Annotated in this window: 34 protein-coding genes, 1 tRNA gene, 1 rRNA gene and 1 pseudogene; 34 read left to right on the forward strand and 3 right to left on the reverse strand. The window is 66.8% G+C overall.

What is annotated here, in order from left to right; translation table 11 throughout:
* The 8 genes and pseudogenes from G7Y49_RS06615 to G7Y49_RS06650 all read left to right on the forward strand — a co-directional run.
* Positions 1-775 (forward strand): cobalamin-dependent protein (locus G7Y49_RS06615; RefSeq protein WP_206214586.1); only part of this gene is annotated, 775 nt, incomplete at its 5' end.
* 100 nt (positions 776-875) lie between these two features.
* Positions 876-1,175, forward strand: a complete 300-nt coding sequence (locus tag G7Y49_RS06620) for a CDP-alcohol phosphatidyltransferase (protein WP_165172252.1) — start codon at positions 876-878, stop codon at positions 1,173-1,175.
* Positions 1,176-1,314: 139 nt separating this feature from the next.
* The gene (locus G7Y49_RS06625) at positions 1,315-2,175 is read left to right on the forward strand and encodes an Mrp/NBP35 family ATP-binding protein (RefSeq protein WP_165172254.1); all 861 of its coding nucleotides are present in this window, start codon (positions 1,315-1,317) and stop codon (positions 2,173-2,175) included.
* A 134-nt stretch (positions 2,176-2,309) separates the two neighbouring features.
* A tRNA-Ala gene (locus G7Y49_RS06630) sits at positions 2,310-2,385 on the forward strand.
* Positions 2,386-2,547: 162 nt separating this feature from the next.
* Positions 2,548-3,675: a Fic family protein gene (locus G7Y49_RS06635; protein WP_165172256.1), complete on the forward strand. Its 1,128-nt coding sequence runs from the start codon at positions 2,548-2,550 to the stop codon at positions 3,673-3,675.
* Between the two features lie 236 nt (positions 3,676-3,911).
* A complete protein-coding gene (locus tag G7Y49_RS06640) occupies positions 3,912-5,516 on the forward strand; it encodes an SIR2 family protein (protein ID WP_165172258.1) in 1,605 nt (534 codons plus the stop codon).
* A gap of 288 nt (positions 5,517-5,804) precedes the next feature.
* A pseudogene (gene fic / locus G7Y49_RS06645) lies at positions 5,805-6,278 on the forward strand (protein adenylyltransferase Fic); the annotation flags it as partial.
* 125 nt (positions 6,279-6,403) lie between these two features.
* The gene (locus tag G7Y49_RS06650; RefSeq protein ID WP_165172262.1) at positions 6,404-7,699 is read left to right on the forward strand and encodes an amidohydrolase; all 1,296 of its coding nucleotides are present in this window, start codon (positions 6,404-6,406) and stop codon (positions 7,697-7,699) included.
* Here the strand turns inward: G7Y49_RS06650 and G7Y49_RS06655 are convergent.
* Positions 7,683-8,591 carry a helix-turn-helix transcriptional regulator gene (locus tag G7Y49_RS06655; protein ID WP_165172264.1) on the reverse strand — a complete coding sequence of 303 codons (909 nt, stop codon included), beginning with the start codon at positions 8,589-8,591 and terminating at the stop codon, positions 7,683-7,685. The two genes, G7Y49_RS06650 and G7Y49_RS06655, sit on opposite strands and share 17 nt — an antisense overlap.
* 300 nt (positions 8,592-8,891) lie before the next feature.
* On the opposite strand from G7Y49_RS06655, the gene G7Y49_RS06660 reads away from it, so the two are divergent.
* The 15 genes from G7Y49_RS06660 (at position 8,892) to G7Y49_RS06730 (ending at position 24,097) form a co-directional block, all read left to right on the forward strand.
* Complete coding sequence (locus G7Y49_RS06660; protein WP_165172266.1) at positions 8,892-10,967, forward strand: translation factor GTPase family protein; 2,076 nt, start codon at positions 8,892-8,894, stop codon at positions 10,965-10,967.
* Positions 10,968-11,277: 310 nt separating this feature from the next.
* Positions 11,278-12,225: a SpoVA/SpoVAEb family sporulation membrane protein gene (locus G7Y49_RS06665; protein WP_165172268.1), complete on the forward strand. Its 948-nt coding sequence runs from the start codon at positions 11,278-11,280 to the stop codon at positions 12,223-12,225.
* A 221-nt stretch (positions 12,226-12,446) separates the two neighbouring features.
* On the forward strand, positions 12,447-12,740 hold the full coding sequence (locus tag G7Y49_RS06670; RefSeq protein ID WP_165172270.1) for a hypothetical protein: 294 nt from the start codon (positions 12,447-12,449) through the stop codon (positions 12,738-12,740).
* A 27-nt stretch (positions 12,741-12,767) separates the two neighbouring features.
* The gene (locus tag G7Y49_RS06675; protein WP_165172272.1) at positions 12,768-13,193 is read left to right on the forward strand and encodes a 6-carboxytetrahydropterin synthase; all 426 of its coding nucleotides are present in this window, start codon (positions 12,768-12,770) and stop codon (positions 13,191-13,193) included.
* Positions 13,183-13,977 carry a putative 7-carboxy-7-deazaguanine synthase QueE gene (gene queE / locus G7Y49_RS06680; RefSeq protein WP_206214587.1) on the forward strand — a complete coding sequence of 265 codons (795 nt, stop codon included), beginning with the start codon at positions 13,183-13,185 and terminating at the stop codon, positions 13,975-13,977. Before G7Y49_RS06675 ends, queE begins: the two co-directional genes overlap by 11 nt.
* Complete coding sequence (queC, locus tag G7Y49_RS06685) at positions 13,978-14,763, forward strand: 7-cyano-7-deazaguanine synthase QueC (protein ID WP_165172274.1); 786 nt, start codon at positions 13,978-13,980, stop codon at positions 14,761-14,763.
* Positions 14,764-14,788: 25 nt separating this feature from the next.
* Positions 14,789-15,271: a preQ(1) synthase gene (queF, locus tag G7Y49_RS06690; RefSeq protein ID WP_165172276.1), complete on the forward strand. Its 483-nt coding sequence runs from the start codon at positions 14,789-14,791 to the stop codon at positions 15,269-15,271.
* A gap of 169 nt (positions 15,272-15,440) precedes the next feature.
* Positions 15,441-16,019 carry a xanthine phosphoribosyltransferase gene (locus G7Y49_RS06695; RefSeq protein WP_165172278.1) on the forward strand — a complete coding sequence of 193 codons (579 nt, stop codon included), beginning with the start codon at positions 15,441-15,443 and terminating at the stop codon, positions 16,017-16,019.
* A complete protein-coding gene (locus G7Y49_RS06700) occupies positions 16,016-17,380 on the forward strand; it encodes a uracil-xanthine permease family protein (protein ID WP_241157309.1) in 1,365 nt (454 codons plus the stop codon). The genes G7Y49_RS06695 and G7Y49_RS06700 overlap by 4 nt, the downstream gene beginning before the upstream one ends.
* A 268-nt stretch (positions 17,381-17,648) precedes the next feature.
* The gene (locus tag G7Y49_RS06705) at positions 17,649-18,518 is read left to right on the forward strand and encodes a hypothetical protein (protein WP_165172280.1); all 870 of its coding nucleotides are present in this window, start codon (positions 17,649-17,651) and stop codon (positions 18,516-18,518) included.
* Between the two features lie 300 nt (positions 18,519-18,818).
* Positions 18,819-20,015 carry a glutamine amidotransferase family protein gene (locus G7Y49_RS06710; RefSeq protein ID WP_165172282.1) on the forward strand — a complete coding sequence of 399 codons (1,197 nt, stop codon included), beginning with the start codon at positions 18,819-18,821 and terminating at the stop codon, positions 20,013-20,015.
* A 4-nt stretch (positions 20,016-20,019) separates the two neighbouring features.
* Positions 20,020-21,525 carry a glutamate synthase-related protein gene (locus G7Y49_RS06715; RefSeq protein ID WP_165172284.1) on the forward strand — a complete coding sequence of 502 codons (1,506 nt, stop codon included), beginning with the start codon at positions 20,020-20,022 and terminating at the stop codon, positions 21,523-21,525.
* A 4-nt stretch (positions 21,526-21,529) separates the two neighbouring features.
* A complete protein-coding gene (locus tag G7Y49_RS06720; RefSeq protein ID WP_165172286.1) occupies positions 21,530-21,994 on the forward strand; it encodes a 4Fe-4S dicluster domain-containing protein in 465 nt (154 codons plus the stop codon).
* Position 21,995: 1 nt separating this feature from the next.
* Positions 21,996-23,354: an NAD(P)/FAD-dependent oxidoreductase gene (locus G7Y49_RS06725; RefSeq protein WP_165172288.1), complete on the forward strand. Its 1,359-nt coding sequence runs from the start codon at positions 21,996-21,998 to the stop codon at positions 23,352-23,354.
* A gap of 2 nt (positions 23,355-23,356) precedes the next feature.
* Complete coding sequence (locus tag G7Y49_RS06730; RefSeq protein ID WP_165172290.1) at positions 23,357-24,097, forward strand: glutamate synthase; 741 nt, start codon at positions 23,357-23,359, stop codon at positions 24,095-24,097.
* A 168-nt stretch (positions 24,098-24,265) separates the two neighbouring features.
* On the opposite strand, the gene G7Y49_RS06735 is transcribed toward G7Y49_RS06730, so the two are convergent.
* Positions 24,266-24,691 (reverse strand): peptidylprolyl isomerase, encoded by a 426-nt coding sequence (locus G7Y49_RS06735; RefSeq protein ID WP_165172292.1) that lies wholly within the window; start codon positions 24,689-24,691, stop codon positions 24,266-24,268.
* 74 nt (positions 24,692-24,765) lie between these two features.
* Positions 24,766-26,037, reverse strand: coding sequence for a glutamate-cysteine ligase family protein (locus G7Y49_RS06740; protein ID WP_165172294.1), 1,272 nt, complete (start codon positions 26,035-26,037; stop codon positions 24,766-24,768).
* A 366-nt stretch (positions 26,038-26,403) separates the two neighbouring features.
* Between G7Y49_RS06740 and argC the strand changes: the two genes are divergently transcribed.
* From argC to G7Y49_RS06795, 11 genes are all read left to right on the forward strand, one after another.
* Complete coding sequence (gene argC / locus G7Y49_RS06745) at positions 26,404-27,474, forward strand: N-acetyl-gamma-glutamyl-phosphate reductase (protein ID WP_165172296.1); 1,071 nt, start codon at positions 26,404-26,406, stop codon at positions 27,472-27,474.
* 11 nt (positions 27,475-27,485) lie between these two features.
* Positions 27,486-28,778 carry a bifunctional glutamate N-acetyltransferase/amino-acid acetyltransferase ArgJ gene (gene argJ, locus G7Y49_RS06750; protein WP_165172298.1) on the forward strand — a complete coding sequence of 431 codons (1,293 nt, stop codon included), beginning with the start codon at positions 27,486-27,488 and terminating at the stop codon, positions 28,776-28,778.
* Positions 28,775-29,728, forward strand: coding sequence for an acetylglutamate kinase (argB, locus tag G7Y49_RS06755; protein ID WP_165172300.1), 954 nt, complete (start codon positions 28,775-28,777; stop codon positions 29,726-29,728). The genes argJ and argB overlap by 4 nt, the downstream gene beginning before the upstream one ends.
* Positions 29,729-29,941: 213 nt before the next feature.
* A complete protein-coding gene (locus G7Y49_RS06760) occupies positions 29,942-31,177 on the forward strand; it encodes an aspartate aminotransferase family protein (RefSeq protein ID WP_165172302.1) in 1,236 nt (411 codons plus the stop codon).
* Positions 31,178-31,859: 682 nt separating this feature from the next.
* The gene (locus G7Y49_RS06765; RefSeq protein ID WP_165172304.1) at positions 31,860-33,212 is read left to right on the forward strand and encodes an argininosuccinate synthase; all 1,353 of its coding nucleotides are present in this window, start codon (positions 31,860-31,862) and stop codon (positions 33,210-33,212) included.
* A gap of 120 nt (positions 33,213-33,332) precedes the next feature.
* Entirely contained in the window at positions 33,333-34,730 is a 1,398-nt protein-coding gene (gene argH, locus G7Y49_RS06770; protein ID WP_165172306.1) for an argininosuccinate lyase, read from the forward strand.
* A gap of 296 nt (positions 34,731-35,026) precedes the next feature.
* Positions 35,027-37,246: a transglycosylase domain-containing protein gene (locus G7Y49_RS06775; RefSeq protein ID WP_165172308.1), complete on the forward strand. Its 2,220-nt coding sequence runs from the start codon at positions 35,027-35,029 to the stop codon at positions 37,244-37,246.
* A gap of 41 nt (positions 37,247-37,287) precedes the next feature.
* Positions 37,288-37,788 carry a hypothetical protein gene (locus G7Y49_RS06780; protein WP_165172310.1) on the forward strand — a complete coding sequence of 167 codons (501 nt, stop codon included), beginning with the start codon at positions 37,288-37,290 and terminating at the stop codon, positions 37,786-37,788.
* Positions 37,789-40,296, forward strand: coding sequence for a DUF3656 domain-containing protein (locus G7Y49_RS06785; RefSeq protein WP_165172312.1), 2,508 nt, complete (start codon positions 37,789-37,791; stop codon positions 40,294-40,296).
* A gap of 57 nt (positions 40,297-40,353) precedes the next feature.
* The gene (gene tyrS, locus G7Y49_RS06790) at positions 40,354-41,565 is read left to right on the forward strand and encodes a tyrosine--tRNA ligase (RefSeq protein ID WP_165172314.1); all 1,212 of its coding nucleotides are present in this window, start codon (positions 40,354-40,356) and stop codon (positions 41,563-41,565) included.
* 462 nt (positions 41,566-42,027) lie between these two features.
* Positions 42,028-42,368: ribosomal RNA gene (locus tag G7Y49_RS06795) — 16S ribosomal RNA — on the forward strand; the annotation flags it as partial.

The following is a 42,368-nucleotide window of genomic DNA, read 5'->3' on the forward strand; positions in this document are numbered from 1 at the left end:
GGCGGGCGCAGGCGGCCCCGGGGGCGCCGCGGCGGCGGGCGCCTGCCCCATCGCCGTCACGCCCGCGTTCGCCGACGCGGCCGACCAGGTGGCGCACGTCGCGCAGCTCGTGCTCGCGGGCCGCTCCCAGCCCATGGCGCAGGCCACGCGCGACCTGCTCGAGGCGCACGAGCCGCTCGACGTCATCAACGACGTGTTCGTGCCCGTGCTCGACGTGGTGGGGGAGCGCTACGACGCGGGCGCGTTCTTCCTGCCGCAGCTCATGGCCGCTGCCGAGGCTGTGAAGGCGGGCTTCGACGTGGTGCGCGACCGCGTGCAGGGCGCGGGGGCGCCCGCGGGGCCAGGGTCGGGAGGCGACGCGAGCGCGGAAGGCGCCCCAGGCGCCGCCGCGCCGGCGCCCGAGCGCGCGATCATCGTGGCCACCGTCGAGGGCGACATCCACGACATCGGCAAGAACATCGTCAAGATGCTGCTCGAGAACTACGGGTTTCCCGTCATCGACCTGGGGCGCGACGTGCCGCCCGAGCGCGTCGTGTCCGCCGCCCGCGAAAGCGGCGCGCGCCTCGTGGGGCTCTCGGCGCTCATGACCACCACGGTGCGCGCCATGGAGCGCACCATCGCGCTTCTTCATGCCGAGCTTCCCGGCGTCGCCGTCATGGTGGGCGGCGCCGTCCTCACGCAGGAATACGCCGACCAGATCAAGGCCGACTTCTACGCCAAGGACGCCGCCGAGTCGGCCCGGATCGCCACCCGGTACTTCGCCGCCCGCGCGTAGCCCGCGCCGCCGTCGCCAACTTTGTCAAACTTCACCGCGGCTCCTCATGCGGTTTTGGTATCATGGAGGTAACGTAATCCTCGGAAGGAAAGGGGTCGTTATGGGAGTGAAAGCAGCAGAGGTGCTCGAAGTATCCTACGATGACTTGCAGGTCTACCTCCATGCCAACCATGCGGTGTACATGGACGTTGACGGAGCCACCTACTATCTGACAGACGTGAACGATCGCTATTGGCGCGTCCAGGACACCACGCAGCTCAACGAGAAGGGCCATTACATGGACTGCAGCGAGCTGGTGCCCACCATCTCCGAGTTCCTCGAGCTCCCGTTCGCTGACGGCCAGTCCATCAAGGACCTGTTCGGCAAGGCCACCTTCTACGCCTCGGTCAAGCCCGAGTAGCGCGAGGACAACAAAAGAATACGCACGACGGGGCGGCTTGCGGGCCGCCCCGCTTCGTTGTGCTATCATCCGCATTGTAAAAGACGAGAGGCCGCGCGCGAAAGCGCAGGTGCGGCCGCAACCCGAGAGAGGGAAAACCATGGCAGAAGAAGAGTGCACGCACGAGTGCTCAAGCTGCGGCGTCGCAGGCTGCGGCGATCGCACGGCTGACGCAGGCCCGAGCACCCTGGAGACGAACAAGCGCTCGACCATCAAGCACGTCATCGGCGTGGTGTCCGGCAAGGGCGGCGTGGGCAAGTCGCTCGTGACCTGCCTTCTGGCGAGCGAGCTGAACAAGCGCGGCAAGAAGGTCGCCATCCTCGACGCCGACGTCACCGGCCCGTCCATCCCGAAGTCCTTCGGCATCACGGACCACCTCACGGCCGACGCCGACGGCATCAACCCCGCGGTGTCCGCCAGCGGCATCCCGGTCATGTCGGTGAACCTCATGCTTCCCCAGGACGACCTGCCGGTCGCGTGGCGCGGCCCGGTGGTCACCGGCGTGCTGCGCCAGTTCTGGTCCGAGACGAACTGGGGCGACGTCGACTACATGCTCATCGACATGCCCCCGGGAACCTCCGACGTGTTCCTCACCGTGTTCCAGACGCTGCCGGTTGACGGCATCGTCATGGTGTCGGCGCCGCAGGAGCTCGTGGCCATGATCGTGGGCAAGGCCGTGAACCTGGCGCGCTCCCTCGAGGTGCCGGTCCTCGGCCTGGTGGAGAACATGGCGTACTTCAAGTGCGACGAGTGCGGCAAGAAGCACTACATCTTCGGCGAGCCCCAGGGCGCGGCCGTGGCCGAGAAGTACGAGATCCCCGCGGTGGCCACGCTGCCGATGGATCCGGGCATCTCGCATCTGGTCGACGAAGGCAAGGTCGAGGAGTGCGCGGCCGAAGGGGCGCTCGACGCCATCATCGAGCAGATCGCGAAGGCCGCAGCCGCCAAGGACGCCGAGTAGCGACTTGCGCCAGGCAGCCGGACGGCTGGTCGGCGAAGGCCGGCGAGGAAGGGTCCATCTGCGCGGAAGAGAAATTCCCAAAATTTTTCTTTGCCGAAGCGCAGGGTTGTGTTAATATATTCCTCGCACTTTTCGGGGCATTAGCTCAGCTGGGAGAGCGCATGGCTGGCAGCCATGAGGTCAGGGGTTCGATCCCCCTATGCTCCACCAATTTCTCAGGTGCGGACTCGAAAGGGTTCGCACCTTTTTCTTTTGTGCGAATAAGATGCTCCGGAGGGGAGACCTACGCAAAGGAGCATCGCCCATGCCAGAGCCCACAAAGGAGCAGCAGCGCGCAAGCGTCATCGTGGCCGACCTTGAAGGCGGGGTATCATGAGCGAGATGAAGCCCTGGGCTTTCGAGCTGGAAGGGTATGTCCGGGAGAGCGAGCCCGATCGCGCGAAAAAGGCCGAAGCTTGGCAGACGGCCATTGGGCTGCAGGCGGTCGACGGGCTGAGCGTCTCCGACTACCTGCTCGATACCGCGAAGCGGCATATCGAGGGCGACATCGACGCTCGCCAGGCGCGCGCGTGCATAAAGGGGTACTACGAGGAGCGCCGTGCGCGCGGGATCTGCGAAGATGAGACGGAAGAGGCCGACCTCGTCTCCCAGCGCATAGCGGAACTTCTGGGGGAGCGAAGCTTCCAGTTCTCGCCCATGACGCTGCTCGGCATTCACGGTCGTTTGTTTGACGGGATAATCGGGCAAGCTGGGAAGGTCCGCGACTACAACATCACGAAGAGGGAATGGGTCTTCAAGGGCGAGACGGTTCTCTATGCGGCACACGATATGGTGTGGGATAGCCTGAGATATGACTTCGAGCAGGAGTCCCGCTTCGACTATCGGGAAGCCTCGCTGCGCCAGGTCGTCAGCCATGTTGCCGAGTTCACCTCGGGCATTTGGCAGATCCATCCGTTTTGCGAGGGAAACACCCGCGCGACGGCGGTGTTCGTCATAAAGTATTTGAACTCGATGGGATTCAAGGTGGGCAACGCCGCGTTTCGCGACAACTCGTGGTACTTCCGCAATGCGCTGGTGCGCGCCAACTACAACGATTACCCGCATGGCGTTCGGGCGACGACGGAATACCTCGAGCGCTTCTTCGAGAACGTTCTGCTCGGCGCCCAGCATGAGCTGAAGAACCGCCACCTTCATATCGACTACGGAGCGGAGTCAGAAGACGCGGACGCCCAAAGTGCAAGCCCGTCCGTTTCAAAGTGCAGATTCTGCACTTTGGATTGCACTTTGGAAGAGCTTGCTGTGTTGAGGGAGTTGTCGGCGGAGCCCGCCATGACGCAGAAGCAGCTCGCTGCCTCGCTCGGAATATCGGAGCGGACGGCGAAGACGCGCACGGTTGACTTGCAGGGCAAAGGGCTCTTGCGTCGAATGGGCGGCAAGCGCAACGGAATCTGGGAAGTACCTCCCGAGGTGCAGCAGGATCTTTTCGAAGAAAGCTTATGATTGGCGAGCAGATTCGCGACGCAGTGCGTCGCGAATCTTCGTTGACCTTCCGACTGAAATCGAGACTCGGCGCAAGCGGTACTCCTATTATCGCGACAAGCTGTTATCCTTCAAGGAGAAGGTTGCGTAGGGACGAAGATTTGGCGTGTCGTTTGGCATGAGTTTACAGGCCATTATTAGGTGATGGCAATGTGGATGCGGTGATGCACATTGCCAAGTAACGAAAGGGCGGGCGTATGGACGAGAGGATCAAAGATGTAATTCACCAGGCTGTCGATGATGCTGGACGCTATCCATTCCTCTTTATAGGCTCCGGTCTTTCTCGTCGTTATTGTGGTACCCCAGGTTGGGAAGGCTTGCTGTCAGAAGTTTGTGCGGAGGTGTTGGATGATCCCTACGCCTATGCGCGCTTCAAGAGCCAGGCGAGGATCGCTGTTCGAAATGCTGAAGCTAACTCGGAGTTGCCATTGATCGCTACTCTGATGGAGGGCGAGGTGAATCGCGTCCTCTTTTCGGCTGACAAGTTTGGCGGCTTTCGCGAGCGTCATGCTCGTGAGCTAACCGGAGATGCTTCCCCGATGAAGATTTACGTGGCCGACAAGATAGCCAACTTCATTGTGGCCGATAGTTCCGAAACGGAGAAGCTTGCCCGAGCGGGAAAAGAAAAGGTTGCCGGCATCATCACGACGAATTACGACTGCATGTGCGAAGCGCTCTTCCCTGAATTTATGACTTACGTTGGCGAGAGCGATCTTCTCTTCTCTGACCAAACGTTTTCGCAGGAGATTTACAAGATCCATGGTTCTATCTTAAGGGCGGACAGCATCGTATTGACAAGCGCCGATTACACTGAGTTTGCCCAGAAGAGAAAATATCTATCGGCGAAGCTCCTAACTCTCTTCGTTGAATACCCGGTGGTATTCCTTGGATACTCCATTCAGGATGAAAACATAAAGTCGATATTGAGTGATATATGCGAGTGCCTGCCTGATGAAAAGCTTGAGCGGCTGAGCAAGCGGCTGATCTTCGTTCAGCATGCGAAGGAGACCGCTGTTGGCGAGCTTGCCATGAGCTTCGGCGGTAGAACGCTCTCGATGACCAAGATTGCCACTGATGATTTTGAATCAATTTATGAGGCGATGCGCTGTTCGAGGAAAATGTACAGCACGCGATTCATTCGCGAACTTCGAGGCAGTGTATTTAGGCTTGCGGAGCGCATCGATCCGGCTTCGGACATCGTGGTTTCCGGGATCGACAATGTGCTGAACGACTTGAGTCCTGATCAAAAAATCGTGATAGGCCTTTCGGTGTCGCCTGCCAACATAGGGCGGCCAATTTCGCCGGAAGACATCTTCGAGGACGTTGTGCTTGACAACCTACACTATGACCCAAAGTTTATCGTCGAGAACTACCTGAATATGTACGTGCGACAGCGGCCCAACAGCATGCCTGTCTTCAAGTATACGTGTGGGCTTAATGGGGAGGTTGGCAAGGATATAGCGGCTTACCTGCCAACTCTTGCGTCTGTCGATAGCTATCGAAGCAAAACGACTCGGAAGTCGATGCCCTCTACGCGTCGGCGATTCGAAGGATTTCTCAGCATTAAGGGTCTTGAGAAGGCATGTGCACCGAACAGTCCATTCGCATTTATTCCCTGCCTTGAAGAACATGAGATCGACGTGGATGACCTGGAGGGGTTGTTGAAGCAGGCGCTAGTGGATGTTGAATCCGATCAAGACAAGAAGAAGGTGCTGCTCAAGAACTCGAATTTCCGCAAGTGCATTCGTATCTATGACTTTTTACGCTACGGAGACAGGAAGTCCCCCAGCCTTCACCAATAGTCCAGATGACAACATCCGAACCTAGCTCCAGCTGAGGGACATGCTCCCAAGTTCCGCACGGTTGCCCGCGCAAGAGAATTCTACCAAAGAAATGTGGAGATTAATCGTGTGCTGGCTGCGTTTCTCGCCGATTGGTTCAGTTTGACGACATCGGTTGGTCAAGGAAGAGCAACTGCTGATTGGTGACGCTGCGGAAGGTTATCGTTTGCGGTACGCCTATTACCGCGACAAGCTGCTATCCTTCAAGGAGAAGGTCGCGTAGGGGCAACGGAGAGGCAAGGAGCCGGGATGGCGCTTGAGAACAAACTGGGAATTACCGACCAAGCAGAACTTGCGCGCGTGGAAGAGCGGCTCAGCAAGACGCGGGCGCTTGAGCTCTTCGAGACAGGCGCGCTCAATCGCATGCGCCCGGGAACGGTGGAAAGCCTCAAGTCCATCCATGCCCATCTCTTCGGCGACATCTATCCCTTTGCCGGTGAAATACGCAACGTGAACATCGCCAAAGGCTCGTTTCGCTTTGCGCCGGTGATGTATCTCGCCCAAGCGCTTGAGCACGTTGAGTCCATGCCCCAATCCACCTTTGACGAGATCATCGAGAAGTACGTGGAGATGAACGTCGCACATCCTTTCCGCGAAGGCAACGGGCGCAGCATGAGAATCTGGCTCGACGTCATCTTGAAGAGCGAGCTCGGTTGCGTGGTTGACTGGGAGAGCGCCGACAGGGAAGACTACCTGCTCGCCATGGAACGCAGCCCCGTCAACGCGTCGTCCCTCTTCCCTTTTCCCCTGGTTTCGCTAAAATGAATCCCTAGCAAGTATTAGATTAAATCCTATAACGAGTTGCGCTGCAAGGCTGCGGGGCGGCTCGAGGGAAGGGAGCGGCGCGTATGCTTTTCAAGAACATCGGCATCCTCGACGAGAACCTCGACTACCAGAGCGACCAGTGGGTCGGCGTGAGGGACGGCCGCATCGCGTACATCGGCGGCGCGGCGCCGGCCGACGCCGACGCGTACGGCGAGGCCTACGACGGCGCGGGCAAGCTCATGATGCCGGCGCTCGTGAACGCGCACGCGCACGCGCCCATGACGCTTCTGCGCGGCTATGCCGAGAACCTGCCGCTGCAGCGCTGGCTCAACGAGAAGTGCTGGCCCTTCGAGGGCAAGATGACGCCCGAGGACATGTACTGGGGCACGGTGCTGGCCTGCGCCGAGATGGCGCGCTACGGCACGGTGAGCTTCTCGGACATGTACTACGCCACCCCCGAGCGCGCCCAGGCTGTCACCGAGGCGGGCATGAAGGCGAACCTCTGCGAATGCGAGCTGTTCTTCGAGTCCAAGCCGTTCTCCGAGTACGCCATCTGCGCGAAGATGGAGGACTTCGTGGCGCGCTTCCACGGCGCGGCCGACGGGCGCATCCGCATGGACTACAACATCCACGCCGAGTACACCTCCAACCCGCAGACCTGCGCCGACATCGCGGCCATCGCGAAGGAGAAGGGGCTGCCCATCCACCTGCACCTCTCCGAGACCGCATCCGAGCACGAGGAGTGCAAGCAGCGCCACGACGGCATGACCCCGCTCGCGTACTTCGAGTCCGTCGGCGTGCTCGACGTGCCGGTGACCGCGGCGCACTGCGTGTGGGTCGATGACGCCGACATCGAGATCATGGCCAGGCGCGGCGTGTCGGCGGTGAACAACCCGGCGTCGAACATGAAGCTCGGCAGCGGGTACGCGCCGCTGGCCCAGATGCTCGACGCGGGCGTGAACGTGTGCCTCGGCACCGACGGCATGGCCTCGAACAACAACCACGACATGTTCGCCGACATGTACCTCATGGGCCTCATCTACAAGGGCCATGCGCTCGACCCGGCCATCATCACGCCCAAGCAGGTCATCACCGCTGCCACGCGCGCGGGCATGCTCTCGCAGGGCCGCGCGGACAGCGGGCTCGTCAAGGAGGGCTTCAAGGCCGACCTCTGCGTGCTCGACGTGACGGGCCCGCAGTGGTGCCCCATGACCGACGCGCTCTGCAACGTGGTGTTCGCGGGCTCGGGCTCCGACGTGGTGCTCACCATGTGCGACGGCGAGGTGATCTACCGCGACGGCGCGTTTTCGACCATCGACGTGGAGAAGGCGAAGGCCGAGGTCTCCGCGCGCGCGAAGCGCATCATCGCCGAGCTGTAGCGTCGCCGCGCCGCGCAGCCGACCTGCCTGCGTCGCCACACCGCGCAGCCGATCCGCTCGCGTCGCCGCGCCGCGCAGCCGGCCTGCCCGCGTCGGCGTGTTTCTTCATGGCGGGGCTCTCCGAGCGGGGGAGCCCCGCCATGTTGTTCTCTATGAGCGCGACGAACTCGCGCTTCGACTTCACGTGCGCCTTGGCGAAGATGTTGCGCGCGTGGAACTTCACGGTGCTCTCCGTCAGGTACAGGCTCCGCCCGATGGCGGCGTACGTCTCGTCGCGCAGGATGTGCTCGGCCACGACGAGCTCTTGGGGCGTGAGCGCGTAGCGGTCAAGCTCGAGGTCGAGCAGGTGGCGGACGCTCTGCGCGATGCGGCGCGTGCCGAACGCGACGGGCGTCGCATCGCCGGCGCCCGCGGGACCCGCGAGCTCCGCGGGCGTCGCGGGTGCTTCCAAGGCGCGCTCCGCGTCCTCTCCCAAGGCGCGCCCCTCGCCGGCAATCTCCCCCAAGGCGCGCTCCGCATCCGCAGCCGTCTCCTCTGAAGCGTCCCCTTCGCCTCCCTCATTCCCTCGCTCTGTCGCCGCACGGCGCAGGGCGACCCTCATCCCCACCAGAAGCGCGACCGTCGTCGTCACGCTCAGCGCGCCTACGAACGCGAGCGCGTCGAGCAGCGCGGGGACGGGGGAGGCGGGAGGCGGTTGGCTGCTGAGGGCGCCCGCGGCGAAGCTCGCGAAGGCGATGACGAGCATGCCGAGGAAGAGGCGCGGCGCGGCGAGGCGGCTGCGCTCGGGCGGCGAGACAAGACAACTGCGTTCGCGCGGCGCGGCGAGGCGGCTACGTTCGGTCGGCCTGGCAAGGCGGCTGCGCTCGGTCGGCCTGGCGAGGTGAATGCTCATGGCGGACCTCCAGACATCGCGGCGGAAGCGGAGCGGAACTCTACATTATAGCGCGCTCGCGGCATTATGGGCGGCCTCCCGCCGGGGGAGGCCGCCTGGGGCGTCCCTGCTGTTCGCGCGGGCAAACAACCTCAGCTCCCTGCTCACCATTGTCCGCAAGTTGCGCTAAACTTAATGCCGTCGGATGGCGCACACAGGCCATTCGTCGCACTGCCTCAAGTTTGTCTGTGTTAAGGCTCGAGTGGTTCGCGCCTGACGTAGGGAAACGCGAACCGCAAAACACGAAAGTTGGTGGTCACCATGGCAGCTCCTGCTACCGAACATGTGCGTAACGTTGTGCTTGTAGGCCAGGACGGCGCAGGCAAGACCTCGCTCGCCGAGGCCATGCTCTACGTCTCCGGCAAGACCCCGCGTATGGGGACGACGCACGACGGGAAATCCTACCTCGACTACGACCCCGAGGAGATCAAGCGCAAGTTCACCATCTCCACCTCCATCGCCCCGGTTCCCTACAAGGACTACAAGATCAACGTGCTCGACACCTCGGGGCACCCCGACTTCATCGGCGACACGCTGGCAACCATGCAGGCAGCCGAGATGGCCCTGTTCATGGTCGACGCCGTCGCCGGCCCGCAGGTCATGACCACCAAGCTGTGGCGCGAAGCCGAGAACATGCGCCTGTCGCGTGCCGTGTACATCAACCACATCGACCGCGAGAACGCCAACTTCGACTCCGCCATGGCGCTCCTGCACGCGCGCTTCGGCGCGCGCTTGGGCGCGGTCACCATCCCCATGGGCGTCGACAAGGACTTCAAGGGCGTGATCGACGTCATCCGCATGAAGGCCCGCTACCATGACGCCTCGAGCACCGAGGAGCGCGTCGACGAGATCCCCGCCGAGTACGCCGAGATCGCCCAGGCGGCGCGCGAGAAGCTGTGCGACCTGGTCGCCGAGGCCGACGACGACCTCATGATGAAGTACCTCGACGGCGAGGAGCGCCTCACGCAGGAGGAGCTTGAGTCGCTGCTCGACAAGGCCATCGCCCAGGACCTGATCGTCCCCGTGTTCGTGGGCTCCACCATCATCATGCAGGGCGTCCAGGGCCTCATGGAGGACATCTGCACGTACTTCCCGCACCCGCGCTCCCACGGCCGCTTCCGCCAGATGGCCGATGGCGCCACCATTCCCATCGACGAGACGAAGCGCCCCTCGGCCTTCGTGTTCAAGACCATCTCCGACCCGTTCGTGGGCCGCTTGAGCTTCCTGAAGGTGCTCTCGGGCTACCTGGAGCCGGGCGTCGAGCTCATCAACTCCCGCACGGGCAAGAAGGAGCGCCTGGGCAAGATCCAGGTCATGATGGGCAAGGAGCCCATGGACGTGAAGAGCGCCAAGGCCGGCGACATCGTCGTGGTGCCGAAGCTCACCGAGACGCGCTCGGGCGACACGCTGTCGGTTGCCGGCGACATCGCCATCGAGCCTCTGGCCCTGCCCACGCCGCAGTACCCGGTCGCCATCGAGGCCGTGAACAAGAAGGAGGAGGACAAGCTCGGCACCTTCCTCGCCCGCGCCGCCGAGGCCGACCCCACCATCCGCCTGCGCCGCGACGAGGAGACGCACCAGACCGTCCTCACCGCCATGGGCGACACGCAGGTCGACATGCTGCTCGCGCGTCTGAAGGACCAGAACGGCGTCGAGGTGCGCCTCGTCCCCGTGCGCGTGCCCTATCGCGAGACGATCCGCAAGACCGCTGAGGCCCAGGGCCGCCACAAGAAGCAGACGGGCGGCGCCGGCCAGTTCGGCGACTGCTGGCTGCGCCTCGAGCCCAACCCGGGCGCGGGCTACGAGTTCGTGGACGAGATCAAGGGCGGCGCCATCCCCAACGGCCTGATCCCGGCCGTTGACAAGGGCGTGCAGGACGCCATGAGGGAGGGCTTCCTGGCGGGCTACCCCATGGTCGACATCAAGTGCGTCGTGTTCGACGGCTCGTACCACTCCGTCGACTCCAACGAGATGGCGTTCAAGACGGCTGCGCGCATCGGCTTCCGCGCCGCGTGCGAGAAGGCCAGCCCCGTGATCCTCGAGCCCATGGCCACCATGGACATCGCGGTGGGCGAGGAGTACGCCGGCACCATCATGGGCGACATCTCCACGCGCCGCGGCCGCATCATCGGCACCGACGCCGGCGAGGCGGGCGAGACGGTCATCAAGGTCCGCGTGCCCTACGCCGAGGTGATCAACTACACCAAGGAGCTGCGCTCGCTCACGCGCGGCTCGGGCTCCTACAAGATCTCCGTCGAGGGCTACGAGGACGCGCCGCATGACGTGACCAAGAAGCTCATCGAGGCGTACGAGGCGGCGCGCGCGGCAGGCAACTAGCGCGCCCGCACCCGGCTGCCCGCATTCGGCGCGCCCGCGCGCACGCGGGCGCCCGCCGCTCGGCACGTTCGGCAGAGAGGAAGCTGACGAGGGCTGGAACAGGCAAGTTCCAGCCCTCGTACCGTTTTTTCCACCTCGTCAACCACCTGAATCGAACCCAGGGGTTGAGGTCGGAAAAGCCCATCTCCGATAAGCTTGCACGCAGCATGCGCGCGGATATGCGAAGACGAGATCGCGCGCACGTGGGCCTACGACGCTTGTGCGCCGCGGGCCTTTGCATGTCTGGGCTCATAAGGTTAGGGGATGATCAATGAAGCCATACAAGTCAATCGTCTACGCCTTCTTCATCGGAGGCATGTTCGCGCTCATCGCGCAGGCCATCCTGTCGTTCTGGCAGTTCGCGCTGGCCGGCACTCCCATGGAGTTCTTCATGGGCGGCGCCACGCTCGTCTCGATGGGCGTCATCGGCTGCGTGCTCGGCGGCTTCGCCGTCTACCAGTACGTCGAGGAGTGGGGTGACTTCGGCGCGCTGCTTCCGTTCTCCGGCTTCGCCATGGCCGTGGGCATGAAGGCCGTCGGCCCGTGGACCAAGAGCAACGAGAAGTTCGGCAAGTGCGTGTGGAACTGCGTGTGGTTCGTCGTGTGGTTCAACGTGCTGTTCGCCGCCATCTGCATCGCCATCGGCTACGTCTGCGGCATGCTCGGCCTGAACAACCCCGTCATCGTGGTGGAGAAGACCACGGGCGGCATGCTGTTCTTCTGGGCCTTCGTGGTGGGCGGCATCCTGGCCGCCATCTTCCAGCTGCTCTACATCATCGTCCAGAAGATCACGCCGAAGGTCAACCACCTGCACATCCTGATCACGGCATGGATGGTGGGCTGCATCCTGGCCCCGTGCGGCATCTCCACGGCGCTGATGAACTTCTCCGGCGAGGGCTTCGGCGTCATGATCACCGTGGGCGGCTACAACATGTACAACGTGGGCCTCGACCTGTTCATGGGCCATGTTGACGGCGCGCTCTTGCACCTGGGCTCGTTCGCCCTGGCCGTGTGCGGCCTGGCCATCACGGCGCTGTTCACGTTCTTCATCTACAACGCGAAGTACGGCCGCACGCCGCTGCGCGACGTGCACAAGCAGAAGGCGCTGCACTCCCTCGAGGAGCTCGGCTTCGAAGCTGCGCTCACCGACAAGGCCGCTGCTCCCGCGCCCGCGAAGAAGGCTGCCGTCGTCGAGGCGGAGGACCTCGCGACCGCCTAGGCGCGCTTTTCTGAGGGCGCGCCTTCCCGAGGCTGGGCCTCGGGGCTGAGGCGCCCTCGGGCAGAGGGCCGCGTGCCTCCGTGCGCTGCGGCACCTCGGCCGAACCTTGTGGAAACCTCCTCGGGCCTGCGCCCGGGGAGGTTTTCCTTTCCCGAACTCGACTATACTTATACCCTGCAAGACAAGCGCCTGCGCGCAGGCGGCAAGCGAAAGGACCAGGCATGGGGCATGGCAAGAACAAGAAGCAGCGCATGGTCGCGCAGCTCGACGAGCTCGAGCTGAAGAAGCGCAGCGGCCTCATCCGCGTGCTCGCGGCCATCGTGGTGTTCGTGGTGGTCACGGCGATCAAGCAGGCGCTCATCCAGCAGGGCGTCGAGATCGCCTCCCACATGGTGGCGAACATGCTGTTCTACCTCATGGTGCTCGTGCTCGCCGGCGTGGCGGGCTTCGGCGCGCGCGACTGGTCGCGGGCGAGCAACGAGATCAGCGCGATCCGCGCCAAGCTGGGCCGCTAGGGCGGATGCGGTGCTTCGGAGGAGCCTATGACGTACGGACTCAAGACTGAGAGCAGCTTCGACGCTGCCCACTTCCTCACCGACTACCACGGCAAGTGCGAGAACCTGCACGGGCACCGCTGGCGCGTGGTGGCCTACCTCAAGCAGGACGAGCTGCAGAAGGCCGGCACCTGCAAGGACATGGTCGTCGACTTCGGCGCGTTCAAGAGCGCGCTGCGCGAGCTCACCGAGGAGCTCGACCACTCGTTCGTGGTGGAGGAGGGCTCGCTTGCGCCTGAGACGCTGGCGTGCCTGGAGAAGGAGGGCTTCACGCTCTCCGTCGTGCCCTTCCGCACCACGGCCGAGAACCTGGCGCGCTACTTCTTCGACAAGCTGGACGCGCGCGGCCTGCCGGTGTCCCAGGTCGACGTGTACGAGACGCCGAACAACTGCGCGATCTACTGTGGGCGCTAACGAGGCGACGGGCCGTGCGCAGGGCGCGGACGCGCCGCGCGCGCAAGGCGGCGAGTCGCGCGGGCAAGGCGGCGGGCCGTCCGCGCTGACCATGCCCGTGGCCGAGCGCTTCGTGAGCATCAACGGCGAGGGGGCGCACGCGGGCCGCCTGGCGACGTTCCTGCGCTTCGCGGGCTGCAACCTCAGCTGCTCGTACTGCGACACCGCCTGGGCGAACGCGCCCGGCTGCCCCGTGGAGCACCTGAGCGTGGAGGAGCTCGCGGCCTTCGCGCGCGAGGCTGGCACGCCGTGCGTGACGCTCACGGGCGGCGAGCCCTTGCTGCAGCCGCTGCTCCTGCCGCTGGTGCGCGCCCTGCTGGCTGACGTGGCGGCGCCGGCGCGCTTCGTTGAGATCGAGACGAACGGCGCGGTCGACGTGCGAAAGGTCGCGCAGCTGCGCGACGAGCTGGGGCTGCGCGGCGCCGGGGCGCTCGGGCTCACCATGGACTACAAGGGGCCCTCGAGCGGTGAGGAGCCCTCGATGCTCACCGGCAACTTCGCGTATCTGACCTGCGATGACGTGGTGAAGTTCGTCGTGGGCTCAGCGGAGGACCTGCGCGTGATGAGGCAGGTCGTCGAGCGCTTCGGGCTGTGCGAGCGCTGCGCGGTGTACGCAAGCCCGGTGTTCGGCGCGATGGAGCCGGCGGACATCGTCGAGTTCGTGAAGGAAGAAGACCTGACGGGCGTGACGGTGCAGCTGCAGCTGCACAAGATCATCTGGCCCGCGTGCGAGAGGGGCGTGTAGATGGAAGAGGAGCGAGGCGGGGCGCTGGCCGGCGGCGCGCTGGCTGGCGGAGACGCGCGGGACGCGCAGGCCGGCGGCGCGCACGAGGAGGCAGCGCGCCCGCGGCGCGCGCTCGTGCTGTGCTCGGGCGGCGTGGACTCGACCACGCTTTTGGCCCGCGCGGTGCGCGACTTCGGGGCCGAGAACGTGGTCGCGCTGAGCATCACGTATGGGCAGCGGCACGTGCGCGAGATGGACTCGGCCCGTGCGGTGGCGCAGCGCTACGGCGTCGATCAGCGCACGCTCGACCTCGGGGCCATCTTCGCCGACAGCAACTGCTCGCTTCTGGCGCATTCGACCGAGGGCGTCCCGCAGGCGAGCTACGCCGAGCAGCTCGCCGAGGCGGACGGCCCGCTCGTGAGCACGTACGTGCCCTTCCGCAACGGGCTGTTCCTGTCGTCGGCCGCGTCGATGGCGCTCTCGCTCGGGTGCTCGGCGCTGTTCTACGGCGCCCACCACGATGACTGGGCGGGTGACGCCTACCCCGACTGCTCGCCGGCGTTCGTCGAAGCCATGCGCCGGGCCGTCGAGGAGGGCACGGGCGGCGAGCTCACGCTCGAGGCGCCGTATGTGACCTGGTCGAAGGCGGACATCGTGCGGGAGGGCCTCGCGCTCGGCGTGCCGTACGAGCTCACGTGGTCGTGCTACGAGGGCGGCGACGCCCCCTGCGGCACCTGCGGCACCTGCATCGACCGCGCCCGCGCATTCGCCGCCAACCATGTCCCCGACCCGCTGATCGGCCGCTGAGCCCGATCGTTCAAGGAGAGTGACCATGAGCGAAGCTGAGAGCCTCACGCTGCTGGGCAACCAGAACGTGGCGTACCCGCATGACTACGACCCCTCCGTGCTCGAGACGTTCGTCAACAAGCACCAGGACGTCGACTACTTCGTGAAGTTCAACTGCCCCGAGTTCACGAGCCTGTGCCCCATCACGGGCCAGCCCGACTTCGCCACCATCTACATCAGCTACGTGCCCGACGTGCGCATGGTGGAGTCGAAGAGCCTGAAGCTGTACCTGTTCAGCTTCCGCAACCACGGGGGCTTCCACGAGGACTGCGTGAACGTGATCATGAAGGACCTGATCAGGCTCATGGACCCCAAGTACATCGAGGTGTGGGGCAAGTTCCTGCCGCGCGGCGGCATCTCCATCGACCCGTACTGCAACTACGGCCGCCCGAACACGCGCTGGGAGGAAGTGGCCTGGCGGCGCCTCTCGGGCCATGACCTGAGCCCCGAGCGCGTCGACAACCGCTGAGGCGCGGCCGCTGGACGCGCGCGGCGCGTGCGCCCGGCGCGCTTGCCAAAGAGACCTGCTTTTCCTTGCGCGTCTCCTGCCCATGCGCGCTCCTTTTCGCTAAACTGTCTGAACAGGATGGAGGGGGCCTGCTCGCGGGCTTCTTCGCAACACAGGGAGAGGATGGCTTATGCGGCTGCTTGAAGAGCGCATCAGGCGCGACGGCGTGGTGAAGGACAACGACGTGCTGAAGGTCGACTCGTTTCTGAACCACCAGATGGACGTGGCTCTGTTCGACGCCATGGCGAGGGAGTGGTGGAGGCGGTTCTCCGATCGCCCGATCAACAAGATCCTCACCATCGAGGCGTCGGGCATCGGCATCGCCGCCGTGACGGCGCAGTGCTTCGGCGTGCCGGCGGTGTTCGCGAAGAAGTCGCAGAGCATCAACCTCGACGGCACCGTGTACGCCACGCGCATCAAGTCGTTCACGCACGGCAAGGTGTTCGACGTCATCGTGTCCACGCGCTGCATCGGCCCCGATGACCACGTGCTCATCATCGACGACTTCCTGGCGAACGGCTGCGCCCTGAACGGCCTCATCGAGATCTGCGAGAACGCGGGCGCGGTGGTCGAGGGCATCGGCATCGCCGTCGAGAAGGGGTTCCAGGGCGGCGGCGACAGCCTGCGCGAGCGCGGCTACGACCTGCAGTCCCTCGCCATCATCGAGTCCATGGACGCCGAGACGGGCGAGATCGTGTTCCGCGCATGAGCGGGGGGATGGACGCCTCGGCGCTCTCGTCGCTCGATGCGAAGATCCCTCTGGCGCGGGCGTTCCCGTACGGGCTCCAGCACGTGCTCGCCATGTTCGTGGCGAACCTCGCGCCCATCGCCATCATCGCGGCGGCTGCGGGCCTCACCTCCGAGCAGGGCGCGCTGCTCATCCAGAACGCCATGCTCATCGCGGGCATCGGCACGTTCATCCAGCTGTTCCCCGTGTGGCGCGCGGGCTCGGGCCTGCCCATCGTCATGGGCATCAGCTTCACCTTCGTGTCGGTGGCCTGCACCATCGCGGCGACGTCCGGCTACGGCGCGCTCATCGGGGCCGTCATCGCAGGCGGCGTCATCGAGGGCGTGCTCGGCCTGTTCGCGCGGTACTGGCGGCGCGTCATCACGCCCATCGTGGCGGCGGTGGTGGTGACGGCCATCGGGTTCTCGCTTCTGAGCGTGGGCGCGGCGTCGTTCGGCGGCGGCTCGGGCGCCGAGGACTTCGGCTCGTGGGAGAACCTGGCGCTCGGCACGGTGTCGCTCGTGGCGTGCCTGGCGTTCCAGGCGCTGGCGAAGGGCACCACCAAGCAGCTCGCCGTGCTGTTCGGCCTGGTCGTGGGCTATGTGGTGGCCATCCCGCTCGGCAAGGTCGACTTCAGCGTGTTCGCGGGCGCCGCCCCCGTCGCGCTGCCGACGCTCATGCCGGTGACGCCCGAGCTCGACCTGGGCGCCATCATCTCCGTCACGCTGATCTTCCTGGTGTCAGCCACCGAGACCATCGGCGACGTGTCGGCGCTCACGGCCGTGGCGTTCAAGCGCGCGCCGTCTGACAAGGAGCTTTCCGGCGCCATCGTGGCCGACGGCTTCACGAGCACGCTCTCGGGCTGCTTCGGCTGCTCGCCGGTGACGTCGTTCTCGCAGAACGTGGGGCTGATCGCCATGACGAAGGTGGTGAACCGCCGCGCCATCGCCACGGGCGCGTTCGTGCTCGTGCTGGCCGGGTTCGTGCCGGTGGTGAGCCTGGCGTTCTCGTCGCTGCCCGAGGCGGTGCTCGGCGGGTGCACCATCATGATGTTCGGCAACATCATCCTGAGCGGCTTCCAGATGATCGCGAGCGCCGGCTTCTCGCAGCGCAACATCACCATCGCCGCGCTCTCGCTCGCGGTGGGCATCGGGTTCACCCAGATGAGCGACATCTTCGGGGTGTTTCCCGCGCTCGTGCAGAGCGTGTTCGCCACCAACTGCGTGGCCGTGGTGTTCGTGGTGGCCATCGTGCTGTCACTCGTGCTGCCGAAGGACGCCAAGGTGGAGGGCCCGCTCGTGGTGGAGGACGCGGCCGAGGGGGCGCACGGCGGCGCGCGGTGATGCGCGGGCTTCGAAGGGGCGCGCGGCGGCGCGCGGTGACGCGCAGGCTCCGAAGGGGCGCGCGGCGGCGTTTGGCGTCGTGCGACTGACGCTGCCTCCGGGGCGTGACTGACGCGCGCCCGCGCGCTTTCGCCTCGCGGGCGAGGCATCCCTCGCACCGTCGCGAATTTCGAAAAATAGTGCGAATTTCTCTGAACAAATGTTCCTTATTCATGCTATACTGGCTGCGAAAAAGAACAGGTGTACGAAAATTGAAGAGGTGATCCGCATGTCAGTGCAGTCAGGTGGCAACGGTCGGCAGTTCTGCTTCGGAGAGCTCGAGGTCAGCGCAGATGACGTCATCACAGTGAGGGAGGCGCTGGCGTCATGCGGCGCGCGCGACCTCCTCGAGGCCGTCCTCGGCGCCGAGGCGGGGTGGCGCGTCTCGGTTGACGCGCTTGACGGGGCCTGCGCGGAGGCGCTCGCCCGAAAGATCGAGGCGTCGCTGCGCTGCATGCTCAGCGTGCCGCCGTGCGCGGACGCGCATCCGGAGAGCCTCGTCGTCCCCTGGGAGCGGCTCGAGGTGATCGACGCGCAGGGCACGCTGCGGCGGCGCGTGGGGGCAGCCGTCCTCGACAGCGGCAACGTGCCTGAGATGGCCGCGCTGCTCGACGGGGGAGCGGCGCGCGTGGCGGGGCTCGCGGCGCTGCGAGACGCGGAAGGCAGCGCCGAGCGCGCGTGCGCCGGCAGGCCGTGGGCGTGGGGGCGCCTTGCGCGCTCAGTTCTCCCGCTCGCCTTCGAGCCGTGGTCCGAGACGCTCGGCCGGCGCATGTGGGTTCCGCGGTCGCTGTGCGAAAAGGAGCGCTGCCTCGCGGTGGGAAGCGTCTTCTGGGCCATGACGTACTTCGGCTTCGGCGCGACGCGGGCGCGCCGTCCTCCCTGCGGGGCGGCCTGGCGCAAGGAGCGCTTCCTGCGCGAAGAGGACGGCCTTTCGTGGGGAGGCATGTTCGCGCCGGAGGTGCCCGAGGGGCGTCTGCCTCCCCTTGACGAGGACTACGCGCGCCGGCTTGCGAGAATCGCCGAGCTCTTCAACTACAACAGCTGGATAGACCTGCTCCAGGCGCTGGTTGAGCTCGATGCCCTGAAGACGGCGGCCTGAGCCTCCCGAACGCGTGCGGCCTCGCGCGGTCTGCGCGGGGCCGCACGCGAAACAGGATGGAAACGAGGAGCATACGCATCTGAAACAATAGCCGCCTATGCTGGGGTGACCACAGGATGCAGGCGCCCTGCGCCCCCGCCAACCGCTAAGCTACGTTGGCGCTTCCGGCGTGCGAGGCGGTCGCAGCTCCAAGTTCGGGCGTGACCTCGGACCTCGCGCTCGGCCGTGGGGTTTGCGGCGGCGGGGGCGCAGGGCGCCTGCATGGCTGGGGCGTTTGCCTATGAGACGAGGAGCACATCCATGCAGAACAGGGAAAGCCTCAGGGAGGGACGCGTCAGGATACCCTCGGGCTGCGCCATCGCGGGCATCATGGACCGCAGCGGCAGTCGGCATGACGGGAGCGACATCTTGAAGTCAATTGCCCTCATGCACGACCGCGGCAACGGCCTCGGCGGCGGGTTCGCGGCGTACGGAATCTACCCTGAGTACAAGGACCTCTACGCATTCCACATCATGTACGAGAGCCGTGACGCGCGCACGGAGACGGAAGCCTACCTCGACAAGCACTTCATGAGCGAGAAGCAGGAGCGCATCCCCACGGAGAGCGTCGGCTCCATCAAGAACCCGCCCGATATCTGGCGCTACTTCGTGGCGCCGCACCCCATGCGCCTCAACATGAGCGGCCTGGACGAGTTCGAGTACACCATGCAGCACGTGTTCCACGTCAACGGCCAGATCGACGGCGCCTTCGTGGCCTCGTCGGGCAAGAACATGGGCGCCTTCAAGGGCGTCGGCTACCCGGAGGACATCGGCGAGTTCTACCGCATCCAGGACTACCGGGCGTGGGCGTGGACGGCGCACGGGCGCTTTCCCACCAACACGCCAGGCTGGTGGGGCGGCGCGCACCCCTTCACGCTGCTCAACTGGTCGGTGGTGCACAACGGCGAGATCTCCAGCTACGACACCAACCGCCGCTACGTCGAGCAGTTCGGCTACGACTGCGAGCTCCAGACGGACACCGAGGTCATCACGTACCTGTTCGACCTGCTGGCCCGCCGCCACGGGTTCTCGCAGGAGATGGCGGCGCACATCATGACGGCCAGCTCGTGGGATGACATCGACCGCATGGACCCCGAGCGCGCCGCCTTCGAGACGGCGCTGCGCACCACCTACTCGAGCGCCCTCGTGAACGGGCCGTTCTCGGTGATCCTCGGCTCCGACGAGGGGCTGCTCGCCCTCAACGACCGCCTCAAGCTGCGCGCGCTCATGGCAGCCGAGAAGGGCCCCATGGTGTATCTGGCCAGCGAGCAGGCGGCCATCGAGGTCGTGTGCCCCGACGCTGAGAACGTGCGCTCCATCGAGGGCGGCGTGCCGTTCGTGGTCCAGCTCGACGAGGTGGCTCGCCGCAAGCGCGGCGAGTCGGCGGAGAACACGCCGTCGGCCAAGCCGTTCAAGCACGAGGTGGGCGTTCTGCCGCGGAGAAGGAAGGAGGCGTAGGGGCATGCTCGACTACCTGCTTCCTCGCTACAAGGTGGAGCGCGACCGCGACCTGTGCGTCCAATGCGGCGTGTGCGAGCGCTCATGCGCGAACGAGGTCCACCGCGTCGACCCTGACCTCGGCCGCGTGGTGGCCGACCACGCGGCGTGCGTGAACTGCCAGCGCTGCGTGGTCATGTGCCCCACGAAGGCCATCGCCATCACCAGATGGCCCCAGGTCGACAGCGGGTCGGCGAACTGGACGCTCGGCTACATGCAGGACATCGCCAAGCAGGCGCAGACCGGCGCGGTGCTCCTGTCCTCGATGGGCAACCCCGAGCCGTACCCCATCTACTGGGACCACCTGCTCCTGAACGCGAGCCAGGTCACGAACCCCTCCATCGACCCTCTGCGCGAGCCCATGGAGACGCGCGTGCTCTTGGGCGGCCGCCCCGGCATGCTCAAGGTCAACGAGCGCGAGCACAAGCTCGTCTCGCCGATGCCGCCGCAGATCAAGCTCGACGTCCCCCTCATGTTCTCGGCCATGAGCTTCGGCTCCATCTCGCTCAACGCGCAGATGTCGCTCGCCATGGCGGCGCGCGAGCTGGGCACGTACTTCAACACGGGCGAGGGCGGCTTGCACCGTGACCTCGAGCCCTACGCGGCGAACGCCATCGTGCAGGTGGCCTCGGGCCGCTTCGGCGTCGACCCCCACTACCTCGCGGCGGGCGCCGCCATCGAGATCAAGATCGGCCAGGGCGCCAAGCCCGGCATCGGCGGGCATCTGCCTGGCGAGAAGATCAACGCCGAGGTGTCGCGCACGCGCATGATCCCCCAGGGCACCGACGCCATCTCGCCGGCGCCCCACCACGACATCTACTCGATCGAGGATTTGCGCCAGCTCATCTTCTCGCTGAAGGAGGCCACGCGCTACGCCAAGCCCATTGCGGTGAAGATCGCCGCCGTGCACAACGCGGCCGCCATCGCGTCGGGCATGGCGCGCGCAGGAGCCGACATCATCGTGGTCGACGGCTTCCGCGGCGGCACCGGCGCCGCGCCCAAGCGCATCCGCGACAACGTGGGCATCCCCATCGAGCTCGCGCTGGCCGCCGTCGACCAGCGCTTGCGCGACGAGGGCATCCGCTCCACGGTGAGCCTGGTGGCGGCGGGCTCCATGCGCAGCTCGGCCGATGTGGTGCGCGCCATCGCGCTCGGCGCCGACGCGGTCTACTGCGCCTCGGCGGCGCTCATCGCGCTGGGGTGCCACCAGTGCGGCGACTGCTCGAGCGGCAAGTGCAACTGGGGCATCGCAACGCAGCGCCCCGAGCTCACCCGCCGCCTCAACCCCGAGATCGCGGCCGAGCGCGTGGTCAACCTGATCCGGGCCTGGAACCACGAGATCCAGGAGATGATGGGCGGCATGGGAATCAACGCCATCGACAGCCTGCGCGGCAACCGCCTCATGCTGCGCGGCGTGGGGCTCAACGAGAAGGAGCTCGAGATCCTCGGCGTGAAGTACGCGGGAGAGTGATGATATGAAGAGAATCTACGCCATCGAGTCCTGGTGCATCGACTGCAGGCGCTGCGAGGTGGCCTGCAAGACGTTCCACTCGAAGAGCAAGAACACGGTGAAGGCGTTCACGCTGGAGTTCCCCGCCCCGCGAAACCGCGTGCGCGTGGAGGGCGGCAAGACGCTCTCCCTCGCCGTGAACTGCCGCCACTGCGCCCACCCCAAGTGCGTCGAGGGATGCATCTCGGGCGCCATGACGAAGAACCCGAAGACGGGCGTGGTCACGTCTGACCTCGAGAAGTGCGTGGGCTGCCGCACGTGCGTGTCGATGTGCCCCTTCGGCGCCGTGCGCGTCGAGGACGTGGTCGATAAGGGCGTCGCGTACAAGTGCGACCTGTGCGGCGAGGTGCTCGGCGAGCCAGGCGAGCCCAGCTGCGTGGCGGCGTGCCCCAACCGCGCGCTCATCTACGTGGAAAGCGAGGAGTGCTAGCATGGCGAACCTCAAGACTGACTACCTCATCATCGGCAACTCCGCCGCCGGCGTGACGGCGGCGGAGCAGATACGCGCGCATGACGAAGGCGCCTCCATCACCGTCGTCAGCCGCGAGCCCTATCCCGCATACGGACGCCCCCTCATCTCGTATCTGATCGAAGGCAAGACCGCCGAGGAGAAGATCTGGCTCAAGCCGGCGGGCTTCTACGAGGACCAGCGGATAGAGGCGCTGCTCGGGCCCGAGTTCGAGGTCGTGGAGCTTGATCCCGAGCCTCATGAGGCGCGCCTGGCCAACGGCCAGCGCGTGGCGTACGGCAAGTGCCTGCTCGCCACGGGGTCGGTTCCCTTCACGCCGCCCATCAAGGGGCTTGCCGGGAAGGGCAACGTCTGCACGTTCATCACGCTCGATGACGCGAAGGCCGTCTGGGACATGGCCGAGCAGGTCACGAAGGCGGCGCACGCCCAGGGGCGCGAGAGTCGCATCATGGTCATCGGCGCGGGCCTGATCGGCCTCAAGGCCGCCGAGGCGCTGTCGTACCACGCCGACGAGATCCTCGTGCTCGAGCTGGCGCCGCGCATTCTGCCCGCGGTGCTCGACGCCGAGGGCGCCGCCGTCCTGCAGGGGCTCATCGGCGAGCACAGCATCACGTGCTCGCCGGGCGTCTCCGCAAGCGAGCTCCTCGGCGAGGGGGAGCGCGTTACGGGCGCAGTCCTCACCAACGGCGAGGAGGTCTCCTGCGACATGGTGGTGGCCGCGGTGGGCGTGCGCCCGAACTCCGCTCTGGCGGTGAGCGCCGGCGCCGCGCAGGGACGCGGCCTCATCTGTGACGAGACGCTGCGGACGAGCCTGCCCGACGTGTACGCCGCCGGCGACGTCGTCCAGGTGACCGACGTGCTCGACGGCGCCGAGCGCCCCCTGGCCCTGTGGCCCAACGCCATGCGCCAGGGCAGGCTCGCGGGCCTGCACATGGCGGGCGCCGCCGAGGCCGAGCCCTACCGGGGGAGCTTCGCCGTCAACGCAGTCGACTTCTTCGAGGCGTCGCTGCTCACGGCGGGCGTCATCAACCCCGCGGCGGACGCGGGCTGCGAGGCGCGCGTCATCGCCGAGGGGGCGCGCTACGCGAAGTTCGTCACGCGCGCCGGGCGCCTGGTGGGCTACATCCTGCTCAACCGGCCCGAGAACGCAGGCATCTACACGTGGCTCATCGAGCACGAGGTCCCGCTCGACGAGCTCGACGAGCGCATCTTCGAGGAGGTCCCGGCAAACCTCGACTTCTCGCAGAAGACGCGCTGGGAGCGCCTGCACAAGTGCTACCCCGCAGATCGTGACGAGCGCGGCTGGAAGGAGCGTGCGTAGCCATGGCCCAGGAACTGGCGGCACGGGCATCGGTCGAGCTGGGGACAGCTCACTTCAAGGAGGCCAACGAGCAGGTGCGCGCGGCGCTCGAGCGCGCCGACGTGGTCGAGCTGCACCGCGTGTACGCGCAGCGCTACCTCGGCTGCGCCATGCCCGCGGGCAAGCGCCTCGAGATACACGGAACGCCCGGCAACGACATGGCCTGCTATATGGACGGCGGCGCCATCGAGGTGTTCGGCAACGCCCAAGATCAGATCGGCAACACCATGAACGCAGGCAGCATCGTCATCCACGGGCGCTGCGGCGATGCGGCGGGCTACGCCATGCGCGGCGGCGAGATCTTCGTGCGCGACGGGTGCGGCTGGCGCGTGGGCATCCACATGAAGCAGTACGAGCAGAAGCGCCCCACCATCGTGATCGGCGGCGACGCGGGGAGCTTCCTCGGCGAGTACATGGCGGGCGGCGTCATCGTGCTTCTGGGCAGGCCGGGCGAGTACCTGGCCACGGGCATGCACGGCGGCGTGATCTACCTGCGCAGCAAGCTGGACGCGCGGGACGTGCCGCAGGGGCTGGTGCTTGAGGCGGTGGACGAGGCGGACAAGGAGCTTTTGCGCGATCTGCTCGGGCGCTACAACGATGCGTTCGCCGACGAGCTCGGCGCGCCCCTCGCGGATGACGGCGAGGGCTTCTGGCGGCTGCGCCCCGCCTCGTCGCGCCCCTACGCCAGCATGTACGCGAACTAGCTGCGAGCGCACGGAGGCCCCGCATGCTCAAGCATGCGGGGCCTCCTCGAACCGCTCAAGCGCGCGTCCCTTCCACATGCGGGCGCGCCGTGCCGTGCGACGTCGTGCCGTGCGGCGTCGTGCCTTGTGCGGAGCGCCTCCTCGCGCGCCCCTGCGCGCAGGGGCGCGCTACTTGACCTCGACCAGCTCGATCTCGAAGTTGAGGGCCTTGCCGGCCATCGGGTGGTTCATGTCGAACGTCACCATGCCGTCCTCGATCTTCACCACCTTGACCGGCATGGGCTGGCCGTTCGGCCCGTGCATGTACACGGTCTGGCCCACGGGCAGCTCGGCGGCGTTGGACACGTTCTCCATGGGCACCTCCTGGATGAGCTCCGCGCGGACCTCGCCGTAGGCGTCCTCGGGCTCGATGCGCACGGTCTTCTTCTCGCCCACCTGCATGTCGACTACGGCCTGGTCGAAGCCGGGGATCATCTGGCCCGCCATGCAGGTGAACTCGATGGGCTCGCCGCGGTCGTAGGACGAGTCGAACTGCTCGCCGTCGTCAAGCGTGCCCCGGTAATGCGCCTTGACGGTCTTTCCCTCGTTGCTCATGAAGCGTTCCTTTCGCTTGTCTCCCATGATGCGAGAACTATACCATGCCCGCGGGCCCCGCCTGCTCGCCCCGCCTACGCGCGCACATCTTCCCGACAGGCGAGGCGTGCGAGCGTCGTGCGCTCGCGGGCCAGCTTCGCCAGCGGCTCCAGGTGCGCGCGGTCCTTCTCGGCCAGCCCCGCCTGCGCGATGCGCATCACGTCGTCGACCACATCGCCCGCGGCGCGCCCGTAGACCACGCCCTCGTAGCCCGCCTCCATCAGCGACTCCTTCGCACATGCGATGTCATCGGCGCTCACCTGCGCGAACAGCTCGTCAAGCGCGTCGAGGCCGCGCGCGGAGTAGAACAGCCCCTTGATGAGCGCCGCGTAGGCGACCACGTAGGGGACGGGCATGGCGTCGGCCGGCCTGATCTCGATGTAGGTCTTGAGGCGCACGTCGGTGAAGAACATGGACAGCGCGTGCTCGACGTCGGCCTGCTGCATGGGGACCTCGGCGTAGATCTCCCCGAACGTGCGCTCGTCGAAGCGCCACTGCCCGTCGGCGCCGGCGTCAGGGGAGAGGATGGCGGGCGCGTCGAGGATGTAGGCCGCGTAGTCCTCGAGCGTGAAGCCGGCCTCCATCACGTGCGGCACCACGCCGCAGCGGTCGGGGTCGCAGAACTTCCAGATCTCGGTGCGCATCAGCTCGTGGGGGCGCGGCGCGCCCTCGAACACGGGCGCGTTGTCGCACAGAAGCGACAGCACGGGCGTGAGCGCGAAGGCCAGGCGCAGCTTGCGCAGGCAGTCCTCTGCGGAGGTGTAGTCGAGGGACACCTGCGTCGAGGCGCTGCCGCGCATCATGCGCACGCCGAACGGAGAGATGGCGCCCAGGTAGCGGTTCATGAGCTCGTAGCGGCGCTTCGGGATGAGCTCGAGCGAGGCGGCGCGGGCGGTGGGGTGGTAGCCGAGCGTGAGCACGCGCACGTCGGTCGGCTCGAGCGCGCGCGCCATGCGCTCCTCGAACTCCTCGAAGCACGCGCGGGCGTCGTCGAGGTCAGCGAAGGGGCCGGCGGAGAGCTCGACCTGCGCCGCCGGCTCGATGGTCACGGCCTGCGGCCCCCGCGCCACGCCCAAAAGGTCGCCCTCGGCGTCGCGCGTCTCGACGGTGTAGTGCGCGCTCAGCTGCTCGAGCAGCCATTCGGTGCCGTGCTCCTCGCTGTAGGACACGGCGCGCCCGTCGCGGTGCAGCAGCGTGTGCTCGAGCTCGATGCCGAGCCTCTCGGCGCGGTCCTTGACGCCGCTTTCAAAGAACGAGACGATGGCTTCTATGTTGTCTTTGCGCGCTGGCTGGTCGATCTCGGTCATTATTCGACTCCTGAACTTAAATTTAAGCGCCATGTAACAGAACTTGTGTAAAATACCCTCAAGTTAAGCGCTCATATTAGCACGGTCAGCGGTCATGGGCGCAGAGGGCATCGAAAACGAGGACAGATCGTGGAATTGGACGACAAAACCCAGATCTTCGCCGGCGCAGGCGCGCTGGCTCCTCGACGACGTCTGTGGCGCAGCAGCCGCACCTGACCCTGTCATCGAACGGGGCTCTCAAGCGATGCCTTGCGAAAGCGGGCGCTCCCATCTGGCTGACTGCGCGCCTCCATCACGTATCTTCGCGACTTCCCGCCGCCTCGGCGCGGGGGTCGCTCTGCTTCCATCTGAATCGAGGACTCACTTATGACCTATAAAGCAGGAATCGTCGGCGCGGCGGGCTTCGCGGGCATCGAGCTCGCGCGCCTCGTGCTCGCCCACCCCTCCTTCGAGCTGGTGGCCGCCACGTCCGACGCGCTGGCGGGCACCCCGCTCGCGAAGGCGTACCCCGCCTTCGCAGGCGTCACCGACCTGGCCTTCTCCACGCATGCGGAGGCGAACCTCAGCGCGTGCGACGTCGTCTTCCTCGCCGTGCCCCACACGGCGGCGCTCGGCATGGCGCCCGCGCTCATCGCGCAGGGCGTGACGGTCGTCGACCTCTCGGCCGACTTCCGCCTGAAGGACCCGCAGACCTACGAGCGCTGGTACAAGACCCCGCACACGGCCGCGGACCTCTTGCGGAAGGCCGCCTTCGGCCTGCCCGAGCTCACCGGCGACGAGCTGGCGCGCGCGTCGGCCGAGCGCGCGCGCGGCGGCGCGGCGCTCGTGGGGTGCGCGGGCTGCTATCCCACGGCCACCTCGCTCGCGGCGGCGCCCGCCATCCGCGCGGGGCTCGTCGACGCGCAGGGCGTGGTCGTGGTCGACGCGGTGTCGGGCGTGACCGGCGCGGGCAAGAAGGCCACCGAGCGCACGCACTTCTGCTTCGCCAACGAGAACCTCGAGGCGTACGGCGTGGCGACGCACCGCCACACGCCCGAGATCGAGCAGATCCTCGGGCTGCGCGCAGGCGGGCTGGTGTTCACGCCGCACCTCGCGCCGCTCAACCGCGGGCTGCTCTCCACGGTGACCATGCCGCTTTCGCCGGACGCCCCTCTGCCGAGCACGTCCGAGCTCGTGCAGCTCTACCGGGACTTCTACGCGTCGTCCCCGCTCGTCACGGTGATGCCGGAGGGGCAGCTGCCCAAGACGGCTTCGGTGGCGGGGACCAACCGCGCGCACGTGGGCGTGGTCGTGCACGAGGCGGCGCGCATGATCGTGGGCATCGGCGCCATCGACAACATCGGCAAGGGCGCGGCGGGCCAGGCGCTGCAGTGCGCGAACATCGTCTTCGGCTTGCCCGAGACGACGGGCCTCGACTACGTCTCCGTCCCCGTTTAGGAGGCCAGCAGATGAGCATCACCAACGACGACTACGCGCAGCGGTTCGGCTGCGCCTACGTTGAGGACGGCGGCGTCGCCACGGCGCAGGGGTTCGCGGCCGCGGGCGTCCACGCGGGGTTCCGCGCCGACCCTGACCGGCTCGACCTCGCGCTCGTGGTAGCCGACGAGCCGAGCGCCGCGGCGGGCGTGTTCACCACCAACGTGTTCTGCGCCGCGCCCGTGCAGGTGTGCCGGGAGCGCCTGTCCGAGGGCGGCGCGGGCGCGGGCGCCTACGGCACCGCGCGTGCCGTGGTCATCAACTCCGGCTGCGCGAACGCCGCGACGGGCGAGATCGGGCGCGAGGCCGCGCGCGAGACGGCGCGCATCACGGCCGACGCCGTGGGCTGCACCTCCGACGAGGTGCTCGTGGCCTCCACGGGCGTCATCGGCGTGCACCTGCCGCTCGAGCCGTTCGCCTCGGGCGTGCCGGCGGCCTTCGCAAGGGCCTCGCGCGCGGGCGGCGCCAGCGCGGCGCGGGCCATCATGACCACCGACACGCACCCAAAGGAGTGCGCCGTCACCTTCTCGGGCGAGGGCGTCGGCTACGAGGGTGCCACGTTCACGGTGGGCGGCATGGCGAAGGGCTCGGGCATGATCATGCCGAACATGGCCACCATGATCGCCGTCATCACCACCGACGCGCCCGTCGCGGCGCCCGACCTGCACGCGGCGCTGAGCCGCGCGGTGAACGCGAGCTTCAACAAGATCACGGTGGACTCCGACACGTCCACCAACGACTCGTGCTTCATCCTGTCGAGCGGCGCGGCCGCTCCCGCCGCCCCGCCGCTCGAGCCGGGCAGCGCCGCCTTCGCGCGCTTCGAGGAGGCGCTCGCGCAGGTGTGCGTCACGCTCGCCCGCGCCATGGCGACCGACGGCGAGGGCGCGACGCGCCTGGTCACGGTGAACGTGCGCGGCGCGGCGAGCGAGGACGACGCCGACGCGGCGGCGCGCACGGTGGCGAACTCGCCGCTCACCAAGACGGCCATCTACGGGCGCGACGCCAACTGGGGCCGCATCGCCGCCGCGCTCGGACGCAGCGGCGCGCGCTTTGCGCAGGAGAACGTCGACATCGACATCATGGGCATGCCGGTGTGCCGCGGCGGGCTCACCGTCGAGTTCGACGAGGACGAGGCGCTCGCGCGCTTCGAGGCCCCCGAGATCGTCATCGACGCCGACCTGGGGGAGGGCGCCTGCGCGACCACGGTGTGGACCTGCGACTTCAGCCACGAATACGTTTCGATCAATGGAGATTACCGCTCATGAACTACGACTCTCAGACGCGCCCCCACGGCGTTTCCAGCATAACCGGCGAGGTCCTCACCGAGGCCATGCCTTGGATCAAGAACGTCACGGGCAAGACCGTGGTCATCAAGTACGGCGGGTCGGCCATGGAGAACGAGGAGCTGCGCGCCGAGGTCATGGCCGACATCGTGCTTCTGAAGATCATCGGCGTGAACCCCGTGATCGTGCACGGCGGCGGCAAGGCCATCACGCGCGCCATGGAGCGCTTCAACCTGCCCGTGGAGTTCGTCGACGGGCAGCGCGTGACGACCGATGAGGCCATGGGCCTCGTGCGCATGGTGCTCACCGGCGAGGTGAACCAGGAGCTCGTGGAGGCCATGAACCAGCACGGCAACATGGCCGTGGGCATCAGCGGCGCCGACGCGGGCATCATCGTGGCCGAGCAGGCTGACGCGCGCCTCGGCCGCGTGGGCCGCATCACGCGCATCAACAGCGCGCTCATCGAGGATTTGGTGGCCGCCGACTACATCCCGGTGATCGCGTCGGTCGCCATCGGGGAGGACTCGGGCTGCTACAACGTCAACGCCGACGTGGCCGCCGGGCACATCGCCGCCGCCATCGGCGCGCACAAGGTGGTGTTCCTCACCGACGTGGACGGCCTGTACGAGGACTACCCCCGTCGCGAGACGCTCATCTCGAACATGAAGCTCGACGAGGCGCGCAGCATGATCGCCTCGGGCACGCTGTCCACGGGCATGATCCCCAAGCTGCGCTCCTGCGTGACGGCGCTCGCGGCGGGCGTCATGCGCGCGCACATCATCAACGGCATCACGCCGCACGCGCTTCTGCTCGAGCTGCTCACCGACAAGGGCATCGGCACCATGATCGCGCGCCCCGGCGCGCCCGACACGTCGGTCGTGTCGCCCGTGGGCAACTTCGCCGCGAAGCTGATCGAGAACAGGAACTTATGAGATTCCGCCCGTCCTGACGGAACGGGCGGAATGCTCGACGCTGCGGCCTTCTGATGCATTCCACCTAGCCCCTTGTGCGCTTTCCTTCGCGTACCGAAGTACGCTCAGCCGCGCGGCGGAGCTATCTGGAACGCCTCAGAAGCCCTCGCTGACTTTGACAGACCATGCGATTTATACTTGTTTCTACATGTCTTATTTTCGAAGGGAAGAGAAATGACCTACCAGCAAGAAGCCGAGCTTGAGAGCCGCTACGTGATGCCCACGTTCGGCCGCAAGCCGGTCGAGTTCGTGGAGGGCTCGGGCATGACGCTCGTGGACAGCGAGGGCAGGGAGTACCTCGACTTTTTGTCCGGCATCGGCGTGGTGAGCCTGGGGCACTGCCACCCCGCGCTCGTCGCCGCCGTGAGCGAGCAGGCGGCCAAGCTCATGCACGTGAGCAACTACTACTACATCGAGAAGCGCGGCGAGGTGGCGCGCATACTCTCCGACCTGCTGAACGCCGAGGTCGAGCCCACCGAGCGCAGCGCGTGGAAGACGTTCTTCGCGAACTCGGGCGCCGAGGCCAACGAGTGCGCCATCAAGCTCGCGCGCCTCTACGCGCGCAAGCAGGCCGTCGCGGCGGGCAAGCAGGCTGAGGCGGCGCCCCGCCTCATCGTGACCATCGAGCGGAGCTTCCACGGCCGCACGCTCGCCACGCTCGCCGCCACGGCGCAGCCCGCCAAGCAGGAGGCGTTCCAGCCGTTGCCGCAGGGGTTCGTCGCCACGCCCTTCAACGACGTGGCGGCGCTCGAGCAGCTGTTCGCCGAGCGCGGGGACGAGATCTGCGCCGTCATGCTCGAGTGCATCCAGGGCGAGTCGGGCGTGCACCCGTGCACCGCTGACTTCATGGCCGCCGCCCGCCGCCTGACCGCCGAGCGCGGCGCGCTGCTCATCTGCGACGAGGTGCAGTGCGGCATCTTCCGCGTCGGCAAGCCCTACGGGTTCCAGGCCCTCGGCGTCACGCCCGACGTGGTCACCATGGCCAAGGGCATCGCCTCGGGCATCCCCATGGGCGCGTGCGCGGCGCGCGGCGACGCGGCTGACACGTTCGGCCCGGGCGACCACGGCTCCACCTTCGGCGGCAGCAACATCGCCATCGCGGCAGCCCACGCCACGCTCACCGAGCTCTCCCGCGAGGGCTTCGGCGCGCACGTGGCCGAGGTGGGCGCCTACCTGCGCGAGCGCCTTTCCGCGCTGCCGCAGGTGGTGGAGGTACGCGGGGACGGCCTCATGGTGGGCGCCGACCTGGCAGAGGACGGTCCCTCCGCAGGTGACGTGGTGCTCGCCGGCCTTGAGGCGGGCCTCGTGCTGAACGCCCCCGGCCCGCGCACCCTTCGCTTCCTGCCGCCGCTCATCTGCGAGAAGGCCCACGTCGACGCGCTCGTCGAGCGCCTGGGGAAGCTGCTGTAACGCCAGCTCCGGCGCGCAGCGCACGCTGCGCGCCGACCCTTCGCTCCCCGCCGTCCCCGCACCCGCCGCACGCCGCGCCGCCCTCGCGCGGCCGCGCCATCTGCCCGCCGCGCCGCCCTCCCGCCTCCGTGTCCGCCGCGCGTCGTGCGCCTTCCCCTCGTCTGAGCCTTCGCCCGCTTTCGGGAAATTTCGCAAAATAATCCTTGCATTCCGCTGCTCTTACGCTACTATATCGAACGATCAATTTTGCTGATCGCGGGTACTCAACCCCGCGGGTTGTACGAGAGGGATTGCCTTACATGCATCAGAGCGTCACGCATATCGCCCACGCGTCCGGCTTCTCCGGCGCCATGGCTGACGCTGCCTTCCTCGTGCGACGTACCACGGCCGACGTTCGCGTCGTCAGCCGTCTGCGACGACGTTAAACGAACGTCCATCTGAGAGGGTGCTTTTCCCCTCGTCTCGTCTCGCCCCGAGCAGACAGGCCGCTGGCGCATGCCCTGCGCCCGCATCTCAGGAAAAGCCGTGGTGCACAGCAGCTCACTTCGCACGTCGTTGCTCCCCAGACCCGCAAACTCGGCCGCGCCCAGTCGCGGGGGTTTGGCGGCAGCGAATCGAAAACAACCTGATGTTCGCCGCGAAAGGGCAGCAAACCGTTCGCATAGCAAGAAAGGCGCACATCATGACGACAACCACCGCAACCTCCACCTCTGCTCCGAAGGACAAGGTCATCCTCGCGTACTCAGGCGGCCTCGACACGTCGGTCTGCATCAAGTGGCTGCAGGAGAAGTACAACCTCGACGTGATCGCCCTCGTGGGCGACTTGGGCCAGGAGCACGACGGCCTCGAGAAGGTCAAGGCCAAGGCGCTCAAGACCGGCGCCCTCGACTGCCTCGTGGTCGACATGCGCGAGTCGTTCGCCAACGAGTACCTGAACGTGGCCATGGCCGCCAACGCCCTGTACGAGAACAAGTACCCCCTGGTGAGCGCCCTCTCGCGGCCGCTCATCGCCAAACACTTGGTTGACGCGGCCCACATGTTCGGCGCGAAGTACATCGCGCACGGCTGCACGGGCAAGGGCAACGACCAGGTGCGCTTCGAGGCGTCCATCCTGATGCTCGACCCCGAGCTCGAGATCATCGCACCGGTGCGCGAATGGGATCTGGGCAGCCGCCCCGAGGAGATGGCCTGGGCCGCCGCGCACGGCATCGACGTCCCCACCACCACGGCCTCGCCGTACTCCATCGACGACAACCTCTGGGGCCGCGCCATCGAGTGCGGCGTGCTCGAGGACCCGTGGTGCGAGCCCCCGGCCGACATCTACACCATGACGACCGACCCCGCCTGCGCCCCCGACGTCCCCGCCTACGTCGACGTCACCTTCGAGGGCGGCCTGCCCGTGGCGCTTGACGGGAAGAAGATGAGCTACCTCGAGATCATCTACGCCATGAACAAGGTCGCCGGCGAGAACGGCTTCGGCCGCCTCGACATGATCGAGAACCGGCTCGTGGGCGTGAAGAGCCGCGAGTGCTACGAGGTGCCGGGCGCGCTGGCGCTCATCGAGGCGCACAAGGCGCTCGAGGACCTCGTGCTCGAGCGCAGCGTGCTGCACTACAAGCTCGGCATCGAGCAGTCGTGGGCCGAGTGCGTGTACAACGGCCTGTGGTTCTCGCCCCTCAAGGAGGCCCTCGACGCGTTCCTCGCCACCACCCAGCAGTGCGTCACCGGCACCGTCAAGCTGAAGCTCTTCAAGGGCAGCTGCACGGTGGTCGGGCGCAAGAGCGACTACTCGCTCTACGCCTACGAGCTGGCCACCTACGACGCCGGCGATGAGTTCGACCACGCCGCGGCCAAGGGCTTCATCGACCTGCACGCGCTCACCTGCAAGGTGTGGGCGAAGAACCGCCACGCCATGGGCGCGTCCCTCAAGCAGTTCACGCCGGTGGCCTCCACGGCTGACGAGTTCGCCGCCGCGGACTCCCAGATGGTGGAGCAGGCCGAGGCGTACATGAAGGAGGCGCGCGTCACGGCGTAAGCCGCGCGCCGCGCGACACGCCGTCGCGCATCGCCGAGCGCGCGGTGCCGCATCGCCGGCATCGTGCGCTCGGGCATCATATATATAAGCAGGCAAGAGGAGGGGGAAGAGACACGCATCATGGCACTGTGGTCAGGACGGTTTGAGGAAGGCGTGAGCGAGTTCACGCAGCGCTTCGGGGCGTCGCTCCCGGTTGACAGGCAGCTCTACGCGCAGGACATCGCGGGCTCGAAGGCGCATGCCGCCATGCTGGCCCGCCAGGGCGTCATCAGCCACGAGGACGCCCTGGACATCGAGGCGGGTCTCGCCGAGATCGAGCGGTCCATCGAGGAGGGCGAGTTCACCTTCGACGTGAACGACGAGGACATCCACATGGCCATCGAGGGCGTGCTCACCGCCAACATCGGCGATGCGGGCGCGCGCCTGCACACGGGGCGCAGCCGCAACGACCAGGTGGCCACGGACACGCGCCTGTTCGCGAAGAAGCGCTGCCGCGACCTCATGCGGGCCAACACCACGCTGCGCCATGCGCTCATCAAGCAGGCCCAGGAGCACTTCGACGTGATCCTGCCCGGCTACACGCACATGCAGCACGCCCAGCCGGTGCTCTTCTCCCACCACCTGCTCGCGTACACGTGGATGCTCGCGCGCGACTTCGAGCGCCTGCAGGCGGCGTACGCGGCAGCCGACGCCAACCCGCTCGGCTCGGCGGCGCTCGCGGGCACCACCTACCCGCTCGACCGCTTCCAGACCACGCGCGCGCTCGGGTTCGACCACCCCATCCCCAACTCGCTCGACGCCGTGTCCGACCGCGACTTCCTGCTCGACCTCATCTACGCCTGCAGCGTGTCGTCGATGCACCTGTCGCGCCTGTGCGAGGAGATCATCCTGTGGTCCACCTCCGAGTTCGGCTTCGTCACGCTGTCGGACGCCTACTCCACGGGCTCCTCGATCATGCCGCAGAAGAAGAACCCCGACTTCGCCGAGCTCATCCGCGGCAAGTCGGGCCGCGTCATCGGGGATCTGGTGGCGCTGCTCGTCACGTGCAAGTCGCTTCCGCTGGCCTACAACAAGGACTTGCAGGAGGACAAGGAGGGCGCCATCGACGCAGCCCAGACGCTCGAGGACTGCTACGTGTGCGCGGCCGGCATGATCTCGACCATGACGGTCCACCCCGACGCCATGATGGCGCAGGCGCGCCGCGGCTACCTCGCGGCGACGGACGTGGCCGACTACCTCGCCAAGCGCGGCATGCCGTTCCGCCAGGCGCACGAGGTGGTGGGGCATCTGGTGCTTCTGTGCGAGAAGCGCGGGTGCGACCTGGAGGACCTCACGCTCGACGACTTCAAGGCGGAGAGCGACCTGTTCGAGGCCGACATAACGAGCGCCCTCAACCTCGAGGCCATCGTGGCGGCGCGGACCACCTACGGCGGCACCGGGCATGCGGCCGTGCGGCAGCAGATGCAGGAGGCCTCAGGCAGGCTCGACCAAGACGAGGGCCGCATCCCGCGGCTGTAGCGAAGGCGCGCGGCGGCAGGCCCGAAGGCGCGCGGCGGCCCCAAGATGCGCGCGGTGGCGTTCTCGAAATGCGCGCGGCGACAGGCCAGAAGGAGCGCGACGCCAGGCCCGAGGGCAGGCGTCGACGTTCCCGAAACGCGCGCGGCTGCGTCCCCGAGGCGCGCGGATCGTCGCCCGTCGCCGCACTTCGTGTAGAATTCCGCCTTTTGATGTGACCTTTTGTTTTCGAAGTTGACTCTTGGGCGCGGCATATGCGCTCGATGATACAATGAGGCGAGTTTTGAACGGAGGTTACAGTGGGCTCACGCGCGATCAAACGCCGCCATGGCGTCAAGAAGAGAAACGGGAAGACCATCCTGCTCGCCGCCGTGTCGGTGGTTGCCGCGGTCATCGTCGCGGGCGTCATCGGCGTCGCCGCGCTGTGCCAGACGTGGCTGCAGGACCTCCCCGACTACACCAACGTCGAAGCCCTCAACACCGCCCAGCCCTCGCTCGTCTACGCGACGAACTCCGAGACGGGCGAGCAGGTCCTGCTCGCCGAGTTCCAAGCGGTGAACCGCGAGCCGGTCGAGCTTGACCAGATCAGCGAGCTCGTGACCAAGGGCACGATCGCCACCGAGGACGAGCGCTTCTACGCGCACAACGGCGTGGACATCGTCGGCGTCGGCCGCGCGCTGCTGAACAACTTCATGGGCGGCGAGCTCGAGGGCGCGTCCACCATCACGCAGCAGTTCGTGCGCAACACCATCCTCTCCGACGAGATGACCGACATCTCGTTCAAGCGCAAGATCCGCGAGATGTACCTCGCCTACAAGCTCGAGCAGATCTACACCAAAGACGAGATCCTGCTCATGTACTTGAACACCATCAACTACGGCGCCGGCGCCTACGGCATCGAGGCGGCGTCCGAGCGCTACTTCTCCAAACACGCCACCGACCTCACGCTCAACGAGGCCGCCACGCTCATCGGCATCCCGCAGTCGCCCACCTACAACGACCCGCGCCTCAACGAGGACCAGAGCACGAAGCGCCGCAACGTGGTGCTCGACCGCATGGTGTCGAACGGCGTGGTCACCCAGGAGGAGGCTGACGCGGCCAAGGCCGAGCCGATCACGCTCAACGAGAAGGAGCCCTCCGAGACGGGCATCTACGAGCAGCCGTACTTCACGTCCTACGTGCGCGAGCAGCTGCTCGACCCTGACGGGCGCTACAAGTTCTCGGTCGACGAGGTGTTCAAGGGCGGGCTCACCGTCTACACCACGCTCGACCTCCATGCGCAGGAGGCGGCTGAGGCTGCCGCGGAGCGCAAGCTCGACGCCGTAGGGCAAAAGTACGAGGTGTCGCTCGTGGCCCTCGACCCCGACAACGGGCACATCAAGGCCATGATCGGCGGCAAGGACTACGATGCGACGCAGGTGAACATGGCGACGGGCGACGGCACCAACGGGCGCCAATGCGGCTCGTCGTTCAAGTTCTTCACGCTTCTCGCCGCCCTCGAGGCGGGCATCGACCCGAAGACCATGATCGACGCGAGCGCATGGGTTGACGTGCCAGGAGCTGAGCGCGTGCACAACCACGGCTTTGCGGACTACGGGACCATCTCCATCGCCGAGGCGTTTGCCCGGTCTTCGAACACCGCGTTCATCCGCCTCATCATGTCGGTGGGCGTTGACGAGGTGATCGACATGGCGGAGAAGCTCGGCATGACCGCCGACCTCCCCGAGGTGGCGGGCCTGACGCTCGGCATCGCGTCGGTGACGCCGCTCGAGATGGCGCAGGCGTACGCGGTGGTCGCCAACGGCGGCACGCTCTACAAGGCCGAGTGCATCGAGCGCATCGAAGATGCGAGCGGCAACGTGATCGTCGACAACTCCAACCCTGATGGAGAGCGCGTCCTCTCGCCCGAGGTCTCTCATGCGGCCGTCGAGGTGATGAAGGGCGTCATCACGGGACGCGGCGCCACGGGCACGGCTGCGCGCCTGTCGAACGGCCAGGAGGCTGGCGGCAAGACGGGCACCACTGACAAGGAGCAGGACAGCTACTTCTGCGGCATCACGCCCCAGTACGCGGTGGCCCTCTGGCTCGGCGAGCGCGCCGAGCGGTATGAGGACGCGAGCCCTGTCTACGCTACCGTCACCAGCGTGTTCTCGGACTTCTTGAACCAGATGCTGAAGGATGAGCCCCTCGAGAAGTTCCCCACGGCGGCTGACCCGGCTTACAAGAAGAACTTCGTTGACGAGAAGAACCACATCGGCGGTCGTTACTCGAGCAAGTCGGGGACGATCTCGAGCTCAAGCTCGAGCGCGTCAAGCTCCGCGAGCTCGAGCGCGTCAAGCTCCGCGAGCTCGTCGGCTCCTTCGACGCCTCCTCCTTCAGGCGGCGACGCCAGCGGTGGGGCCGAGGGCGGCGGCGCAGGCAGCGCAGGCGGCGCCGCGGGCGGTGGAGCCGAGGGCGGCGGCGTTCCTTCTCACGCCCCCACTCCTCCCGTTCCTAATCCGCGCAACGAGCAGCCATAGGCAACGCAGCCCGCATGTTGCGGCAAACCGATAGGAGAACCATGAAGCACAGCAAGATAGCGCGCCTTCTGGCGCTCGCCTGCGTCGGCATCCTCATGACGGCGGCGCTCGCCGGCTGCGCGCAGCAGAACAGCGCGGCAAACGAGCAGCAGGCGAAGAGCCGCCAGTACATGTCCTCGGTGAACCAGGCCATGGAGGACCTCTCGAGCCGGTTGGAGAGCTTCGAGGACGCCGTCTCGCGCGGTGACGCCGTCACCATGCGCACCCAGGCCGACAACGCCTTCAAGGCGCTCGACGCGCTGGCCGCCATCGAGGTCCCCGAGGGACTCGGTGACGTGCAGGCGGGCTACGTCGACGGAACCAACAAGCTCAAGGAGGCGCTCAACGCCTACATCGGGCTCTACACCGAGATCGACAGCGCAACCGAGGAGCACCCCTTCGACTACGCCACCTACGATGAGCGCATCAAGTCCATTCAGGAGCTCTATGACGAGGGCGTGTCCCTGCTTGAGGAAACCGACAAGAAGGCTACTGAGCTGTAAATGAACAACGTTGAGCTTTTGGCCCCCGCCGGCAACGTCGCCGCGCTCCACGCGGCGGTGAGCGCGGGGGCAGACGCCGTATACCTCGGCCTCGAGGCGTTCAACGCGCGCCGCGGGGCCGACAACTTCACCATCGAGACGCTCGAGCAGGCGTGCGCGTACGCGCATCTGCGGGGCGTCAGCGTGTACGTGACCATGAACACCGTGGTGCTCCCGCAGGAGATGCCCGAGGCTCTCGAATGCGCGCGCCAGGCGTACCGCGTCGGGGCCGACGCCTTCATCGTGCAGGACATCGGGCTGGCCGCCGAGCTCACGCGCACGCTGCCCGAGGCGCGCCTGCACGTGTCAACCCAGATGAACACGCACAGCGCCGCCGGCATCAGGGCTGCGGCGCGCTTGGGCGCCGCGCGCGTCACGCTGGCCCGCGAGCTCTCGCTCGGGGAGGTGGAGGAGCTCGCCGCCTGCGCCGCGGCCTACGACATGGAGGTCGAGACGTTCGCGCACGGCGCGCTGTGCGTGTGCTACTCGGGCCAGTGCTTCATGTCGTCCATGATCGGCGGGCGCTCCGCGAACCGCGGCATGTGCGCGCAGGCGTGCCGCCTGCCCTACGAGCTTAAGAACGCGGCGCTCCGCAAAGACCTCCCGTCGCCGGGCGAGCACCTGCTCTCGCCGCAAGACCTCTGCACCGTCGACCTTCTGCCCGACCTCGTGCGCGCAGGCGTGTCCTCGCTCAAGATCGAGGGGCGCATGAAGTCTCCCGAGTACGTGGCGTCCGTGACGGCGGTCTACCGCAGCGTGCTCGACCGCGTCCTCGCCGCCGAGGAGGAGGGCGCGTCGGCTCGCGTCGCTGCCACGAAAGGCGAGCATGACGAGCTCGCGGCCTCGTTCTCGCGTGGCTTCACGACGGCGTACCTCGAGGGCGAGCGCGGCAACGACATCATGAGCTACCAGCGCCCCAACAACCGCGGCCAGTTCGTCGGGCGCGTGAGCGCGGTGAGGGACGGGCACGCGCTCGTAGCCTCGAGCTGCCGGCTCGTCGCCGGCGACGTCGTCGAGTTCTGGACGAAGAAGGGCCACGTCGCGCTGACGCTCGCCGACACCCCGCCCGTCAAGGACGGCCTTGCGTCGCTTGCGCTTGACGGCAAGACGCGCTCGGTGCGCGCGAGCGACCGCGTGTTCCGCGTGCGCAGCGCCGAGGCGGCCTTCGCTGACGACGCGCTCGAGCCGCGCGTTCCCGTCAGCGGGCGCGTGACGCTGCGCCAGGGCGCGCCGCTTTCCATGGAGTTCACGCTCGCGCAGGGCGAAGGGGGGCTCGCGCGCACGGTGTCCGCCCGCCTCGGCGCGCGCTTCGCCTCGGCGCCTCCTTCCGGCTACGCCGAGGGACCCGTCGTGGAGGCCGCGCGCACCAAGGCCGTGACCGCCCAGGACGTGCGCGCGCACGTCGACCGCCTCGGGTCGACGCCCTTCGTGCTCGAGGACCTCTCCGTCGATCTCGACGAGGGGGTGGGCATCGGCTTCTCCGCCATCCACCACTGCCGCGCCGCCGCGCTCGAGAGCCTGCAGGACGCGCTGCTCGAGGGTCGGCGCCGCCGCAGCCTCCCGCGCGTGAAGGACCGCGACGTCGCGTGCGTCGACCCCGTCAAGGCGTGCCTTGTCGCGGCGTGGGCCACCAACCCGGTGTGCGCGCGAGCGGCGAAGCGCGCCGGCGCCGACGTCATCTACGTCCCGGCGCTCAACTACCGCCGCGGCGAGGCCGTCATAGCGGGCCAGCTCACGGGCACGGCCGAGCAGGCGGGGTATCCCAAGCAGTGCGTGATCGCCCTGCCCGTGATCGACCACGACCCGTGCGGCGACGCCCGCGAGGCGCAGGTCGACTTCGATCCCTGGCGCTACGTCAAGCCGGGCAAGCCGGCGCTCGTCGAGAGCCTCGGCGCCCTCCAGCGAGCTGACGAGATGGGGGTGCTCGCCGAGGTGGGCCCGCACCTCCCCGCCACGAACCAGCTGGCGCTTCACGTGCTGCACGACTTCGGCGCGCGCCGCGCGTGGCTGTCGCCCGAGCTCACGCTGCGCCAGATCGAGGACGTGGCGGCGGGTTCGCCCCTCGAGCTCGGCGTCACCGTGTCGGGCTCCCAGGAGCTCATGGTCACCGAGCACTGCCTGCTCATGAGCCAGGGCCCCTGCGACCAGCAGTGCGACGCCTGCCCGCGGCGCCGAAGCCCGCATTTCCTGAAGGACCGCAAGGGCTTCGAGTTTCCCGTGGTCACCGACGCCCTCGGGCGCAGCCACCTGTACAACAGCGTGGCGCTCGACGTGGTGCCCGCCATCCCCGACCTTCTGGCAGCCGGCATCTCGGCGTTCCTGGTTGACACCACGCTCATGAACGGAGAGCAGGCGGCCCAGGCGGTCGGCCGCGCGGTCCGCGCGCTCAAGGTGGCGCAGGCTGACGGCAACACCCTGGCCAAGCTTCCCGACACCACGAGCGGTCACTTGTACCGAGGGGTGAGCTAGCCTGCCGGCTTTTGCGGTATCATGTTTCCGCATCATCGCGAAGAAGGAAGAACAACCATGCTCTCACCAGAAGAACAACTTCACATCATAAAGTCGGGCGCGGCGCAGATCGTCCCCGAGGCGGCCCTGCTCGAGAAGCTCAAGCGCGGACGCCCGCTGAACATCAAGCTCGGCGTCGACCCCACCGCCCCTGACATCCACCTCGGACATGCGGTCCCGCTGCGCAAGCTGCGCCAGTTCCAGGACCTGGGGCATCACGTCACGCTCATCATCGGCGACGGCACGGCGCTCATCGGCGACCCTTCGGGCCGCAACTCGACGCGTCCCCAGCTCACGCGCGAGCAGATCAAGGCCAACGCGCAGACCTACGTCGACCAGGCGTTCAAGGTGCTCGACCCCGAGAAGACCACGCTGCGCTACAACTCCGAGTGGATCCTCTCGCTCGACATGGAGGGCCTGCTCAAGCTCACGGCGCACTTCACCGTGGCGCGCATCCTCGAGCGCGACGACTTCCACAACCGCTACACCTCGAGCCAGCCCATCAGCCTGCACGAGTTCCTCTACCCCGTGATGCAGGCGTACGACTCGGTGGTCATCAAGGCTGACGTCGAGCTCGGCGGCACCGACCAGCTGTTCAACCTGCTCGCCGGCCGCGAGCTCATGGAGAAGATGGGCCTCGAGCCGCAGGTGTGCCTGACGCTGCCCCTGCTCGAGGGCACTGACGGCGTGAAGAAGATGTCGAAGAGCTACGGCAACTACGTCGGGCTCACCGACGAGCCGTCTGACATGTTCGGCAAGATCATGTCCATCCCTGACGAGCTCATGGTGAAGTACTACCGCTTGGCATCGACCGCTCCCGTCGAGGAGATCGACGCCATCGAGGCGGGCCTTGCGGCCGACGAGCTGCATCCGAACAAGGTGAAGCGCGCGCTCGCGCGCAACATCGTGGCGGCCTACCACGACGAGGAAGCGGCTGTCGCAGCCGAGGAGCAGTTCGACCTGGTGTTCAAGAAGCACGACATCCCCGACGACATCCCCGAGTACGCAGCCGACCTCACGCCGAACGCCGAGGGGCTCGTGTACTTGGCCAAGCTTCTCAACGACGCCGGCCTCGCGCAGAGCACGGGCGAGGCGCGCCGCCTGATCGACGGCGGCGGCGTCAAGGTGAACGGGGAGGCGCTGGCGGCGAAGACGTACAACGTCGAGCCGTCGCTGCTCGCAGGCGCTGTCATCCAGGTGGGGAAGCGCAAGTTCGTCAAGCTGGTGTAAGGCCAGGCCCTTCGAGAGGCAACGCATGAGGCGACGGCGCCCCTCGGGGCGCCGTCGCTGTTTTGTGGAGGAAATCTGTATGAGGAACTTTACACTTGCGTTACCGTGTGTTGAGCGATACTATACAAAACCGCGCTTGAGGAGGGCGCGATTGTTTTCAGAGGGCACGAGACAGCTTCCTGAGATTGCGAAAAAGAAACTTTTCAAAATCGAAAAAAAGTTGTTGACAGCCTGAAGGAAGCAGAGTAAAGTATCTCCTTGCGCGTCTCGCGAGAGGCGCGGGCGGGGAGGCCGCGGGGCGGCCTGCCGCGGGACCTTGAGAACCGGATACTGAGGACATGGAACTCGAATTCAGAGTGTGATATGTCAGACGGACATTCTTTACCTCGTCAATCCACGTGATTGGCAAAAGAAAACAAAGCTTTAAGCGATCAAACGCGGGGCGCACGCGCGCCCCGCCTCCGAACGGAGAGTTTGATCCTGGCTCAGGATGAACGCTGGCGGCGTGCCTAACACATGCAAGTCGAACGGTTAAGACACCTTCGGGTGTGAATACAGTGGCGAACGGGTGAGTAACACGTGACCAACCTGCCCCCCGCGCCGGGACAACCGCCGGAAACGGCGGCTAATACCGGATGAAGCGGAGAGCCCGCATGGGCCCTCCGCCAAAGCTGTCGCGGCGGGGGATGGGGTCGCGGCCCATTAGGTAGACGGCGGGGTGACGGCCCACCGTGCCCGCGATGGGTAGCCGGCCTGAGAGGGCGATCGGCCACATTGGGACTGAGATACGGCCCAGACTCCTA

This window comes from Adlercreutzia sp. ZJ242 (assembly GCF_011038995.1).
GTDB lineage: Bacteria > Actinomycetota > Coriobacteriia > Coriobacteriales > Eggerthellaceae > CAAEEV01.

Coding starts and splice junctions, on each gene's coding strand:
- G7Y49_RS06620 (WP_165172252.1), top strand. CDS start 876: ATGGGAGTGAAAGCAGCAGAGGTGCTCGAAGTATCCTACGATGACTTG.
- G7Y49_RS06625 (WP_165172254.1), top strand. CDS start 1,315: ATGGCAGAAGAAGAGTGCACGCACGAGTGCTCAAGCTGCGGCGTCGCA.
- G7Y49_RS06635 (WP_165172256.1), top strand. CDS start 2,548: ATGAGCGAGATGAAGCCCTGGGCTTTCGAGCTGGAAGGGTATGTCCGG.
- G7Y49_RS06640 (WP_165172258.1), top strand. CDS start 3,912: ATGGACGAGAGGATCAAAGATGTAATTCACCAGGCTGTCGATGATGCT.
- G7Y49_RS06650 (WP_165172262.1), top strand. CDS start 6,404: ATGCTTTTCAAGAACATCGGCATCCTCGACGAGAACCTCGACTACCAG.
- G7Y49_RS06655 (WP_165172264.1), bottom strand. CDS start 8,591: ATGAGCATTCACCTCGCCAGGCCGACCGAGCGCAGCCGCCTTGCCAGG.
- G7Y49_RS06660 (WP_165172266.1), top strand. CDS start 8,892: ATGGCAGCTCCTGCTACCGAACATGTGCGTAACGTTGTGCTTGTAGGC.
- G7Y49_RS06665 (WP_165172268.1), top strand. CDS start 11,278: ATGAAGCCATACAAGTCAATCGTCTACGCCTTCTTCATCGGAGGCATG.
- G7Y49_RS06670 (WP_165172270.1), top strand. CDS start 12,447: ATGGGGCATGGCAAGAACAAGAAGCAGCGCATGGTCGCGCAGCTCGAC.
- G7Y49_RS06675 (WP_165172272.1), top strand. CDS start 12,768: ATGACGTACGGACTCAAGACTGAGAGCAGCTTCGACGCTGCCCACTTC.
- queC (WP_165172274.1), top strand. CDS start 13,978: ATGGAAGAGGAGCGAGGCGGGGCGCTGGCCGGCGGCGCGCTGGCTGGC.
- queF (WP_165172276.1), top strand. CDS start 14,789: ATGAGCGAAGCTGAGAGCCTCACGCTGCTGGGCAACCAGAACGTGGCG.
- G7Y49_RS06695 (WP_165172278.1), top strand. CDS start 15,441: ATGCGGCTGCTTGAAGAGCGCATCAGGCGCGACGGCGTGGTGAAGGAC.
- G7Y49_RS06700 (WP_241157309.1), top strand. CDS start 16,016: ATGAGCGGGGGGATGGACGCCTCGGCGCTCTCGTCGCTCGATGCGAAG.
- G7Y49_RS06705 (WP_165172280.1), top strand. CDS start 17,649: ATGTCAGTGCAGTCAGGTGGCAACGGTCGGCAGTTCTGCTTCGGAGAG.
- G7Y49_RS06710 (WP_165172282.1), top strand. CDS start 18,819: ATGCAGAACAGGGAAAGCCTCAGGGAGGGACGCGTCAGGATACCCTCG.
- G7Y49_RS06715 (WP_165172284.1), top strand. CDS start 20,020: ATGCTCGACTACCTGCTTCCTCGCTACAAGGTGGAGCGCGACCGCGAC.
- G7Y49_RS06720 (WP_165172286.1), top strand. CDS start 21,530: ATGAAGAGAATCTACGCCATCGAGTCCTGGTGCATCGACTGCAGGCGC.
- G7Y49_RS06725 (WP_165172288.1), top strand. CDS start 21,996: ATGGCGAACCTCAAGACTGACTACCTCATCATCGGCAACTCCGCCGCC.
- G7Y49_RS06730 (WP_165172290.1), top strand. CDS start 23,357: ATGGCCCAGGAACTGGCGGCACGGGCATCGGTCGAGCTGGGGACAGCT.
- G7Y49_RS06735 (WP_165172292.1), bottom strand. CDS start 24,691: ATGAGCAACGAGGGAAAGACCGTCAAGGCGCATTACCGGGGCACGCTT.
- G7Y49_RS06740 (WP_165172294.1), bottom strand. CDS start 26,037: ATGACCGAGATCGACCAGCCAGCGCGCAAAGACAACATAGAAGCCATC.
- argC (WP_165172296.1), top strand. CDS start 26,404: ATGACCTATAAAGCAGGAATCGTCGGCGCGGCGGGCTTCGCGGGCATC.
- argJ (WP_165172298.1), top strand. CDS start 27,486: ATGAGCATCACCAACGACGACTACGCGCAGCGGTTCGGCTGCGCCTAC.
- argB (WP_165172300.1), top strand. CDS start 28,775: ATGAACTACGACTCTCAGACGCGCCCCCACGGCGTTTCCAGCATAACC.
- G7Y49_RS06760 (WP_165172302.1), top strand. CDS start 29,942: ATGACCTACCAGCAAGAAGCCGAGCTTGAGAGCCGCTACGTGATGCCC.
- G7Y49_RS06765 (WP_165172304.1), top strand. CDS start 31,860: ATGACGACAACCACCGCAACCTCCACCTCTGCTCCGAAGGACAAGGTC.
- argH (WP_165172306.1), top strand. CDS start 33,333: ATGGCACTGTGGTCAGGACGGTTTGAGGAAGGCGTGAGCGAGTTCACG.
- G7Y49_RS06780 (WP_165172310.1), top strand. CDS start 37,288: ATGAAGCACAGCAAGATAGCGCGCCTTCTGGCGCTCGCCTGCGTCGGC.
- G7Y49_RS06785 (WP_165172312.1), top strand. CDS start 37,789: ATGAACAACGTTGAGCTTTTGGCCCCCGCCGGCAACGTCGCCGCGCTC.
- tyrS (WP_165172314.1), top strand. CDS start 40,354: ATGCTCTCACCAGAAGAACAACTTCACATCATAAAGTCGGGCGCGGCG.